We start from the raw sequence: 53519 nt of genomic DNA, 5'->3' as shown, positions 1-53519 counted from the left end.
CACGCGCTTCGCTGGAAGATGTTGCCGAGCAGGTGGACGCGCGGCTGGTGGACGAGGAAGGCGAGGTCGACACGCTGGGCGGATTGACCTTCCTTCTCGCCGGTCGCGTGCCGGTGGTCGGCGAGATCGTCGAGCATCCGACCGGTTGGCAGCTTGAAGTGATCAAGGGCGACAGCCGGCACATCGAGCGGCTTCGCCTCCATCCGCCGGTGGCGGCGTCGGAAGTCGAAGCCTGAATCCCGAGCCGGATTCCAACCAATCAGGAGAGCAGGCCATGAAAGTCGAAACCATCAGCTATGAAGCCGACGGTCTCGCGATGGAGAGCCTTCTTTATCTCGATGAAGACAAAGCGGGTCCCCGTCCGGGCGTGCTGGTATTCCCCGAGGCCTTTGGTCTGGGCGAGAACGCAAAGACCCATGCCGAGCGGCTGGCGGAACTTGGCTATGCGGCGCTCGCCTGCGACCTGCACGGCGAGGCGAAGCTTTATGACGATCTCGCTACGGTCATGGGCCTGCTGGAGCCGATGCAGAAAGATCCGCTTCGCACGCGCGCGCGCGCCGAGGGTGGCCTCAAGGCACTGCGCGCGCGAGCGGAAGTGGACTCCGGCAGGATCGGAGCGATCGGATTCTGCTTCGGCGGCACCGTGGCGCTGGAACTGGCGCGAAGCGGCGCGGATGTGCGCGGCGTCGTCGGCTTTCACAGCGGCCTTGCGACCGCCCGGCCGCAGGACGCCAGAAACATCAAGGGCAAGGTGCTGGTCTGCCTGGGCGCGGACGATCCCGGTATTCCTCCCGAGCAGCGTGCCGACTTTGAACGTGAGATGCGCGACGGCGGAGTGGACTGGCGGATGCATCTTTATGGCGGTGTGGTGCACAGCTTCACCAACAAGAACGCCGCGAGGCTCGGCAGGCCGGAGGTCGCCCGATATGATGCGGGGGCGCACCGCCGCTCCTGGACCGAAATGCGCGCCTTTTTCGACGAGGTCTTTGCCTGAAGCGGGCGCTGTCGCTTTACACCATGCGGCCTTCACTGCATCACGCGGATGTGATCATCGGCAGCTTGCCTCTCCCTTCCCTTGATGGCTGGCGCGGCCGTGCGGTGGCGCTGGCGCTTGGCCTTGTCTCGGCGACAGGGTTCCAGCCGCTGAACCTGTGGCCGCTGACGCTGGCGGTCATTGCGCTGTTCATGATGATGGCGCACGCTGCGCAAAGTCGGTGGGGCGCGCTCGCGCTCGGCTGGTGGTTCGGCCTCGGGCATTTCACGCTTGGGCTGAACTGGATCGCGACATCCTTTACCTATCAGGCGGCGATGCCGGTTTGGCTCGGCTGGGTGGCGGTGCTGCTGCTGTCGCTGTTTCTCGCCATCTATCCGGCCGTGGCAACGGGGCTGGCCTGGCGGTTCGGCCGCGGCGATGTATTTCGCTTCACGCTGTTGTTCGCCGCCGCCTGGATGCTGACGGAATGGCTGAGGGGCTATCTTTTCACCGGTTTTGCGTGGAACCCGCTGGGCGCGGTCTGGACGCCGCTGTTGCCCGTCGCGCAATCCGCGCGCTGGATCGGCGCGCTGGGGCTTTCCGGTCTGGCGATATTGGCTGCGGGTCTGCCGATGCTGCTGGCGAACCGGAACTGGCGTGGCGCTGGCGGCGTCGCGGTCGTGCTGATGCTGATCGGTCTGGCCGGTCTGTGGGTGATGTCGACGCCCGCCGCGCCGGAGGGGGCGCGGGTGCGGATCGTCCAGCCCAATATCGGGCAGGAGGAGAAATGGGACGAGGCGAGCGGTGAAGCGATCGCCCGCCGCTTTGCCGAACTGTCAGGCGCGCCTGATGGCTCGCCCCGGCTGCTGATGTGGCCGGAAGCATCGGTGCGCGCCTATCTGGAGGAAGAGCCCGCCGCCCGGGCGCGGCTTGCGCGACTGCTCGGCCCGCGCGACCTGCTGCTGACGGGCGGAATCTCGCTGGTCTGGGACGACAAGGGCGAGGTGGAGGCGGCCCGCAATTCGCTGTTCGTGATGGACGCGGGCGGCCGCCTGGTGGCGCGCTATGACAAGGCGCATCTGGTCCCCTATGGCGAATATCTGCCGATGCGGCCGCTGCTTTCGGCCATCGGGCTGTCGCGGCTGGCTCCCGGCGATCTCGATTTTCTCGCTGGACCGGGGCCGCGCTCGCTTGCCCTGCCGGGGTTCGGATCGGCCGGAATCCAGATCTGCTATGAAATCATCTTTCCCGGCCGGGTGGTCGACCCGCGTCACCGCCCCGACTTTCTCTTCAACGCCTCGAACGACGCCTGGTTCGGAAGCTGGGGGCCGCCCCAGCATCTAACGCAGGCGCGCCTCAGGGCGATTGAGGAAGGGTTGCCGGTCGCCCGCGCGACACCCACCGGCATCTCGGCCGTGATCGATCCGCAAGGAAGGGTGAGAGCGTCGTTGCCCCACCGGACGGCCGGCGTGATCGACGCGCAGATGCCGCTTCCAGACCCGCCCACATTGTTCGCGCGGGCAGGGGAGTGGACGAGCGCGGCCTTCGGTCTGATGCTTGTTCTCATGGCCTTGCGGCCGCGCCGGCGCAGGAGCATTCCCACATAAAGACATGGTTATATGTCTTGCGAGCGGCGGGCCGCTTGGCTATGGGTGCGGCTCCAAAATCGCCGTGTCATTAGTTTTCAGAGGACCGCCGAATGGCTCGCAGCAACTATCTCTTCACGTCTGAATCGGTTTCCGAAGGTCATCCGGACAAGGTTTCCGACCAGATTTCAGACGCGGTGGTGGACCTTTTCCTGTCGAAAGACCCCGAAGCCCGGGTTGCCTGCGAGGCTCTCACCACGACACAGCGGGTGGTCCTTGCCGGCGAAATCCGGTGCAAGGGCGTCTATGACAATAAATCCGGCTGGGCCCCGGGCGCGCTGGAAGAGATTGAAAAGGCGGTGCGCGCCACCGTCAAGCGCATCGGCTATGAGCAAAAGGGCTTTCACTGGGAAAGTTTTGCGTTCGAGAATTATCTCCACGGCCAGTCGGCCCATATCGCGCAGGGCGTGGATGAAAGCGGCAACAAGGACGAAGGCGCGGGCGACCAGGGCATCATGTTCGGCTTTGCCTGCGACGAGACGCCCGGCCTGATGCCGGCGACGCTTTATTACTCCCATCGCATCCTTGAGCGCATGGCCGCGGACCGCCACGGCAGGCACGTCGATTTCCTGGAGCCGGACGCCAAGAGCCAGGTGACGCTCGCCTATGAGAACGGGATGCCGGTGAGGGCGACGGCGCTGGTCGTTTCCACCCAGCACGCGGTCGGTGCGGATCAGAGGAAGCTGCGCGATTATGTGAAGGGTGTGTTCGCCGATGTGCTGCCCGATGGCTGGCTGCCCGCCGACGAAGCGACCTTCGTCAATCCGACGGGCCTGTTCGAGATCGGCGGTCCCGACGGCGACGCGGGGCTGACCGGCCGCAAGATCATCGTCGACACCTATGGCGGGGCCGCCCCGCACGGCGGCGGCGCGTTTTCGGGCAAAGACCCGACCAAGGTGGATCGTTCAGCCGCTTATATCAGCCGCTACATGGCCAAAAACATCGTCGCGGCCGGGCTTGCCAAGAAGTGCACGATCCAGCTCAGCTATGCGATCGGCATCGCCGAGCCGCTGTCGCTCTATGTCGATACGCACGGCACCGGCACGGTAGACGAAGCGCGGCTTGAGGCGGTGCTGCCGAAGCTTCTGCGGCTTACGCCAAAGGGCATCCGCACCCATCTGGGGCTGAACAAGCCGATCTATCAGCCCACGGCAAGCTATGGCCACTTCGGCCGCGAGGCGAACGGCGATTTCTTCAGCTGGGAGCGAACCGATCTGGTGGATGCGCTGAAGCAGTCGATCTAGACTCACGTCAAGGCGGGGAAGCGGCACCCTCCGCTTCCTGCCGTCTGGCGCGCTGTTCGGCCCTCCACTGTTTCAGCATCTCGGTCGTGCAGCCTGTCTGGCCGCCTGCGCCCACGGTGGAGCAGCTGTTGGGGCGCGTGGCCTGGGTAGATTCCTCCACAATGTCGGCGCGCTCCTTCCATGACCGCCCCTCGGGGGGCGGCTGCGGCGCCTTGCGAACCTCCTCGGGCACTCGGTAGCGCTCGCTTTCCGGCTTGCGGGCGCAGACGATGATTTCGCCTTCCTTGCCTTCCGGACAAGGGTCGTCGCCATAGATCACCACGGACCTCACCTGTCGCGGTTTCTCCGGTTGTTCCTGTTGCTGCGCGATAGCCGGGACAGCGGTCGACAGGCACAGCAATATCAACGCGGCCCTACAGCTTTGCATCATGTTCCTCCAACCCGCATGTGGATGCGAACTATACATGTCTCATCTACGGGCGGAGAGGGTTATCTTTCCATTGCAACGCAGATTGTCAGGCGGTGTGGCTTCACGCATATTCATCATGGTTAATGGTGCAGGGGAAAAGGCCATGGTCCGGACAATCGCCGTCGTTGCATTGCTCTCCTTTGTCGGTGGCGAGGGGTTCGCCCAGACTGCCCGTGTTCCAGTCATCTCGCCCGCCGAGCGGGCCGCCATCTTCAAGGCGGGCGGCGCTGTGCTGCGTGGCGGCAAGTGGCTTGGCTGCGCCGACGCGCCATCGCCGGAACCCGCGACGATCGATCTCTACAAGGATCTGAACGGCGACGGGCGGCCGGAAGCGGTGGTCACCAGCTATGGCACCTATTGCTATGGTATGACCGGGCAGGGCTATGCCCTTCTCAGCAAGCAGCCGAACGGAGGCTGGCGGATGATGGACGGGGGTCAGGGTATACCGGAGTTCCTCGCGACCAAGGGCGCGGGCGGCTGGCCGGACATCTCGATCGGCGGTCCGGGCTTCTGCTTCCCCGTGGTCCGGTGGAACGGCAAGGAATATGCGATCCACCGGCATCAATATGAAGGCAAGGCCTGCCGCCCCAACAGATAATTTGCCGGGCGTTCTTGGCGGCCCCGCCGTCTGCCGCTAGGACCGCGCCCATGTCAGCCAGTCCCAATGTCGATCCGGCCTTCACGCGGCGTCTCTACGGCCGCCGTCAGGGCCATGCCCTGCGGCAGGGACAGGCCGCGCTGGTGGAGGAACTGCTCCCCCGGGTGGCCGTGCCGGAGGAAGGCGCTCTGACTGCTGAGCACCTGTTCGGCAGCGGGCGTCCGATGCAGTTCGAGATCGGCTTTGGCGGCGGTGAGCATATGGCCGCGCAGGCAAAGGCGCATCCCGGCCATGGCTTCATCGGCTGCGAACCCTTTCTGAACGGCGTCGTGGCGGCGCTTGGGCATATCCGCGACGGAGGGCTGTTCAACGTCCGCATCCACATGGGCGATGCGCTGGACGTGCTGGAACGGCTGCCGGACGGTTCGCTGGAGCGTGTCTATCTGCTCCATCCCGATCCATGGCCCAAGGCGCGACACGCCAAGCGCCGCTTCATGAACCCCGGCCCGCTGGACATGATCGCGGCCAAGCTGAGGCAAGGCGGCGAGTTTCGCGTCGGCACCGATCACCCCGTCTATTGCCGCTGGACGATGATGCAGATGGGCAGGCGCACGGATTTTCGCTGGCTGGCGGAAACAGCCGCCGATTTCCAGGACCGTCCCGCCGACTGGCCGCAGACACGCTATGAGGCGAAGGCCCGGCGGCTGGGGCATGAGGTCTGGTACTTCAGGTATTTGCGGATTTGACGATCGGGTACGCCATCCGATGGGTGTCGGTTCTGGCCCGGCGACACCTGCTTCACAATCTGCTGTGGCGGCGACGGCTGGCGATCGGCGCGGGCGCATTGCTGCTCGGGTTTGCCGCGCTTGCCTTCGCATGGCTTGCCGACAGGGCCTCAGAGGGCTTTGCCGGATTGCTGGCGATCAATCCCTGGCTTCCCGCCATTATCACTCCGGCAGGCTATGCGCTGATCGCCTGGATCACCCTGAAACTTGGCCCCGAGGCGCGGGGTTCGGGCATTCCACAGGTGATTGCGGCCATGAAGCAGCCCGCAAGGTCATCGCACCGCCTGATCTCGCTGAAAGTGGCGTTTCTCAAGCCTTTGCTGACCTGCGCGGCGCTTCTGGTCGGCGGATCGGCGGGCCGCGAAGGGCCGACCGTTCAGGTCTCCGCCGCGATCATGACGCGCGTCCATCAAATGCTGAAACTGCCGGTGCGCAGTTCCGTGCTGGTCGCCGGGGGCGCGGCCGGTGTCGCGGCTGCGTTCAACACGCCGCTGGCGGGAGTCGCCTTCGCCATAGAAGAGCTTGCCTCTGCCTATGAGCAGCGAATGACGCTGCTTGTGATGAGCGCGGTCCTGATCTCGGGCATGGTGAGCCTCGGCATTGCGGGGGACTATGTCTATTTCGGCGCGATGCACGATACGCTGTCGCTGTCATCGGTGATGGTGATCGCGCCCGTCGCCGGTGTGCTCGGCGGGCTGGCGGGCGGGCTGTTCTCGCGCCTGGTGCTGGATGTGACGCGAAGGGGCGGCCTCTGGCGCCCCTGGGCAAGGACAAGCCCGGTCCTGTGGGCGCTCGGATGCGGGGCGGTCGTCGCCTTGGTCGGGCTGGCGAGCGGCAACAGCTGGGGAACGGGCTATGAGGCAGCGCGAGCGCTGATTGAGGGCGATCAGGCATCGCCCTGGTTCGGCCTCGCGAAGTTCATTGCCACGCTTGCGACGGCCTTGTCGGGCATCCCCGGCGGAATCTTCGCGCCTTCACTTGCGACGGGCGCAGGCTTTGGAAGCTGGCTGAGCGAACTGTTTCCCGAGGACCCGGGCGGCGCGGTGGTGCTTCTGGGCATGATCGCCTATTTCACAGGAGTCGTGCGCGCGCCGCTGACCGCAGTGATCATCGTCAGCGAGACCACCGCAAGCAGGGGTCTGATCCTGCCGCTCTTCACTGCCGCGATCATAGCGGACGGATCGGCGCGGCTGGTGTGCAAGGAACGGCTATATCACGGCCTTGCAAAGAGCTTCCTTTCCCCATCCCGAGACACGGCTCCGGATCGGGAAATCACGGGTTCATCTGCAACGAGCTAGCTTCCCGTCCGTTCTCTCAGGATGACGGCCATGAACAGGCTGGACGCGCGGACTAGGGATCGGATCAAGGCCGCACTTGCCGCCGGGGCCATACAGGCGATGTTCGGCTATGTGCTGTTGAGCCAGCTTGCGCTGCCTTTTCTGAGTACGGAAGGGGAGGCCATCAAGGTCTTTGAAGTCGCGGAGCCGCCGCCGCCCGCCGCCGAACGGCCGGAGCCCAGCCGCGCCGGGGCCGACAAGCCAAAAGACGAAGCCGCCCCGCCCAATATCGAGGCGGAACCGATGGAAATCGCAGCGCCGCCTCCAATCATCCTTCCCCCCGTTCCATTGCCGATCGTCGCTCCGCCCATTGCCGGGACGGGCGATGCGCCGATCGCTGGCGCAGCCGAGACACCGGGGCCGGGGACCGGCGCCGGGGGGAGGGCGCGGGCAGGGGCGGCGGCGGCGAAGGCGAGGGCGGGTTCACCCCGCCGCGATGGTTGCGCGGGCGGTTGAGGGATTCCGATATTCCCCGCGACGTGGGGGATGCCGGGCTGGGCGAGCAGATGACCGTTCGCTTCACCGTCCAGACCAACGGTCGCGCGACGGACTGCGGCATCGAGCAATCGAGCGGCAACGCGCGTCTTGACGAGGCCACATGCCGCGCGATCGAGCGCCGATACCGCTTCAGGCCTGCGCTGGATGAGGACGACCAGCCGATGGCGATCACCGTCGTCGAGGATCATCGCTGGCACCGGCACGAGGATTGAGCGGGAAAAGCTATTGCGAGGGCGTCAGCTTCAGCAACCGTCCGCCCGCGTCGTCCTCCAGCAGCCAGACCGCTCCATCCGGGCCTTGCTCCACCTCCCGGATGCGGCGGCCCATCTCGAAGCGTTCGGCCTCCCTTGCAGACTGGCCGTCGATGGCGACTCGCACCAGCGCTTCCGACGACAGGCCGCCGATCAGGGCGCTGCCTTTCCATTCAGGGAAGAGGTCACCGGAATAGATGATGAGTCCGGCGGGCGAGATCACGGGCGTCCAGCTGACTTTGGGCGGTATGAACTTCGGATCGGTCAAATGGGCCGGTATCGGCGTCCCGCCATAGTGCCGCCCTTCGGAAACCTTCGGCCAGCCGTAGTTTTCGCCTTTCCTGACGAGATTGAACTCGTCGCCGCCGCGCGGCCCAATTTCATGCGTCCAGAGGTTGCCGGCCTTGTCTAAGGCGATGCCCAGCAGATTGCGGTGCCCCAGAGACCATATCTGCGCCTTGATGCGGCCCTGATCGTAATAGGGATTGGTGGACGGGATCATGCCGGTGTCCGTCAGGCGGACGACCTTGCCCAGATTCTGGTTCATGTCCTGAGCCGGTTCCATCTTCTGCCGGTCGCCCGAGGTAACGAACATGTATCCGTCCGGCGAAAATGCGATGCGTCCGGAATAATGGCCGTTGCCGGTCACTTTCGGTTCCTGCCGCCAGATCACCTGAAGATTTTCAAGCGCCGTTTCCGTCAGCGTCGCGCGTGCGAGCGCGGTGCCGCTCGTGCCGCCTTCGCCGGGTTCGGAATAGCTGAGATAGACGATCCTGTTATTGGCGAAATCGGGGTGGAGGGCGACATCCATCAGCCCGGCCTGCCCCGCGTAATGGACCTTGGGAGTACCGCTTAGCGGCGCTGATTTCTTGCCGTCGCGGGTGACGATCAGCAACCGCCCGGCCTTTTCCGTCACCAGCAGCCGTCCGTCGGGCAGGAAGGTCATCGCCCAGGGCTCGTCGAAGGTGGCGACCGGCGTCGCGGTGAAGGGCGGTTCGGTGGCGGCGGGAGCAGGCTGGGAGGAACAGGCGCAGAGCAACGCACCTAGAACGATCGTGGCAGAGCGCATGCTGGTGTTGTCCTCTTTGGCCGGAATGCGGGGTAAATGCCTAACATGGCGAACGGTTGCGCTTGTACTATGCTTCGGCGCAGCGTATATGAAGTTCCTCTCTCGACATGTTCATACCTGCCGAGGTCGGGTCCGAAAGGGTCCGGCGGGCGAAACTGCATGTCCTCGACAAGGATTCGGATGACGGACACCGCAAAGCTGACTGCTCTGATTGCACCCGAGGTGGAAGCCCTGGGCTATGCGGTCGTGCGTGTCGCGATGTTCGGCGGGACGAGCGACCCGACCCTGCAGGTCATGGCCGAACGCGCCGACACCCGGCAGCTCGGGATCGACGATTGCGAGAAGATCAGCCGCCGCCTCTCGGACCTGCTGGACGAGGCGGACCCGATCGAACACGAATACCGGCTGGAAGTAAGCTCGCCCGGCATCGACAGGCCGCTGACACGGCCGCAGGATTATGACGACTGGAAGGGCCATGTCGCGCGCGTCCGCCTGCTGGAGCCGCGCGACGGGCGCAAGCAGTTCGAGGGCAGGCTTGGCGGCGTGGACGACGGCAATGTGCTGTTGACCGATGTGTCGAAACTGGGCGCGGTGACACTGCCGCTTGCCGCCATAGACCACGCAAAGCTTTTGTTGACTGACGACCTTATTGCAGCGACTGCTCCGCTTTCCACGGACGGCGCCGATCGAATTCAGATGGAAGGATAGCCGAAACATGGCCACAGCAATTTCCGCCAACAAGGCCGAGCTGCTTGCGATTGCAGATGCGGTCGCGCGTGAAAAGCTGATCGACCGCGACATCGTGATCGAGGCGATGGAGGACGCGATCCAGCGCGCCGCCCGCTCGCGCTATGGCGCCGAGAACGACATTCGCGCGAAGATCGACCCCAAGAGCGGCGACATGCGGCTGTGGCGGGTGCTGGAAGTGGTCGACCAGGCCGACGATTATTTCAAGCAGATCAGCCTCAAGGACGCGCAGAAGAAGCAGGCCGACGCCGCGATCGGCGACTTCATCGTCGATCCGCTGCCGCCGATCGAGTTCGGCCGCATTGCTGCCCAGGCCGCCAAGCAGGTGATCTTCCAGAAGGTCCGCGACGCCGAGCGCGAGCGGCAATATGAAGAGTTCAAGGACCGCGTGAACGAGATCATCACCGGCGTGGTGAAGCGGGTGGAGTTCGGCCATGTCGTCGTCGACCTGGGCCGGGCGGAAGGCGTGATCCGCCGCGACCAGCAGATCCCGCGCGAGGTGCTGCGTGTCGGCGACCGGGTGCGCGCGATCATTTCCAGCGTGCGCCGCGAAAGCCGCGGCCCGCAGATCTTCCTCAGCCGCGCGCACGGCGAGTTCATGAAGAAGCTGTTCGCGCAGGAAGTGCCCGAAATCTACGACGGCATCATCGAGATCAAGGCCGTGGCCCGCGATCCCGGCAGCCGCGCGAAGATCGGCGTCATCTCGCACGACGGATCGATCGACCCGGTCGGCGCGTGCGTTGGCATGAAGGGCAGCCGCGTGCAGGCGGTGGTGCAGGAGCTTCAGGGCGAGAAGATCGACATCATTCCCTGGTCGCCCGACCTTGCGACCTTTGTCGTCAACGCGCTCCAGCCCGCAGAGGTCGCCAAGGTGGTGATCGACGAGGAGGAAGGCCGGATCGAGGTGGTGGTGCCCGATGACCAGCTTTCGCTCGCGATCGGGCGGCGCGGCCAGAATGTGCGCCTCGCCAGCCAGCTTTCCGGCTCGCAGATCGACATCATGACCGAGGCCGACGAAAGCGAGAAGCGGCAGAAGGAGTTCGTCGAGCGTTCCGAGATGTTCCAGAAGGAACTCGACGTGGACGAAACCCTCGCGCAGTTGCTGGTCGCCGAAGGCTTTTCGGAGCTTGAGGAAGTGGCCTATGTGGAGGCCGAGGAACTTGCCCAGATCGAAGGGTTCGACGAGGAGCTGGCCGCCGAGCTTCAGAGCCGCGCGCAGGAGGGGCTGGACCGCCGCGAACAGGCCGCCCGCGACGAGCGTCGGGAACTGGGCGTCGAAGACGCGCTTGCCGAAATCGAGGGGCTGACCGAGCCGATGCTGGTGGTGCTTGGCAAGGCCGGCATCAAGACGCTGGACGACCTTGCCGATCTATCGACCGACGAGCTGATCGCCAGGAAGCGCAGCGGCGAGCGCCGCCGTGGCAAGGAAACCGCGCCCGACGACGAAGCCGCCCGTGGCGGCGTGCTTGCCGAGTTCGGCCTGTCGGAAGAAGAAGGCAACCGCATCATCATGGCCGCGCGCGCGCACTGGTTCGAAGATGAGGGCAATGGGGAGGACGCGTCAGCGGATGCCTCCCAATGAGCCCATACGGCGCTGCATCCTCAGCGGTGAACGGGATGAACGCGGCCGGCTGATCCGGCTGGCGCTTTCGCCCGACGGCCTCGTGCTGCCCGATGCGGCGGCGCGCGCGCCGGGCCGTGGCGCGTGGCTTGCTCCCGATCGCGCGGCCCTTGAAAACGCGATCTCGAAGCACAAGTTGAAGGGTGCGCTCTCGCGCGCTTTCAAGAGCGGCGATATCGGCTGGCCGGATGACCTGCCCGACCGGATCGCCAACGCATTGCAGCGGCAGGTGCTGGACAGGCTGGGCCTTGAGGCGCGCGGCGGCACGCTCGTCACCGGGTCCGACCGGATCAGCGACGCGATCGCGGCCGGCCGTGCCCGGCTCCTGATTCACGCGGCCGACGCCGCCGAGGATGGGCGGCGCAAGCTGGACGGCAGGTTGTTTGCGGCGCGCGGCGAAACAGGTATAGAGCTTCCTGCCGGTCGTGCCGAATTGTCCTTGGCCCTTGGCCGGGAGAATGTGGTACACGCCGCCATCGTCGAAAAGGCGGCGGCGGATCGAGTGGCGACGGTGCTTTTGCGCTGGCGCGCCTATTCGGGATTGAACAAACGGGCAGTGGCTTGCGAATCCGGTTCGCAAGGCTCATCGCCCGTCGAAACACTATGAAGGCGTTGGTAACGGATGAACGACGACAACAAGCCTAAGCTCGGCATGCGGGCGCCGCTCGGTATCAAGCGGACCGTGGAAACGGGCAAGGTCAAGCAGAGCTTCAGCCATGGCCGGTCCAAATCGGTTGTGGTCGAGGTGAAGCGCCGCCGCGTGATCGGAAAGCCCGGCGAGGGCGGAGCGGCCGAGACCGACAGCCAGGTTGTCGAGGTCGAAGCGCCGCAGCCAGTCGCCAGCACTCCCGCGCCCGTGGAGGCCGATACCGCTCCGGCTACCGCCGCTGCGCCAGCCCCGGCTCCGGCCGCGCCAAAGCGCCCGGCGCCCCCCCAGCGCGCGCCGCAGCCTCCGCGCAACGACCTGCTCTCCCGCCAGGAGCTTCAGGCGAAGCTGCTGCGCGAAGCCGAAGAGGCGCGCATGCGGGCGCTTGAGGAAGCGCGCCGCCGCGAGGATCTGGAGCGCAACCGCAATCAGGACGAGGAGCGCCGCCGGGCCGAGGAAAACCGTCGCGCCGAAGAACAGGCCCGCACCGCCGGCGAAACGGAGGCAGAGCCGCAGGAGGCCGCCGCCGCGCCCGAGGCGAACGTCGTCGAAGCTCCGGCGCAAGGTCGCGGTGCGCCAGCGGCCGCGGACATGGACGATGAGCGTCCTGCGGTGCGTCGCCCCGGCGCGGCTCCGGCCGCCCGCCGTCCGGAAGCGCCCAAGCCCGCGCGTCCCCGCACCGACGATCGCCGCCAGTCCGGCAAGCTGACCGTCACCCGCGCGCTGGACGATGGCGAGGGCGCCCGCGCCCGCTCGCTTGCCGCGCTGAAGCGTGCCCGCGAAAAGGACAAGCGGTCGCACATGGGCGGGCAGCCGCAGGTCAAACAGGTGCGCGACGTCAACGTGCCCGAGGCGATCACCGTTCAGGAACTGGCCAACCGTATGGCCGAACGCGGCGCGGATTTGGTGAAGGCGCTGTTCAAGATGGGCATGCCCGTCACCGTCAACCAGACGATCGACCAGGACACGGCGGAACTGCTGGTGACGGAGTTCGGCCACAATATCCGCCGTATCGCTGAATCCGACATCGAGATCGGCGTGGTCGGCGATGCCGACGCCGAGGCCGATCTGCAGCCGCGTCCGCCGGTGGTCACGATCATGGGCCATGTCGATCACGGCAAGACGTCGCTGCTCGACGCCTTGCGCGGCACCGATGTCGTCGCAGGCGAAGCGGGCGGCATCACCCAGCATATCGGCGCCTATCAGGTAACGCTGAAATCGGGCGACAAGATCACCCTGCTGGACACGCCCGGCCACGAGGCCTTCACCGAAATGCGCGCGCGCGGCGCGAACATCACCGATATCGTGGTGCTCGTGGTCGCGGCCGACGACGGGCTGATGCCGCAGACGATCGAGGCGATCAACCACACCAAGGCGGCGGGCGTGCCGATGATCGTCGCCATCAACAAGATCGACAAGCCGGGCGCGAATCCGCAGAAGATACGTGAGGTGCTGCTGCAGTATGACGTGCAGGTCGAGCAGATGGGCGGCGACGTGCAGGACGTCGAGGTTTCCGCGCTGAAGAAGCTGGGCCTTGACGACCTGACGGACAAGATCCTGCTCCAGGCCGAGCTGCTGGAGCTGAAGGCCAATCCGGAACGTCCGGCCGAAGGCACGGTTGTAGAAGCCAAGCTGGACAAGGGACGCGGCCCCGTGGCCACTGTGCTGGTCGGCCGTGGAACGCTGCGTGTGGGCGACATCTTCGTCGTGGGCGCGGAAAGCGGCAAGGTCCGCGCGCTGATCGACGACAAGGGACGCCAGGTGAAAGAGGCGGGGCCTTCGGTCCCGGTCGAGGTGCTTGGCCTATCGGGTGTGCCCGGCGCGGGCGATCCCCTGTCGGTCGTCGAAAGCGAGGCCCGTGCGCGCGAAGTCGCGGCCTATCGCCAGTCCGTCGCCCAGCGCAAGCGGACGACCCAGGCTCCGGCCAACCTCGAGACGATGTTCTCGGCGCTGAAGGCCAATGCCGTGAAGGAGTTCCCGCTGGTCATCAAGGCCGATGTGCAGGGTTCCGTCGAGGCGATTGTCAGCGCGGTGAACAAGATCTCGACCGACGAGATACGCGCCCGCGTCCTGCATTCGGGCGTCGGCGGCATCACGGAATCGGACGTGACGCTGGCGGCCGCATCGAAAGCGCCGATCATCGGCTTTGGCGTTCGCGCCAACGCCAAGGCGCGCGAGATCGCCAACCGCGATGGCGTGGCGCTGAAATATTACGACATCATCTATGATCTGATCGACGAAATCCGGGCGGCCATGGCGGGCCAGCTTGGTCCCGAGCTGCTCGAAAATGTCGTCGGCCGGGCCGAAGTGCGCGAAGTCTTCCAGGCCGGAAAGCATGGCAAGGCGGCGGGCGTGCTGGTGGTGGAAGGCCAGATCCGGCGCAACCTCAAGGCGCGGGTCATGCGGGACGATGTCATCATCTACACCGGGTCGATCGCATCGCTGCGGCGCTTCAAGGACGACGTCAACGAAGTGCGCGCCGGTCTGGAATGCGGCATCGGGCTTGAGAACTCGCACGACATCAAGGTCGGTGACGTGATCGAGACGTTCGAGATCGAGGAACGCGCGCGGACGCTTTGAGATCGGCATCCCCGCTTTGGCGGGCGTGACGACGGATGATGGATAGGGGCGATGCGCCACAGCCATGAAGAAGAAGGCCGGTCGGTTCGCCTGCTGCGGGTGGGCGAGCAGGTGCGCCACGCCCTGTCGGACATATTGACGCGGGGCGAGGTGCATGACGACACGCTTGCCAGCCATATGGTGTCCGTCACCGAAGTCCGCATGTCGCCGGACCTGCGCCACGCCACCGTCTTCGTGAAGCCGCTGCTCGGCAAGGACGAGGAAGCGGTGCTGAAGGCGCTGAGGACCAACACCGCCTATCTCCAGCGCGAAGTGGCGCATCGGGTGAAGGTGAAATACGCGGCGAAGCTCAAGTTCTTGGCGGATGAAAGCTTCGACGAAGGCACGCATATCGATACGCTTCTCAGAAACCCGCGCGTGGCCCGCGATCTGGGTGAGGGGGAGGGCTGAGGCCCGCCGCCGGGTGCGCCCGGCTTCCATTCAGGGACGTTGAACGCCGGGCATGAACGGATGGATCATCCTCGACAAGCCCATCGGGATCAGCTCCTCGCAGGCGGTGGGCGCGGTAAAGCGCATCCTGCGCCAGAACGACTATGGCCGTCTGAAGCTGGGGCATGGCGGGACGCTCGATCCGCTTGCGACGGGCGTTCTGCCGATCGCCCTGGGCGAGGCGACGAAGCTGACCGGCCGGCTGCTGAACGGCGACAAATCCTATGATTTCACCATAGGCTTCGGAGCGGAGACGGATACGCTGGACGCCGAGGGACGCATCGTCGCGGCATCGGACGTCCGCCCCACCCTGGCCGATGTGGAAGCAGTTCTGCCGCGCTTCACCGGGCCGATCGAGCAGATGCCGCCCGCCTTTTCGGCACTGAAGGTGGATGGCCGCCGCGCCTATGACCTCGCGCGGGCGGGGGAGTCGGTGGCGTTGGAGGCGCGGACCATTTCCATATATGATCTTTCCGTTCGTCCCGAGCGAACGGGCCGATTGGACGCAATCACCCTCTCGGTCCGTTGCTCCAAGGGCACCTATGTTCGCAGCCTGGCGCGCGACATTGCACATGCGCTTGGCGCGGTTGGCCATGTGACGATGCTGCGGCGTACAGGGGCAGGGCCGTTCACCCTGGAAGGGGCGATTCCGCTGGACAGGCTGGAGGAAATCGGGCAAGGCCGCGCGCTTGAACAGATACTCTTGCCGATGATGGCAGGGCTGGACGACATCCCGGCTCTTGCCCTCAGTCCCGATCAGGCAGGGCGGCTCCGCAAGGGGCAGCAGTTGGTCGGGATCGCTGCAAACCATGGCCTTCATGTCGCGACCGACGGATCTGTTCCGGTCGCACTGGTGGAGGTTTCCGGGCACGGGGTCCGGGTGGTTCGCGGCTTCAACCTTTGAGATTTAAGGAGTGAACGATGTCGGTGACCGCTGAACGTAAATCCGAAATCATTTCCGACAATGCCCGCGCCGAGGGTGACACCGGCAGCCCCGAGGTCCAGGTCGCGATCCTGACCGAGCGCATCGTCAATCTGACCGAGCATTTCAAGACCCACGCGAAGGACAATCACTCGCGCCGCGGCCTGCTGATGCTGGTCAACAAGCGCCGCAGCCTGCTTGATTATCTCAAGCGCAAGGATGCGAACCGCTACAACGAACTTATCGCGAAGCTGGGTCTTCGCAAGTAATGCGGACGGCCCCCGAAAGGGGGCCGTTTTGCATCCGGGGCAGAGTGCGGTGCGCCTGCCCTGTCTGAAGGAAAGCTGGCGGCGATAGGGCTGCCGGCATGGAAAAGGCAGCTAGCCAGATGTTTGATATACAAAGCCAGGAAGTGATGTGGGGCGGCAGGAAGCTGACCCTGGAGACGGGCCGCATTGCCCGTCAGGCCGACGGTGCGGTTATCGCCACCTATGGTGAAACCGTGGTGCTTTGCGCCGTAACCGCCGCCAAGAGCGTGAAGGAAGGGCAGGATTTCTTCCCCCTTACCGTTCATTATCAGGAAAAATATTCGGCCGCCGGGCGCATTCCGGGCGGCTTTTTCAAGCGCGAACGTGGCGCGACCGAAAAGGAAACGCTGGTTTCGCGGCTGATCGACCGGCCGGTGCGTCCGCTGTTTCCGGAAGGTTTCTACAACGAGATCAACGTCATCGCCCAGGTGCTGAGCTATGACGGCGAATGCGAGCCCGACATGGTGGCGATGGTGGCGGCTTCCGCCGCTCTCACCCTGTCCGGCGTGCCCTTCATGGGGCCGATCGCAGCGGCGCGGGTCGGCTATGTCGACGGCGATTATGTGCTGAACCCGACCAACGACCAGGTGAAGGAAGGCGATCTCGATCTGGTCGTCGCCGGCACGCACGACGCCGTGATGATGGTCGAATCCGAAGCCAATGAGCTGTCGGAAGAGGTGATGCTGGGCGCCGTGATGTTCGCCCATCGCGAATGCCAGCCGGTGATCGACGCGATCATCAAGCTTGCCGAAAAGGCCGCCAAGGAGCCGTGGGAAATGGCTCCCCAGGCCGATCTGTCGGCCGCCAAGAAGAAGCTTGAGAAGCTGATCGGCAAGGACATCGCCGCCGCCTACAAGCTGACCAACAAGTCGGCGCGGTCCGATGCACTGAACGCGGCGCGCGCCAAGGCCAAGGAGGCGTTCGCCTCTGAAAGCCCGCAGGACCAGATGGCCGCAATGAAGCTGGTCAAGAAGCTGGAAGCCGAAATCGTCCGCACCGCCATTCTGAAGGACGGCAGGCGGATCGACGGGCGCAACACCACGCAGATCCGTCCGATCGACGCGGTGGTGCAGTTCCTGCCCCGCACGCATGGCTCGGCCGTGTTCACGCGCGGCGAGACGCAGGCGATCTGCACCACCACGCTTGGCACGAAGGACGCCGAGCAGATGATCGACGGCCTTAACGGCCTATCATATGAGCGCTTCCTGCTGCACTACAACTTCCCGCCCTATTCGGTGGGCGAGGTCGGCCGCTTCGGCGCGCCGGGCCGCCGCGAAGTGGGCCATGGCAAGCTTGCGTGGCGCGCGCTGCGCCCGGTGCTGCCGACGGCAGAGGAGTTCCCCTACACGATCCGCGTGCTGTCGGACATCACCGAGTCCAACGGCTCCTCGTCCATGGCGACGGTGTGCGGCGGCTCGCTGTCGATGATGGACGCGGGCGTTCCGCTGAAGCGTCCGGTGTCGGGCATCGCCATGGGCCTTATCCTTGAAGGCAAGGACTATGCCGTCATCTCCGACATCCTTGGCGACGAGGATCACCTCGGCGACATGGACTTCAAGGTTGCAGGCACCGAGGTGGGCATCACCTCGCTCCAGATGGACATCAAGATCGCCGGTATCACCGAAGAGATCATGAAGGTCGCCCTGGCGCAGGCGAACGAGGGCCGCGCACACATCCTCGGCGAGATGAGCAAGGCGCTTGCGGGCACCCGTCAGGAAATGTCGGCGCATGCGCCGCGCATCGAGACGATGCAGATCCCCAAGGACAAGATCCGCGAAGTGATCGGCACCGGAGGCAAGGTGATCCGCGAGATCGTCGCCACCACAGGCGCGAAAGTGGATATCGACGACGAAGGCCTGATCAAGATCTCGTCGTCCGACCTGACGCAGATCGAAGCCGCCCGTAACTGGATTCACGGCATCGTCGCCGAGCCGGAAGTGGGCGCGGTCTACACGGGCAAGGTCGTGTCGATGGTCGATTTCGGCGCATTCGTGAACTTCATGGGTGCGCGTGACGGCCTCGTCCACATCTCCGAAATCAAGAACGAGCGCGTCGCCAAGGTTTCCGAAGTCCTCACCGAAGGGCAGGAAGTAAAGGTGAAGGTGCTTGGCATCGACGATCGCGGCAAGGTGCGCCTGTCGATGCGCCTCGTCGATCAGGAGACGGGCGAGGAACTGCCCGACACCCGCCCGCCGCGCGAGGAGCGCGAACCGCGCGGGGATCGCGGCGACAGGGGTGATCGCGGCGGCCGTGGCGGTAGCGGTGGCGGGGGACGTGACGGCGATCGTCGTCGCGACCGTGGCGACCGTGATCGTGGCCCGCGCCGCGAGCGTAGCGAGCGCGGCAGCCGTGAGGAAGGCGGCAAGGACGAAGGCCCCGATCCGGAGTTCGCGCCGGCGTTCCTGACGGGCGACAAGGACTGATCCAGGTCAGCCGTTCAATCGGATAGGAAAGGGAGGCTTCGGCCTCCCTTTTTTGTTTAGAGGCAGGAGGCCGATGTTCTTCCAGCATCAGGCGCAGCATTTCCAGTGGAAACTCTATACAAAAGTCAGCAATGATCATAAGCGCCGGGCCGGTTGGAAAGGCGGGAGTTACGTGGCGAGGAATCAACCCGGCATCGGGCGGGCAAGCGCAGCGAAGAAGACCGTTGGATTCCTTCTTTTAGGAGGCATGCATCATATTCTTCACTTGGTGCCAGCCGCCGCATCATTATCCTCCGGTATCGAAGCTTTAGTATTCGTCACGTCGGAGGAGGAAGCGTCGGCCTGTCGGAGCCTTTTGTCCAAACTAGGCAAAGCCAACGTTCAGGTTATTACGCTTAAGCTACCTTCGTGGCTAGGATTTGTTGGGAAACTAAACGCGAAATGGGCCGATCTAAAGGTGCCCATCCTGCTCAGTCACAGGAAGCGCTTCCGATCTTTGTCTGCCCTCGTCGTGGCAGAGCGAACCTCGACGTTATTGAAACGAATTCCTGGTCCTAAACCCTTTTTAATTCATATTCCCCATGGCGCTGGCGATAGAGCGAAAGGTTTCGAACCGCGTATCAAGCTATTTGATCATGTCATCGTGGCAGGCGAAAAAGATAAAGACCGAATGATCAAGGAGGGGGTCGTCACTGCTTCCACATGCAGCGTGTCGGGCTATATCAAGGCCGCTGCGGTTCACAAAATCAGTCCGAATTTACCCAAGCTCTTCGATAACAATCGAGACACTGTGATTTACAACCCTCATTTCGACGAAAAACTGTCTTCATGGTGGAAATATGGAAAAGATATTATTTCCTACTTTAAATCTCAAGATAAGTTCAATTTGATTTTCGCTCCACACATTCGGATCGTGGAACGTCTTTCGAGAGAAGACATATGTTTCATAAGATCGTTGTCCGAAGACGAAAACATATTGGCTGATCTAACAAGTGATCGTTTATTTGACATGACGTATACGCGATCTGCTGATATATATGTAGGCGACGTAAGTAGCCAGGTTTACGAATTTATTTACGAGCCGAGGCCATGTGTTTTCATTTTACCTGAAAGAGTCGACTATCGGCAAAGCCCTGACTACGCACATTGCAGGTTCGGGGATGTAACATTCACACCAACCGATTTTTTCCACGCATTGGAGATCAGCAAGCAGAAGCACTCTGCCTACAAAGATGCGCAACAGAAGGGCGCGCGTGAAGCCCTGGGGGAGATTTCGACCGCAAGCCTGGACCGCGCAGCAGCAATAATTACTGATTTGGTGTGCAAATCGACGCACTGACACGGAAATCGAAAATCACGGCTCGCGCGTGAGTGGTTTGGATTCCATGCTGGCAGCCAACTCAGGAGCCGAAGCCACAGGGCTTCTACAGAAAGCATTGCCATGATGTGCCGCAGGGATTGAAGTTCCGTCTTCTACCCTGGCCCACCCCGCAACCATCACGCCTAATCGCTCCGGTGGGTCCCGGCTTTCGGCGCGCCAAAGCCGTGCATGTATTTCGCCCATTGCAGGCCGATCACGGCGCCCTTCACAGGCTGGAGCAGCAGCAGCGCCAGAATGGCCGTAAGCGAAGGCCATAGCACCATCTGGAAGGTCGCGGACGGCGCGACCCAGCGGTTCACCTCCACCACCAGCGGCACGATCAGATGGCCGAGAAAGAGTATCACCAGATAGGCGGGCAGGTCGTCTGCCCGCTGGTGCGTCCAGTCCTGCCCGCAGGCCGGGCATGCATCGACCGGCTTCAGATAGCGCGCGAACAGCCTTGCCTCGCCGCAACTAGGGCAGCGGGATTTCAGTCCCAGCAACATCGCCCGGCGTGTGTCCCGGGCGTCGGCGGTAAAGCTGTGAAGATCGGTCATGGCGCCGTCATAACAGCAGCCCAGCCTCGCTGCATGGCCTTTCATCGCCATCAGCTCTTTACAGCCATACCGACCAGTTGGTATGGTCCGGCCATGTCGAGTCGTGAAGCCACAGCCAAAAGCGGGAACGCCCGCATCCGCCTGCTGGACGTGGCGCTGCGCGTGATCCGCGAAAAGGGCTATCACGCCACCACGGTGGACGAGCTTTGCGCCGCTGCCGGCGTCACCAAGGGCGCGTTCTTCCATCATTTCAAAAGCAAGGAGGATGTGGCGGTTCAGGCTGCGCGGCATTGGTCTGAGGTCACCGGCGCGCTGTTCGCGTCCGCACCATATCACCGGCACCGCGATCCGCTGGATCGGGTCATGGCCTATCTGGATTTTCGCCGCGAGCTGGTGGCGGGAGAGGTGGCGGAGTTCACATGTCTGGTGGGGACAATGGCGCAGGAGACCTTCCTCACCAACCCCGCGATCCGCGACGCCTGCTTTGAAAGCATCTCCGGCCATGCTGAAACGCTGGAGGCCGATCTCGCCGAGGCGATCGAGGCCCGCGGCCTCGCAACCGAAATGGATGCAAAGAGTCTGGCACTCCACACGCAGGCGGTGCTGCAAGGCGCGTTCATTCTCGCCAAGGGCAAGGACGATGCCGCCATTGCGATCGACAGCATCGCCCATTTGCGCCGCTATTTCGAACTGCTGTTCAACACCCGGCCAAGCAAGGAGAAGAGGCAATGACGACCGAGAATGCACAGCTGCCGGAAGGCGGCTTCCCGCTTGCTCCGCACATCGTCTGCTCGGGCGCAGCGGATGCGATAGAGTTCTACAAGAAGGCGTTCGGCGCAACCGAGATGATGCGGATCCCCGGTCCCGACGGCCGGTTGATGCACGGCGCGGTGCTGATCAACGGCGCAATGGTGATGCTGGTCGATGAAATGCCGGAACATGGCACCTTGTCGCCGAAAAAGCTGGGCGGAACTCCCGTGGTGATCCACCTGACGGTGCCTGATGTCGACGCCTTCGTCGATAAGGCCGTGACGGCGGGCGCGGAGCTGAAGATGCCGCCACAGGACATGTTCTGGGGCGATCGTTACGGGCAGGTCGAAGACCCGTTCGGACACCTCTGGTCGATCGCGACGCCGCTGCGCGGCCCGATGAGCGAGGAGGAACTGAAGGCGGCGGCGCAGGACGCCATGTGCGGCGCGCAGCCGCAGTGAAGTATGGCAGACCTTAGCGAAGGAGAGAACCGATGGCTTATGTGGACGGATTCGTCATTCCGGTGCCCGCCGACAAGAAGGAAGATTATCGCAAAGTCGCAGAAGCGGCCGCGCCGGTCTTCCTCGATCATGGTGCGCTGCATGTGGTGGAGTGCTGGGGTGACGATCTCCCCAAGGGCAAGGAGACCGATTTCTTCATGGCCGTGAAGGCGAAGGAGGACGAAAATGTCGTCTTCTCCTGGATCATCTGGCCGTCGAAGGAAGCGCGGGACGCAGGCAACAAGGCGGCGATGGCGGACCCGCGTCTGGCGAACATGGGACCGGATTCCATGCCCTTTGACGGCAAGCGCATGTTCTATGGCGGCTTTGTTCCGATCGTCGACCGGTCGAAGGAGGGCTGATCCATGGCTGTCATCGGCACCTGCCTCTGGTTCAACGACCAGGCGGAAGAAGCGGCCCGGTTCTACACCGGCATTTTCCCCAACTCATCGGTTGGGGACACAAGCTATTATCCCGAAGGAACGCCCGCGCCTTTCCCGCCCGGTTCGGTGATGATCGTCGAGTTCACGCTGGACGGCAGGCCGTTCATGGGGCTGAACGGCGGGCCGCAATTCCCCTTTTCCGAGGCGATCTCCATGACGGTCGATTGCGCGGATCAGGCGGAAATAGACCATTATTGGGACGCTCTGCTGGCCGATGGCGGCCAGCCCGGCCCGTGCGGGTGGCTGAAGGACCGCTTCGGCGTTTCGTGGCAGGTCTTCCCGCGCGCGCTCATTCAGATGCACAAGACCGGCACGCCCGAGCAGGCCAACCGCGCGACGGCGGCGATGATGAAGATGAGCAAGCTTGATGTGGCGACGCTGGAAGCAGCCTTTGCAGGAGAGAATGAATGACCGACGCCGCCAACGGATATGAGCTTTCCGTCACCCGCTACATCGCGGCTCCGCCGGCGAAGGTGTGGCGCGCCTTCACGGAAAGGCTGGAGGACTGGTGGTGTCCAAAGCCGTGGACGTCCAAAATCATTGAGTTCGACCTGCGCCCCGGCGGGCGAAGCTGCATCGAGATGCGCGGTCCGGAAGGGCAGGTCCACGCCGAAGAAGGCGTCATTCTTGAGGCGATCCCGGAACGCAAGGTCGTGTTCACAGACGCCTTCGCCAAGGGCTGGATACCGAAGAAGCCCTTCATCCTCGGTGTTTTCAGCTTCGAGCCCGAAGGCGAAGGCACGCGCTACCGGGGGATCGCCCGGCATTGGGACGAAGCGGCCATGAAGCAGCATCAGGAAATGGGCTTTGAACAGGGCTGGAGCGCCGTCGCCGATCAGCTCGCAGAGGTTGCGGAGAATATCTGAAGCCGGACAAGCGGCGGCGCTTCGCGGAAAAACGCCGTCGCTCACGTCATTTCCCCTGATCCGGCTTGCCAAGCCGGGTGGGGGGCTCTATGTCCGCCCGCCTAGGTCGGGGCGTAGCGCAGCCTGGTAGCGCATCAGACTGGGGGTCTGGGGGTCGCAGGTTCGAATCCTGTCGCCCCGACCATTTTCTCCCCCAACGCCAATTGTCATCCGCAAAAAATCCTGCTGTCCTACATATAACCTTATTGGTTATTTCGCTTCCGTCATATGAATGGAGGCGGTTATGAATGTGGATGCGCTCCTGGACCGGCTGCTGGCGAAGGAAGGTGGCTTTGTCGATCATCCCGCCGATCGCGGAGGTCCGACGAACTGGGGAATCACCAGCGCCGTCGCGCGCGGCGAAGGCTTCATGGGCGACATGGCCGATCTGCCGCAAAGTCTCGCGCGGTCGATCTACCGGCGGCGCTACTGGGAGACGCCCGGCTTCCATCAGGTGGCGGAAATCGCGGCGGCGGTGGCCGAGGAGCTTTTCGACACCGGCGTCAACATGAGCCCGGCCGTTGCCGTGGGCTTTCTGCAACGTGCGCTCAATGCGCTCAACCGCAACGGGCGCGACTGGGCCGATCTTGCGGTGGACCGCAGCATCGGTCCGGCGACGCTCGGCGCATTGCGGGCGCTGCTGCGGGTGCGGGGACAGGCGGGCGCGTGCGTGCTGGTGCGCGCGATGAATGCGCTTCAGGGCGCGCGCTACATCGAACTCAGCGAGGCGAGGCCCACCAATGAAGCCTTCGCCTATGGCTGGCTGGACAAGCGGATCTGAGGAGGGCTGCGGAATGGGCATAATCGAAGGCGTCATCGGCCCGCTCGGCAAGCTGATCGACCGGGTCATTCCCGATCCAGAGGCGCGAGACAGGGCCAAGCTGGAACTGATAAGGCTGGAAGGCAGCCAGGAAATGGAGGCGCTGAAAACGCAGCTTTCTGCGATAGTTGCGGAGGCGCAGTCGTCCGATGCGTGGACAAGCCGGGCGCGTCCCAGCTTTCTCTACGTCATGTACGCGCTGCTGCTGTGGGCCATCCCGATGGGGCTGATCGCAGCGGCGCAGCCGGAGACGGCGGAGGCCATCGGCAGGGGCATGACCGCCTATCTGAACGGCCTTCCCGAACCGCTCTATGCGCTCTTCGGAACAGGGTATCTGGGCTATACCGCGGCGCGGCAATGGGGCAAGGCCAAGGGAACCGACCGCTAAGGCGTGCGTTTCCTGCCCCGATTGCCCGCAAACTGGCGGGCAGCAATCGAGGGTGAAGAAATGAATTATATGGCCAAGTTCATCGCTATCGCGGGCTTTGCGGCTCTCACCGCATGTGGAGGAGCAGACACCCCGGCCGAAAATGTCGAGGAGCAGGCGGACGTGCAGGCCGACGCCATCGAAAACCAGGCCGATATGGTCGATGATCAAGCGGACATGGCCGCCAATGAAATGGGGGAGGACGCCCTTGAAAATCAGGCCGACGCGCTTGAAAATCGCGCGGATGCAGTGCGCGAATCCGGCGAGGCACGGTCGGACGCCATGGAAGAGGCCCGCTGACGTATAGCCTCTAGGCGGGCGTCGGTTTCTTGGCGTTCAATGCAGCCATGTGGGCGCGGGCATTATCGACATAATGCTTCGCGCCCATGCGCTGGTTGACGATCTGCTCGACGGTGAGGTCCCGCACATATTTCGCGGGCCTGCCCGCCCAAAGCTGACCCGACGGAATGCGTTTTCCGGGGCTCAGCAGTCCGCCTGCGGCCAGCATGCCGTCCGGCTCGATCTCGCAGCCGTCCATCACGATTGCGCCCAGCCCTACAAACGCATGGTTGTGAAGCTTGCACCCGTGGATCATCGCCAGATGCCCGATCAGCACATCGTCGCCGATCTCGGTGCCGTGCAGCCTGGTCGTGACATGGATGACGCTGCCGTCCTGAATGTTGGTGCGGTCCCCGATCGTGATGAAGTTCACGTCCCCGCGCACGACGCAATTATACCAGATGCTGGTTTCCTCGCCGATCCTGACGTCGCCGATGATGCGGCAGCCGGGCGCGATGAACGCGCTGCCCGCGATCGAAGGCGTTACTCCGCCAAAGGGCAGGATAGTGACATCGGTCATGCCGGATACTCCAGAACATAGGTGACATGGGGCCTGAGCGGACTGTCCGCAGGCACGGCGGGGTGATCGAAATCCATGTCGGGCAGCCGCTTCATGCCAAGCCTTTCCATCAACCCACGGGATCGGACATTGGCGACGGTGGTGATCGCATGGATCGCGTCGCAGGCAAGATTGGCCCAGCCCCATGCGATGCTCGCCTCGGCGGCTTCGCGCGCATAGCCCGCGCCCCATGCATCGGAACGAAGCCGCCAGCCGATCTCGACGCAAGTCGCGATGGGCGTGTCGGGCGGACCGTGCTTCAGGCCGCACAGGCCAAGCAACGCGCTGTCCTGCTGGCGTTCCAGCGCCCAGAAACAATGGCCGTTCTGCTCCTGAAGTGCGATCATACGGTCGATGAACATGTCGCTCTGCGCGCGACTTTGCAGCGGCCCGAGAAATTCCATCACCTTGGGATCGCGGCCCATCCGGTGCATCGGCTCGCGGTCCACGTCACGCCAGGGGCGAAGCAGGAGGCGTGCCGTCTCGATCATGTGAACCTAGGCCTCACGGGAACAGGGGCGCGGCTTCCAGCCCCAGCGTTTCGCCAAGCCCCATCATGAGGTTCATGTTCTGGACGGCCTGACCCGATGAACCCTTCACCAGATTGTCGATTGCAGCGATCACCAGCGCCCGCCTGGGGTTGCGGTCGGCAAAGACGTTGACGACGGCATGGTTGGAGCCGCGCACCATCCGCGTTGCAGGCGCAACGCCTTCCGGCAGCAGATGGACGAAGGGTTCCTCGTCATAGCGCTGGGCCAGCAGCTCGCGCAGCGTCGCCAGGCTCGCGCCTTCCGCCAGATCGACCGTGGCCGTCACCAGTTCTCCCCGGTTCATCGGCACGAGGTGCGGCGTGAAGCCGACCCGCACCGGATGACCGGCATATCGCGTGATTTCCTGCTCGATTTCCGGCATGTGGCGGTGCTTGCCGATACCATATGGATGGACGGCCTCGGCAACCTCCGGGAAGAGATTGGCCTCTTTCAGGCTGCGCCCCGCACCCGACACCCCCGACATGGCGAAGACGGAGATGGTGGACGCGTCCACCGCATGTCCTTCCACCAGCGGCAGCAGCGCCAGCAGCGCGGCTGTGGGATAGCAGCCGGGGCAGGCGGCGATCCGGGCGGTGGGCAGCAGGCCGCGCGCATATTCGGTAAGGCCATAGACCGCTTCGGTCAGCAGCGCGGGCGCGGGATGGGCATTGCCATACCATTCCGCATAGACGGCGGGGTCGGTCAGCCGGAAATCGGCCGAAAGATCGACGATCCTCGGGCCTTCCACCTTCGACAGCAATTCGGCGGAGGCGGCATGCGGCAGGCAACCGAACACCACGTCGATGGTGGAAAAGTCGATCTCTTCCGGCTTCACCAGAGTCGGCAGCTTATAGGGCGCGAAATGCGGCCAGATCGCCTGCATGGACTGGCCCGCCTTCGCGTTCGCGGCAAGCGCTGCGATCTCGACGCGGGGATGGGTAAGCGCCAGGCGAACGAGATCGGCCCCGGTATAGCCCGAAGCGCCAAGTACGGCGATGCGAATACGGTCTGTCATGCGCCCGCGTTAAGGCAAAGGGGGCCGAGTCGCAATTGATCGGGACATCGGCTGCCGTCTTTCCCCGGCGGACACGGGCGTTATTGGCCAAAATGAGGCATCCGTGCTAAGCCGCTCCTCGCAGCAAAGGCTGACGGAGGATTGCGATATGGCACGCGTGCTATTCGTGGTTTTCGGTGGCTTGGCGTATCTGATCTTTTTCGCGACATTCCTGTACCTGATCGCCTTTGTGGGCGATCTTCCGGGCGTTCCTCGAACGGTGGACCACGGGCCTGCGGGCGACAGGATCACTGCCTTCATCGTCGATTTGGGGCTGATCGGCCTCTTTGGCCTTCAGCATACGATCATGGCGCGACAGGGCTTCAAGCGCGGCTGGACTGCTATCGTGCCGAAGCCGGTGGAACGAAGCGTCTATGTGCTGTTCGCCAGCATTGCGCTTTTGATTCTGTTCGCATTCTGGAGGCCGATCCCGCAGCCGGTGTGGGCGGTCGAAAATCCGCTGGCGGTGAGCGTCATCTGGGGGCTGTTCGCGCTCGGCTGGCTGATCGTGCTTTCGAGCACCTTCCTCATCAACCACTTCGAGCTGTTCGGGCTGAAACAGGTGTATCAGAACCTGCGGGGCGCAGCACCGTCTCCGCCCAGGTTCCGCCAGCCGTTCTTCTACCGGCTGGTCCGGCATCCGCTATATGCCGGTTTCATCATCGCCTTCTGGGCGACGCCGGAAATGACGCTGGGGCACCTGCTGTTTTCGGTCGGGATGACGATCTACATATTGATCGCCATTCCCTATGAAGAGCGGGATCTGGTCGGCGCTCTCGGCGATGATTACGCGTCCTATCGCGGCAGGGTGGGGATGCTGTTCCCCCGGCTGCGGCGAGCTAGCCCATCAACTCCGCCGCTCGAGGCGCGTGATAGCTGAGCACGCCTGAACAGCCCGCGCGCTTGAAGGCGGTCAGCGTTTCGAGGATGGCGGCGTCGCGGTCCAGCACACCGGCCGCGACCGCCGCCTCGATCATCGCATATTCGCCCGACACCTGATAGGCGAAGACCGGCACCTCGAACCGCTGTTTCACCAGGCGGATGATATCGAGATAGGGCAGCCCCGGCTTCACCATCACGCTGTCGGCCCCCTCGGCGAGGTCGAGCGCAACTTCGCGCAGCGCTTCCTCGGCGTTGGCCGGGTCCATCTGATAGGTTTTCTTGTCGCCTTTCAGAAGCCCGCCGGAGCCGACCGCGTCGCGGAACGGGCCATAAAAGGCAGAGGCGTATTTGGCTGAATAAGCCATGATCTGCACATTGATGCGGCCAGCCTGTTCCAGCGCCTGCCGGATGCGGCCGACGCGCCCGTCCATCATGTCCGACGGAGCGACGATGTCCGCGCCCGCTTCGGCCTGCACCAGCGCCTGGCCGACCAGCACCTCCATCGTCGCATCGTTCAGCACATAGCCGTGCTCGTCCACCAATCCGTCATGGCCGTGGGCGGTATAGGGATCGAGCGCCACATCGGTGAGCACGCCGATGTCGGGCGCTGCGTCCTTAATCGACTTTATCGCCCTGCACATGAGATTGTCCGGGTTCAGCGCTTCGCGTCCGTCATCGGTGCGGAGTTCGCGCGGCGTATTGGGGAAAAGCGCAAGGCATGGAATGCCGAGGTCGCGGGCGCGGCGTGCGGCCTCGCCCAGCAGGTCGACGGAGAGCCGCTCCACCCCCGGCAGGCTGCCAACGGGTTCGCGCGCGCTCATTCCATCAGTGACGAACAGCGGCCAGATGAGATCTGACGGGGTCAGCACGGTTTCGCGGTAAAGATCGCGGCTCCATGCCGAAGCGCGTGTGCGGCGCAGGCGAAGTGCTGGGTAGGCGGCGTGAGTCATGAGGTAGTTCTAGAACATTGCAAAGCCGAACGTCATGCTGAAACGAGTTCAGGGCGACGAAGCGCGCGAAGACCCCTCGCGCTTCTCGCCGCCCGGTGCTAGATGCGCGGCCGTGCACCGTTTCGCCAATCCAGCGCGCTTTTTGAAGCTGGCGCGCCCGTTGACCCCCGCCTGCATCCTTGCCGGGCTGCTGCTTGCCGCCATCGGCATTTATGGCGGGCTGTTCCTGACCCCGCCCGATTATCTTCAGGGCGAGAGCGTTCGGATCATCTATGTGCATGTGCCCGCCGCCTGGCTCGGCATGGCGGGATATGGATTTATCGCGGCCGCAAGCGCCGTCTATCTGGTCTGGCGGCATCCGCTGGCGGATGTGGCGGCGCGGGCGGCGGCACCGATAGGGGCGCTCTACACCGCGATCTGTCTCGTCACCGGCTCCATCTGGGGGCGTCCCACATGGGGCACATGGTGGGAATGGGACGGGCGGCTCACCTCCATGCTGGTGCTGCTGTTCCTCTATCTGGGCTATATCGCGCTTGCGGGCGCTGGGGACGACCGGGAGCGGGCGGCAAAGACATCGGCCATTCTCGCGCTTGCGGGCGCGGTGAACCTGCCGATCATCCGCTATTCGGTGGTCTGGTGGAACACGCTGCACCAGGGCAGCAGCATCACGCTATCGGGCAGCAGCATTGATTCTTCGATCCTGTGGCCGCTGCCGCTGACCGCGCTTGGCTTTTCGCTGCTGTTCGCAGCCTTCGTGCTGATGCGGATGCGCGCCGATCTTGCCCGGACGCGGGTGGAAGCGCGGATGCGCCGACTTGCCGAGGCGGCATGAACCACTGGCCGTTCATCATCGCCGCTTATGCGATCACCATCGGCGGAACCGGCGCTGTGGGTCTCTGGTGCTGGCTTGCAATGCGCGCGGCAGAGCGCGCGTCAGACCGGCTGAGAGACCGCAAATGAAGCCCAAGCACCAGCGCCTCGTCCTGCTGCTGCTGGCCGTGGCTGCGATTATCGGCGCGGCGCTGCTCGCGCTGTCGGCCTTGCAGGAGCAGGCGACCTATTTCTATTCGCCCAGCGATGTCGCGAGCCAGGGCGTGGAGCCGGGCCGCGCGATCCGCCTGGGCGGAATGGTGGCGCACGGGTCGATCGGCAAGGAAGCGGACGGAGTCACCTACAGCTTTGTCGTGACCGATGGCGCGCGGACGGTGCCTGTCGTGTTCAAGGGGGTTCCGCCCGACCTCTTCAAGGAAGATTCCGGAGTCGTCGCCGAGGGCAGTTTTGACCGGCAGGGCGTGTTCGTTGCCGACAATCTGCTCGCCAAGCATGACGAGCGCTACATGCCGCCCGAAGTCGCGGGCGCGATGCACAAGGCAAAGACGCTGGAATGATCGCGGAGCTTGGCCTTGCCGCGCTGTGGCTTGCCGCGGCGGTGTCGCTGCTGCAACTCACGGTGCCTTCGCTCGGCCTGTGGCGGGACGACGAGCGGCTGTGGCGGTTCGCGCGTCCGGCGGGCGTGGTGCAGGCGCTGCTCGGCCTTTTGTCCTTTGTCTGCCTGATCCGGCTTTTCGCAGTCACCGACCTGTCGGTGCGGCTGGTGGCGATGAACAGCCACCCGGACAAGCCCTTCCTCTACAAGATTTCCGGCACCTGGGGGAATCACGAAGGGTCGATGCTGCTGTGGGTGGCGGTGCTGGCGCTTGCGGGCGGGGCGATTGCGGCGCTGGAACGGCGGGTGGGCGCGCGCATGGTTGCGGCCACGCTGGCGGCGCAGGCGGCGATCAGCCTTGGCTTTTATGCCTTTCTGCTGTTCGCCTCCAATCCGTTCACGCGGCTGGACCCGCCTGCCGAAACGGGGGCCGGACTCAATCCGCTGCTGCAAGACCCCGGCCTCGCCTTTCATCCACCGACGCTCTACATCGGCTATGTCGGGCTTTCGGTCGCCTTTTCCTATGCGATCGCCGCGATGGCGCTACGCGAGGTGGGGCCTGCCTTCGCGCGCGCGATGCGGCCCTGGGTGCTCGGCGCGTGGAGCATATTGACCGTCGGCATCGTCGCCGGAAGCTATTGGGCCTATTATGAGCTTGGCTGGGGCGGCTACTGGTTCTGGGACCCGGTGGAAAACGCCTCGCTGATGCCGTGGCTGGCGGCAACGGCGCTGCTCCATTCGGTGACTGTGCTCGCCACCCGCGACGCGCTGCGCGCCTGGACGGTTATGCTGGGCGTGGTCGCCTTTTCCATGTCGATGGTGGGCACCTTTCTGGTGCGCTCGGGCATCCTGACCAGTGTCCATGCCTTTGCGGTGGACCCGAGACGCGGCAGCTTCATCCTTGCGCTGCTCGTCATCTATATCGGCGCTGCGCTGGCGCTGTTCGCCTTCAGGGCGGGGACGGTGAGGGAAGGCGCGCCTTTCGCGCCGGTCAGCCGCGAGGGCGGGCTGGTCATCAACAACCTGATCCTGTCGGCGATCCTCGGCGTGGTCTTTGTCGGCACGCTCTATCCGCTGGCGGCGGAGGCGATGTCGGGAGTTACGCTATCGGTCGGGCCGCCTTATTTCAACGCCACGGCCGCACCGCTGGGCGTGCTGCTCGCAGGTCTTGTGGCGGCGGGGCCGCTGCTTCAGTGGCGCAAGGCTGATCCCCGCCGGGTCGTGCGGCGGCTCGCGGTTCCGGCATTGCTGGCGGGCGTCGCGACGCTTGCCATTGTCGCAATCTGGCAGGCGCGCGGCGTGCTCATCACGCTTGCGTTCGCAGTCGGCATCTTCACCGCCGTTGCAAGCTTTCTGCCCCTGTTCGGACGCAGCCTGAAGCGCACTCCGTTTCACATCTGGGGGATGGTCCTGTCGCACCTCGGTGTCGCGGTCGCCATTTTGGGCATGGCGTCGAACGCGGCATTCACCAAAGAGGCGCTGGTCGCGGCCAGACCCGGCGACAGCATCACGCTGGGCGGTTTCAACATCGCCTTTGACGGGGTGGAGCCGGTGGCCGGGCCGAACTGGACCGCAATACAGGGCAATTTCACGGCCGTTCGCGGCGATGGCGCGCCTTACCGGCTGCACCCGCAGGCCCGCACCTTCACATCGCCGATGACCGAGACGACCGAGGCGGCGATCCGCACCTTGTGGAACGGGCAGCTTTATGCGGTGCTCGGCAAGGCGGACGCCGAGGGCCGCTGGCAGGTCCATATCTGGTGGAAGCCGTTCGTCACGCTGATCTGGCTCGGCGGGCTGATGGTCGCCGCCGGCGGCCTTGTCGCGCTTGGCGGGCGGCTGCGGCGCGAGCGGAGATATGCGCGATGACAAGGTTGCGCCTCGCCTTGTGGATACCCCTGCTGGTGTTCCTCGTCTTTGTCGGCGTGGTGCTGTTCGGCCTGGGGCGCTCGCCCGAGGTGGTGGTTCAATCGAAGATGGTCGGAAAACCTGTGCCGCAGTTCGACCTGTCCGGAGAAATCGCAGGCAGGCCTGGCCTCGACGCCGGCGATCTGAAAACCGGACGTCCCGTGCTGGTCAATGTCTTTGCAAGCTGGTGCATTCCCTGCGTGGCGGAAGCGCCGCAGCTTCTGGCAATGAAGCGTCAGGGCGCGGTCATTCACGCCATTGCGATCCGCGACACCGGAGAGGCGGTGACGGGCTTTCTCGAGCGGCACGGCGACCCCTTCGCAAGGATCGGCTTTGACCCCGAGAGCCGGGTGCAGATGGCGTTCGGCTCGGGCGGGGTGCCCGAGACCTTCGTGGTCGATGGCAAGGGCGTGATCCGCTATCAGCATATCGGCGAGATCAGGCCGGAGCATGTGCCGATGCTGATCGCCGAACTGGAGAAGGCGCGGTGAGGGCGCTGCTGCTGGCGCTGGTCCTGCTGGTGGGCGCGTCGCCCGTGCTTGCGCAATCATCCCTGCCGCCCGCCGCCTATGCCAACCGGCCACTGCCCGATGCGGCGCAGGAGGAACAGGCGCAGGCGCTGATGCATACGCTGCGCTGCCTTGTCTGCCAGAATCAGACCATCGCCGATTCTAACGCCGAGATGGCGGGCGACATGCGGGCGCTGGTGCGCGAACGCATCGCCGCCGGGGAGGAGCCCGAAGCGGTGCGCCGGTGGCTGATCGAGCGCTATGGCGACTGGGTCAGCTATCGCCCGCCGCTGGGGCCGTCGACCTGGCTGCTCTGGGGCGCGCCGCTGCTGTTCCTGCTCGTGGGCGCGGTGATGATCGTCCGTTACTATCGCCGGGGGCGGCGATGAGCCTCTGGCCCGCGATCGCGCTCGTCCTGCTTGTGGCCATCGCCATATTGTGGCGCTTCGCAAAGCCTTCCGGGCCTCTGGCGCTTGGCGTGGCGGCAGGGCTTGCGGCCGGACTGGCTGGTTATGTCATACAGGGCCGGCCGGACCTTCCCTCGCACCCGGTCGAGCCGCGCGCTGAGGCCTATCGCGGCGACACCAGCTTTGCCAAGCAGCGCGGCGCGCTGCTGGAAAATCTGGGCGACGTCGGCGCATGGCTCAACTTCGCCGATGCGCTCCAGCGGGCGGGAATGACCGAACGCGCGGTCGAAGCGATGAAGGTCGCCACCAAGGCCTTTCCTGAAAGTCCGGACCTGTGGGTGGGGCTTGGCAACGCGCTGGCCGTGCACGGTGACGGCTTCGTCTCCCCGGCCGCGCGGCTAGCCTTTGCGCGCGCGGCCGAGATCGCGCCTGATCATCCAGCGCCGCTTTATTTCCTGGGCATGGCCTGGCTGCAATCGGGGCAGCCGGGAGAGGCGCTTGCGACATGGCGTGAACTGCGGGAGAAATCTCCCCCGGATGCCCCATGGCTCCCAGACCTCGACCGCAAGATCGAAGCTGCCGAGACCATGCAAAAAATGGGCGTGGGTGGCTAAGCCGGCTCGAACGGCATTCCAAGCGCTTCGGCCACTGCCTCGTGGCGTATCTTTCCCGCGCTGACGTTCAGCCCGCTCGCAAGATGCGGGTCGGCCGCCATTGCGGCCTCTGGCCCAAGCTTTGCCAGCTTCATCACAAAGGGCAGCGTCGCATTGTTCAGCGCGAAGGTGGATGTGCGGGCGACCGCGCCCGGCATATTGGCCACGCAATAGTGGATCACGCCTTCCTCGGTGAACACCGGATCGTCGTGTGTGGTCGCGCGTGACGTCTCGAAGCAGCCGCCCTGGTCGATCGCTATATCCACCACCACCGATCCGCGCTTCATCGTCTTCAGCATGTCGCGGGTGACCAGTTTGGGGGCGGCCGCGCCCGGCACCAGAACCGCGCCGATCACCAGATGCGCCCGCGACACGGCCGCGGCGATGGCGGCGCGGCTCGCATAGGCGGTCTTGATCTGGCTGCCGAACATGGTGTCCAGCTCGGCCAGCCGGGCATTGCTGATGTCGTATACCGTTACATCCGCCCGCAGCCCCACCGCCATTTGCGCCGCGTTCATCCCGGCGACTCCACCGCCCAGAATTGCGATGCGGGCAGGCGCGACGCCGGGCACGCCGCCGATCAATATGCCGCGTCCGCCCTGTTCCTTTTCCAGATAATGCGCGCCGACCTGAATCGACATGCGCCCGGCCACCTCGGACATGGGCTTCAGCAGCGGCAGGCCGCCGCGCGGGTCCGTCACGGTCTCATAGGCGATGCAGGTGGCGCCGGATCGGACCAACCCTTCGGCCTGTGCCCTGTCGGCGGCGAGATGCAGGTAGGTGAACAGCGTGTGGCGCGGCTCCAGCAGCGCGATTTCCCCGGGCTGCGGCTCCTTCACCTTCACGATCATGTCGGCGGCAGCGAATACCTCGCCCGCGCTGTCCACGATGCGCGCGCCGGCATCCCGATATTCGTCGTCGTCAAAGTCGATGCCGCACCCGGCTTCGCTTTCGACCACCAGCTGATGACCGGCGGCGATCAGTTCGGCGACCGAGGAAGGAGTCAGCCCGACGCGATATTCGTGATTCTTGATCTCTTTCGGGACACCTATTCGCACCCGCGACCTCCGGCATGATGTCGTCACCACCTTTATACGTCCAAGGCTCCGAAAAGTCCCGAAAACTCCCCGAAACCCCTACGGCGGGGTAGACATTGCGGCTGCGAAGCGCCTGTGCTACCCGCCGCCGCTCGGTGTGACGATATGGGGGATGGCGGCCTTTCCGCCGGATGTCTGGCCGATGACCGAGGTTGCATGACCACTGCTGGTTCCGAGGCGGATGTCTCCGGTGTCGATGCTGCTGACAGCAGCGAAGCGATAGAGGTTCACGGCCATGGCAAGGACGGGCTGGCCAAGCTGGCGCTGTCGGCCGTCGGCGTCGTTTTCGGGGACATCGGAACCAGCCCGCTCTACGCCTTCCGCGAGACATTTGTCGGCCATCATCCGCTCGCCGTCGACAATCTTCACGTTCTGGGCGTGCTCAGCCTGATCTTCTGGTCGATGATGCTGGTGGTGACGATCAAATATGTCACCATCATCACCAGGGCCGACAACAAGGGCGAGGGCGGCAGCCTTGCCCTTCTGGCCTTGATCTCCAGCAAGCTGGGCGAAAAGCGCTGGTCGATGCCGATCGTGCTGCTGGGCGTGTTCGCAACTGCCCTTTTCTACGGCGACAGCATGATCACGCCCGCCATCTCGGTGCTTTCGGCAGTGGAAGGCCTGCGCGTCGTGAGCCCCGCCTTCGGCGATCTGGTCATCCCCATTGCGGTCACCATCCTCGTCTGCCTGTTCCTGATCCAGCGGCGCGGTACGGCCAAGGTCGGGATGCTGTTCGGCCCGATCATGGCGGTTTATTTCGTGACTCTGACGGTGCTGGGCGTCATCAACATCTTGCCCCGGCCCGACGTGCTGGTGGCGCTGAACCCCTGGTACGCGGTCCAGTTCTTCATCACGGACGGCTTTACGGCCTTCCTGTCGCTGGGCGCGGTGGTGCTTGCGGTGACGGGGGCGGAAGCGCTCTATGCCGACATGGGCCACTTCGGCCGCCGCCCGATCCGCGTGTCCTGGGTCTATTTCGTGCTGCCCGCCTTGATGATCAACTATCTGGGCCAGGGCGCGATGATCATGTCGCTGCCGCCGCTGGAAAAGATGGAGGTGATCCAGAATCCCTTCTTCTATCTGGCAAGCGATGCGTTTCGCCTGCCGCTGGTGATATTGGCGACCATGGCCACCGTGATCGCCAGCCAGGCCGTCATCTCGGGCGCTTTTTCCGTCACCCAGCAGGCGATCCAGCTCGGCTTCATGCCGCGTCTCAGGATCACGCACACCAGCGCCAGCGCCGCCGGGCAGATCTACATCCCCGTCATCAACTGGGCGCTGATGGTGATGGTCATATTGCTGGTGCTGATGTTCGGCAGCTCCAGCAACCTCGCGGCGGCCTATGGCATTGCCGTGACCGGCGCGATGTTCATCGATACCTGCCTGCTCGCGGTGGTGCTGTTCGGTCTGTGGCGCTGGAACAAGCTGCTTGCGGGAGCGCTGCTCACCGTCTTCTTCATCGTCGATTTCAGCTATTTCGGTGCGAACCTCACCAAGGTGCCGGAAGGCGGCTGGTTCCCGCTGCTCGTCGGCTTTGTCGCCTTCACCATGCTCACCACCTGGGCGAAGGGCCGCAAGCTGATGATCGAGCGCATGCGGGAGGCGGCGATGCCGACCGAGGTGTTCGTGAAATCCGCCGCCAATTCAGCCACCCGCGTGCCGGGGACGGCCGTGTTCATGACATCGACGGCAGAAGGCGTGCCGCACGCGTTGCTCCACAATCTGAAGCACAACAAGGTGCTGCACGAAAGGGTGGTGCTGCTGACCGTCAACATCGAGGATGTGCCGTTCGTGCCGGCCCAGGCGCGGGCGCAGTCCGAAGACCTCGGCAGCGGCTTCTACCGCGTGATCCTGCGCTATGGCTTCATGCAGGATCCCGATGTGCCGGCGGCGCTCACCGGCTATGATATCTGCGGTGCGAAGTTCAAGATGATGGACACCAGCTTCTTCCTTGCGCGGCAGACGCTGCTTCCCTCCTCGCGACCGGGCATGGCTGTATGGCGCGAAAAGCTGTTCGCCTGGATGCTGCGCAACGCGGAAAGCGCGATGGAGTTCTTCAAGCTGCCCACCAACCGTGTGGTCGAGCTTGGCAGCCAGGTGGAAATCTAGAGCCGCCCCACGCGCACTACGCGCACCAATGGCTATTTGGTGCTCTGGCTCCGCCAGCGCTGGATGGTGCGATCCAATATGCCTTCCTCGTCGCCCACATGGGTCCAGAGTTCGGAGAACACCGGGTCGGCCGAGGCCGGACGCCGCGATTCCTCCAGATCGTCCAGACGGACACGGATCGGGATCGACACGCCTTCGCCGCAGATCACGCATTCGCGGTTGCGCAGCGCAGGGATGGATTCGAGAAAGCCCCGCGCGCCTTCCGGCATGGCGTTGCGCACGAATGCCTGGTCGCGTTCGTTGTTGAGGCGCATGGCGATGATGGTGCCGCACTGCGACATCACGCCCTCGGCGAGATCGGACGGCCGCTGCGTGATCAGCCCCAGCGACACGCCATATTTGCGGCCTTCCTTGGCGATGCGTTCCAGCACCTTGCGCACGGCGCTGCGGTTGTTGTCGCGATCTGAGGGCACGTAGCGGTGCGCCTCTTCGCAGACGAGCAGGATCGGCCGCTTCGGTTCGCGGCGCGACCAGATCGCGAAGTCGAACACCATGCGCGACAGCACCGCCACCACCACCGACACGATGTCGGAAGGAACGCCCGACAGGTCTATGATCGAGATAGGGCGGCCGTTGCCGGGCAGGCGGAAGATGCGGGACATGAACTGGCCCATGGTGTCGCTGACCAGCATGCCTGAGAACATGAAGCTGTAGCGCGGATCGCTCTTGATCTCCTCGATCTTGGTCTTCAGCCGCATATAGGGCGCGACCTCGCCAGACCGGTCCAGCTTGCCCATCAGTGCCTGAATGGCGTTGATCAGGTCCGACAGCAGATAAGGCACGGGCGAATCGACGGTCAGCTTCGTCAGCCCCTGCGCGGCCCGGTTCTTGGCGCGCGCCTGCAACAGGCATTTGGCGAGGATGTCCTCGTCCATCTGGCGCTCGGCCCCGTCGCTTGTGACGAACACTTCGCAATGTTCCTCGAAGTTCATCAGCCAATAGGGCATCGCCAGATTGTCGACGTTGAAGACCTCGCCGTCGTTCTTGAAGGCGGCGGAATATTCGCCGTGCGGGTCAAGCATCACGACATGGCCTTCGGGCGCCATTTCGCAGATCCGGTGAAGGATCAGCGCGGTCGCGGTCGATTTGCCGGTGCCGGTCGACCCGAGCAGGGCGAAATGCTTGCCGAGCATGGCGTCGATGAAAAGCGAGGCTGCCACATTCACCGAGGGATAGACGGTGCCGACCCGCACATGCGGGCGGTCCTTGGCCGAGAATATCTGTTCGAGATCGGTCGTCGTGACAGGAAAGACGCGCGTCCCGGGCACCGGATAGCGCGTGACGCCGCGCCGGAAGCCCTTGAGGTTGCCGGTGATCGGGTCTTCGATGCCCTCGCCCAGGAAATCCACATTGGCGACGATGAGGTCGCCGTCCGGGTTTTCAAGCCGCATGTCGCGCACATTGGCGAGCAGCCACAGGCCCCCGACGCGCACCTTGATCTGGCTGCCGACCTGCCCGGCCATGGCGACCGTGATGTCCTGATGGCCGTCGAGCTGCTTCAATGCCCGTCCGTCCAGCCGGATGCTGGACGATCCGCCGGAAACCTCGACCACGCGACCGATGTCGCTGAAGTCTACGCGCCCGGAGCGGGTGGACTCAGCATCGCCTTCGCCGTTCTGCTCTTCAAATGGATTGAGGCTGAAGCTTTCAACCATGCCGCACCTGTCCTTGTTTGTCTTTGGCGCAGGAATAGGCAAAGAGGCTTAACAAATCCGCAATGCCGCCAGAGGGCGAGGCCTATTTGCGGCGGAAGATCACTCCCGCGAGCCATCCGAGCGCGACCGCGATCAGGACCGCCGTCAGTCCATAGAGGAAGGAGGAGCGCTGGGCGGCCACATAGACGAACCGCTCGAACCCGGATTTGTCGATCGTGATCTCGCGCCGCGCCTCGGCAATCACATTGCCGTTCTGCACCAGGAACGTCTGGGCGACATAGGTGCCGACCGGGACCCGCGCGGGCAGTGGCAGCCGCGCGCGATAGAGAACGCCCTCGGTGATTTCCACCCCATGCTCGCTCTCGACATACAGCCCGGCGCGCCTGCGCAGGTCCAGCAGACCCTGCTCGAAATCGGCGATCTCCTCGGAACTGTTGCCGCTGGCGGGTGAAAGCTGGAGCGTCTCCATGCCCAGTTCATAGACCGTCGCGGTCCAGTCATCGACCAGATCCTTGAGCGGCGCGGACGCCGCCACCGCGAAATAGCTCGGCACGGTCTCGAACCGGGCGGAATGGCGGTTAACCCAAATTCCGGCCAGCCGCTCCTTCTTGCGGATGGTGATCGGCTCCGAAGGCCCGCGCAGGACCACGATGATATCGGCCCGGTCGGTCGGCAGCCGTCCGCCCGGATAGAGGATCGCGCCGAACAGCAGCAACTCGGCCCCGGTGAAGCTGTAGATGATATCGATCTTGCGCTGGCTGACGTCGGGCACCAGCTTTGGCGTCGCACCCATGAGAAAGCATGCCAGCAGGGGGAGCAGCAGCAACCGGAAGCTCACGCGGCGGACCCGTAGATCGTGTAGATTTCATCGGGTTGCCAGCCAAGGCCCAGCGCCATGCGGATAGCCACCACAAGGACGATCAGCGCAAGGCCGAGACGGAGATATTCCGGCTTCAGCTTCAGCGCCATTCGTGCGCCAAGCTGCGCACCGACAACGCCGCCGACCAGCAGCAGCGACGCAAGCACGATGTCCACGGTCTTCGACTGGACGGAATGGACCATGGTCGTCGCCGCGGTCACGAACAGGATTTGGAACAGCGAGGTTCCGACCACCACATTGGCGGGCATGCTGAGCAGGTAGATGAGGGCCGGCACGATGAGAAAGCCGCCGCCCACGCCGAGGATGACCGTCAGCACGCCGGTGACGAACCCGAGCGCAAGCGGGGCGAGCGGCGAGATATAAAGGCCGGACCTGTAAAACCGCCAGCGAAAAGGCAGGGCGGCGACCAGGCGGTTATGCCTTGGCCGGGTGGGCGGACGCTTGCCCGCGCGGGCGGCGCGCAGCGCGCGCACGGTTTCGGTCAGCATCATGCCGCCGACCGAGCCGAGCAGCAGCACATAGGCCGCGCTGATCGCAATATCGATCTGGCCCATCTTCTGAAGCGCGCGAAACAGGAACGAGCCTGCAAGCGAGCCGATCACGCCGCCCGCGACGAGCACGATTCCCATGCGAAAATCGATGCCCTTGCGTTCCCAATAGGTGATCGCTCCCGAAACGCTGGCTCCCGTCACCTGCGTCGCCGAGGAGGCGACCGCGATCGCCGGCGGAATGCCGTAGAACATCAGGAGCGGCGTGGTGAGAAAGCCGCCGCCGACGCCGAACATGCCGGACAGAAGGCCGACCAGCCCCCCAAGGAGGATGATCACCAGCGCATTTACCGAAAGACCCGCGATCGGAAGGTAAAGGTCCATGGCGAAGGATTAGCCAAGCCGCGCGCCAATGCGAAGGGGCTGTGAAAAAATTAGGGATCGAGTCCCGTCCGTGGGTTTAAAATCCCGCCTGTAGCGTCAAAACCGGCCCGTCACCGGGTGCGGCCTTGCCCGCCGCGCGGATTCGATAATCAAGGCTGCCCCTGATCCGCGCATTTCCAGCACCCCCGGTGATTTCGACCGATGGGCCGATGTCGGCCCGCGCGGCGCCGGGCTGGGCAGCGCCCCATGCCCCGATGCCGCCGCTGAGCCGGAGACCGGAGGCCTCGGCCAGCGGCGTTTGCAGCTTCGCCCATCCATCGGCATAGCCGTCGCGGGAATGCACGCCGATCACGCCTGCCTGACCGTAGAAGGAGGCGCGCAGCGAAGGCGTGAGGGGCAGATCGTCCAGCCCGCCCGAAAGCCGGAGCGACCAGGCGTCGCGGGCCTTGCCGCCAAGCGCGACATAGCGGTCCACAGCCAGGCTGAGCGGCACTGAGCGCAATGGCTGGAGTTCCAGCCCGATGACCGCCTGTGCCGCGTCCGTCCTGCCGCTGCGGCGCGCGAGTGGCTGATAGACCCGTCCGGCAAGGGTGATCCGCTGGTCGGACAGGGGATTGAAGGCATAGGCGAGACGTGCGCCCATCTGGCTGCCGCCAAGGGTGGGCGTCGCTCCCGAAATCGCCACCGCGCTTCCTTGACGCGCGACGACATAGGCATCGCCGCTCCACCTGCGCATCAAAAGCCGTCGGTCCGCCCGCCATTGGCCCGCACGTGGATCATTGGGAGCCATTGCGGCCGCGGCTGCAAGCAGTCTTGCCCCCGACTTGCGGTCGCCCATCCGCAGATGGGCATAGCCCTGCGCGGCAAGATTGGCGCCATGCGATTCGGTGGGGTGGGGAGGCGGGGTCGTCACTCGGACATGGCCCGTGGTCGCCATTCCGATCGGGGGCAACGGTGGCGGCAGCGCCAGCAGAATCGTGTTCCCCCGGCGCTCTATCCGCCGCTGATGTGGGCTGTCCGCATGGTTGGTGGCCGTGACCGGCGCGGCGATGGCGGCAGTCGATTGCGCCGCGATCTGGACGGATGGGGCTTTATCGCTGCCAAGCCGCGCCAGTTCGCCCGCGACGATCGGCAGACGCCAGCCCGCCCAGGCGGTCGCGCCGATGATCAGCCATTTGAGAGCGGCGGGCAGACGCATCATTCGCCCGGAAGAACCGACGGAAAACGATGCGCTGTCTTGTCCCAGACCGGCTGCTGCGCGGGCTTGCCCAGCGTCGCCACGATCCGTCCCAGCGCCCTGAAGCATGCGAGGATGGCGATCAGATTGGCGAGGAAGGCGCGCGGCACGGCGCGAAGCCCCTCACGCACGCCATAAGCGGCGGCGGTGAAGGCGCAGCGCATGGCCAGCCGCCAGCACAGCATCCCCAGGTTGAAGACCAGCAGATAGGCCAGCCAGCCGCCGGGCGTGACGATGACCGGAGTGTTGATCCAGGGCCATGCATAGCCGGAGAGGCTCACAAGGCCGAAGCCGATGGCCCCGGCATAGGCGAGCAGGGTCGCGATCGCGGCGATAATGCTTTTCCGGTCGCGCAGCCGCATCCACCGCTCGGCAACGCCGCCGCGCCACCCCATGCGATCCCAGCCGTGAAGCGCGATTCCGGTCAGCCACCGCGCTTTCTGGCGGACGGCGGCGTCGAGCGTCGCCGGAAAATGCTCCCGCGTGGCGACGACGCTTCCCGTGCCCGCCGACAACCGGACGATAATGCCCCTGCCGCCAAGCGCGCCGATTTTCAGGCCCAGTTCGTAATCTTCGGTGATGCTCGCCTCGTCGAACGGCCTGCCGCCGTTCATCGCGATGATTCGATCCATCATGTTCCGGTTGATGGCGCAGCCCACGCCCGCCGATGGGACCGAAGCGCCCAGCGCCTCGCGCACCACCAGGTCCTTGCCGTGCGATTCGGCAAACTCGTCCAGGTAATGTCCCCCGATCCAGCGGGATTGAGGATCGGCAAGCGGGAGGACCGGAAGCTGCACCATGTCGAAGCGCTCGACCAGCCGGTCGAAGATGCGCAATTCGGCCGAATGGACCACATCTTCCGCATCGTGCAGGATCACCGCCTTGAAGCGCGTGCCGGTTGCGCGCTCCGGCATTATGTAGCAAATGCACCAAGGCTAAGGTGCGATCATGTTTCGACTCCACAACAAGATGGAGCCGGGGCATGAAGGGGCATGCAACTACCCAAGCCGAAATCCCCTCCCGGCATTTTCCTATACTTGCTGTCCGCAAGCGCAATCGCCGTGGCTTTGCGAGTGCTTTGGGTTCTTGTGGGGCAAAACGTCGAGACGCTTTCCATAGAAAAGGGATACGACAAGCTGCTCTCACGCCATTGGTCCGAAGTGGTGGCGTGGATGACTGAGAATATCTTTTGGCTCACAGTGTCCTCTGCGGGTCTAGTAAGCGGAGCTGTTTGCTGCTGGGTTTACGCCGCCCTTGTGGATCACGACCGGAAACCGTTGATCGAACAAACTCGGGTGGACCTCTCCGGATTGGCTGATCGTGCGCGCCGCGCATCAGCCGGAATAAATAAGATTATGTCCGAATATAACCGCAAGCCGCCCGTGCATCCTGATTACAAGTTCGGCAATGGCGATACCGAAAGATGGATGAGGGATGGCTATGAAAGCGATGAGAAAGCGCTCCGCCTTTACCTCACTGAATGGGCTGCGGAATGCTGGGAAATTATCGAAATCGCCGGTAAGTACGTGGATCTATCTGAGCGAGATCTATTCCAATTTAGACATATGAGCAGCCATTCCATCGCCGAGGTCGCTCAATTCATGGCTAGGATCGCCGGTAAGCTGGAGCAAGTGCAGCCGTCACAGGCTTAGGTCAGCCGGATTGAGTCAGCGCCAATCGCCTCAAGACACTGAATCAGGAACACCGCTGTAAATTTTCCCCGGCTGAGCTTGTTCCTGATATTCGGCTCAGAGTCCACAACCCCGATCGCCGCTAGCTTCTCAACTAGCTGAGCATAGGACACATTCCGGCGCTTTAACTCCGCTTTCAGAAGCCCCTTTACCTTGGCTTCCCATTCCGTATCCGGCATTGCATCCTCCATAGTGCTAACATCACTATATAAGATACATTTGCCATTGACAATGATGCGGCAATGTCATTATATGCGATGCATAGGCAGCGCAAACGATGACACAACATTTCCTCCTTTCGGCCCAAGCCCGCACAATCAGCCTCAAGGCTGTTTTCACGATGGGCGAAGACAAGGCCTACGAGACGTTCCGCCAGATGCGCTGGCCGGAGACGGACGGGGAAGCCGTTTGCCCCCGCTGCGGCTGTGTTGAAGCCTATGAGATCAGCACCCGCCGCCGCTTCAAGTGCGTTGGCTGCCATCATCAGTTTTCGGTCACGTCGGGAACGATCTTCGCCTCACGCAAGCTGTCGTTCACCGATCTGCTGGCGGCTATCGTCATTTTCGTGAACGGCGCAAAGGGCGTTTCCGCTCTGCAAGTCAGCCGCGACCTGGACGTGCAATACAAGACCGCATTCGTCCTTTCGCACAAGCTGCGCGAGGCGATGGCGCGCGAACAGGCCGGACGCCAGCTCAACGGCATTGTCGAGATCGACGGCGGCTATTTCGGCGGATACGTGAAGCCGGAAAACAGGAAAGAGGATCGCAAAGACCGTCGCCTGAAAGCGAACAGCAGTGGCAAGCGCCAGTGCGTCGTCATCATGCGTGAGCGCAAGGGCCGGTCACTTCCCTTCATCGTTCGCAACGAAGGCGATGCGGTTCCGTTCGTTCGTGATTGCGTCGGCACGCTGGCGACGATCCATGCCGACGAAGGCGCAGGTTGGGATGCGCTGCACGCTGGTTGGGATACCCACCGCATCAATCACTCGGTGCTGTTCATGGACAAGGGCGTCTGCACCAATCAGGCGGAAAGCTATTTTTCACGCCTGCGCCGCGCCGAAGTCGGGACGCACCACCATATCGCTGGCCCGTACCTGCATCAGTATGCCGGTGAAATGGCTTGGCGCGAAGATAACCGCCGCGTTCCGAACGGCACTCAGGCGGCAATGGTAGCCGATGCCGTTATGGCTTCCGGCGTGTCACGGGCTTGGAAGGGATATTGGCAGCGGGCGGCTTAAGCCGCCTCTAACCGCCCGGTCACAGTAAAAAACCGAGCAATTTCACCGGCCGCATCCTCTGAAACAAGCTTAGCGAGTACACTTGCCTCGCTCCGTGGCCGCTCGTTGTCGACTAACAGCAGGTACAACCCTCGCCCATCAACGATTGGGCTGTCCGCCAGTGCTGCCTCTTTGGAGGTTATTTCGCCTATGCAAAGAGATTTACGATTGGTAAACTGCGCAACCGCCTGAAAAGTCATGGCAAAAACACCTTTTACCCGGAGGTTGAATCGTGAGCTTATCCCAAGCCGAGATAACTGTAAACAAGCTCGCGGAATATATGGTGGCGCGCTCTGCGCGCCAGCGGACGCTGCTAAAGGAGCGTAAGTACCCAAACCCCGATTTTAACATCGGCATGTATCACCGGGAAGCATCGGAGGCTGTCAGCCTTTACATCGCGAATGGTGCCATCGACAGTGCCCCGTTGCAGCAAAAACTCCAGATTTTGGAGCAAATGCCAGCAGATAAAGTGGGCACTGGGCGAAGAATAAACGCGAATATTGATGCCATTGAGCGCGTATCAGAAATGCTCGATGACATTGACCTCCAGGGCGCAGACCCAAGGCTAGGTGAACACGCCCCGCCGAAATTGACGTATCACAACGTCACGGTCAGCGTGCGACCAGAGATCATTTTACGTGGTACCGCTCCTAAGGGAGCTAAGCTGATTGGAGCAATAAAGCTTCATTTCTCATCTACCCATCCACACGATGAGGAGTCGGCCGGGTACGTGTCTGCCGTTGTGCAGGAGTACTGCAAAACCCACCTTGCGGAACCAGATGAGATCGTGAATCCGGACTATTGCATGGTCATTTGCGCGGGGTCTGGTCAAGTCTTCCCGGGAGTGAAAGCAACCGCGCGTCGCATGAAGGACGTTGCGGCCGCATGTCAGAACATTGCAGGACTTTGGCCTGCGCTTTAACTCCCACTCCCGTTCCGCCACCCGCCATGCCAATCCTCCGCCTGTCCCTTTCGGCTAAGCTGCCATCGCAGCAACCCACCCGCATTGGCCTTTTGTGAGGCAATGAAGCCCTGTGAGCGCAGTTTACCAAGGCTATGCCCGGTGCGTTGTGAGATCAGCTTTAGCAGCGCCTTGTCGGCTGTGTTCAACCCACGCGCTTCCATGATGGAACGGGCGAGATCGTGCGTTGTCAGCGCCACGTCGGACTTGCGGAGTGTGTTGAGAAGGAATCGCTGCACCTCGCCACGGAAGGCAGCGTTTGCCGGTGGAACCGGCTTGACCGGCGCGTCCGTCAAATCAATGTCCGGCTCGAATATGCGGATCGTCCGGTCCAGGCTGTCGAGATCGGCCAAGCACTGCGCAAGCTGCGCCTGTAGCGCCTCGATCTTGCCGACCACTTCGGCGCGTTTGCTAATGAGCCCATGCACTACTGGTTTCATGGATTCACATTAGGGCGAACAGGCTGTAATGTGGATTAGGAGGCTGGTGCATTTGCTACATAATGCCGGCGCGCTCCTCGCGCGTCATGGCATTCCACAGATGATTGAGGCAATCGGCCTTGGTGGTCGGGCCGGGGCGGCTGGTGAAGACCGGGATCACGCGCGGGTCGGCCACCGTGCGGACTGCTGCTATGGTGTCGGGATCGTTCGGATAGACGCCCACGAAGATGCGATATTGCGGGTGGTCGAGCCGCCGCAGCGCGCCTTTCAGCATGTCCCTGATGACGGCCGCTTCATCCCATGCGGGGATGAGGATCGCCATTGCGCCGGGCCGCCTGGGCGGGGCGAGCATCGCCGCGCTGATGCGCGGATGCCGTCTGTAGATGGTGGCCGAGCGCCAGATGCGGCGGGTGAAATAGATGGCGTCGACGATCAGGTCGTCGATCCCGATGATCGCGATGAGGAGGGCGGCGGCGAGAATCAGTTCGCGGGTCAGCAGGGCGGCGACGGCCGCCGCCGTTTGAATCTCCGCTACGCCCATCAACTTGCCCCCCGAGATCGTTATTAATCCGAAACGGATCAGTTTGGGCAAGTTTTTATTGGATCAGATCAGTCGCATAGCCCTCATGCTGGTCAGTCTTTCACCGGCGATGACGAGATGATCGACAAGGCGGATGCCGAGCATGGCCCCAATTCGCGCAAGATCGCGCGTCGTCCGCAGATCTTCCGGACCGGGCGTGGGATCGCCGCTCGGATGATTATGCGCAATGATCATCGCCGCTGCATCGGCGGCAAGTCCCGAGGCGAAAACCTGTCGCAGCGGCAGGTCGACGAAGCCTTGTTCGCCCGCCCATGTGCCCATGGCGCAGGGCTGGCCTTCGGCATTCAGGAACAGGGCGCAGACATGCTCGCGGCTCCGGTCGCGGAAAAACGGGCGAAGCAAATCGAACGCCGCTTCCGGATTGTCGAGCGCGCGCCAGCCTGCCGCGTCCGCTTTGCGGCGGTACGATTGACCGGCTGCATCTGACATGAAGTGGGTCGGCATCCGGCGAGGATAGCGAACGCCCGCCTGCTTCCTTCTGCCGAAGCGTCCGTAATGGTGTGAAATGACGGTGGGGAGCGGATTACAGCGCGGTTTCACTCGACATCAGCCCGGGGAAGAAGCTTTCGTGCGCCTCCCGAATGGCCGAAAGGGACACGCTGCGCGCGCCTGCCAATGCGATGGAGTCGCCGCCGGTCCGTCCGATCACGGCCACCGGCACGCCTGCCGCCCGAGCAGCCTCGGCAATGTCCGCGCCATTGGCAGAGGTGACGACATAGCGCGCCTGATCCTCTCCGAACGCCCAGGCATGGAGCGGAATGCCGGCGTCCGGCTCAAGGATCGCGCCGATATTGCCTGCGAGCGCCATCTCGGTGACCGCGACAAGCAGGCCGCCGTCCGCGCAATCATGCACCGCCGACACCTTTCCGTCAGCGATCAGGCTGCGCACGAAATCGCCGTTGCGGCGCTCGCCTGCCAGATCGACCGGCGGCGGCGGCCCGTCCTCCTGTCCCGCGATCTCGCGCAGCCAGATCGACTGGCCGAGATGGCCCCGGGTTTCCCCGATGACGAGGATTGTCTCGTCGGCGGCCTTGAAGCCCAATGTCGCCATTTTCCGGTAATCGGCGAGCAGCCCTACGCCGCCGATCGCGGGCGTCGGCAGGATGGCCGATCCGCCGCCCGTCGCCTTGCTCTCGTTATAGAGCGAGACGTTGCCGGACACGATCGGGAAGTCCAGCGCGATACAGGCCGCGCCCATGCCCTCGAGGCAGCCGACGAACTGCCCCATGATGTCAGGCCGCTGCGGATTGGCGAAGTTGAGGCAGTTGGTGACCGCAAGCGGCGTCGCGCCAACGGCGGTGATGTTGCGCCACGCCTCGGCGATGGCCTGCTTGCCGCCTTCCACCGGATCGGCAAAGCAATAGCGGGGCGTGCAGTCGGTGCTGATCGCCAGCGCCTTTTTCGTGTCATGGACGCGCACCACGGCAGCATCCCCACCGGGACGCTGGACGGTGTCCGCGCCGACCATATGGTCGTACTGCTCCCACACCCAGCGGCGGCTGGCGAGATCGGGCGAACCCATCATCGCCACCAGATTGTCGCCGACATCGCCTTTTGCTGGCACCTCACCAAGCGGCGCGCGCTTCGGCGTCGGCACATGGGGGCGGTCATATTTAGGGGCATTGTCGGCAAGCGGCCCAAGCGGAATATCGCAGACGATCTCACCCTTGTGGCGAAGCACCATATGGCCGGTGTCGGTCACACGGCCGATGACGGCGAAATCCAGTTCCCATTTGTGGAAGATGGCCTCCGCCTCCGCCTCGCGGCCGGGCTTCAGCACCATCAGCATCCGCTCCTGCGATTCGCTGAGCATCATCTCATAGGCGGTCATGCCGGTTTCGCGGCAGGGGACGGCATCCATGTCCAGTTCGATTCCGACCCCGCCCTTGGACGCCATTTCGACGGAGGAAGATGTCAGGCCCGCCGCCCCCATGTCCTGAATGGCGACGATGGCGTCCGACGCCATCAGTTCAAGACAGGCCTCGATCAGCAGTTTTTCGGTGAAGGGGTCGCCAACCTGAACGGTTGGCCGCTTTGCTTCCGAATCCTCGCCGAAATCGGCCGACGCCATGGTCGCGCCATGGATGCCGTCGCGCCCGGTCTTGGAGCCGACATAGACGATCGGATTGCCGATGCCCGATGCGGCCGAATAGAAGATCTTGTCGGTATCGGCGATGCCCACCGTCATCGCATTGACCAGGATGTTGCCGTCATAGGCGGGGTGGAAGTTCACTTCGCCCCCCACCGTCGGCACGCCCACGCAATTGCCATAGCCGCCGATGCCGTGAACGACGCCCGCGATCAGGTGACGCATTTTCGGATGATCGGGACGGCCGAACCGAAGCGCGTTCATGTTCGCCACCGGTCGCGCGCCCATGGTGAACACGTCGCGCAAAATGCCGCCCACGCCGGTCGCAGCGCCCTGATACGGCTCGATGTAGCTCGGGTGGTTGTGGCTTTCCATCTTAAAGATCGCGGCCTGCCCGTCGCCGATATCGATCACGCCCGCGTTCTCGCCGGGGCCCTGGATCACCCAGGGGGCCTCGGTCGGCAGCTTGCCGAGGTGGATGCGCGAGGATTTGTAGGAGCAATGCTCGGACCACATGACCGAAAAGATGCCGAGTTCGGTGAGGTTCGGCTCGCGCCCCAGGCTGCTGAGGATCACCTGATATTCATCGGGTGTGAGGCCGTGCTCGGCAACGATCTCGGGCGTGATGGCGATGTCGGTCATGCCCGGCCTCCTAGCCGCTGCCCGTGCGCGAGGGAAGGGGGCGAAGCGCCGTTCGCGCCGTCGCATTGCTGATTTTCTCGCCCGTGGTTGGCAGCCGCGACGACGGCTGTTAGCGATATGGCTGCCGAAGCCCCGAAAGGATAATTGCACATGCGGCATTGGTGGATTGGCCTGACTGCGGTTCTGCTTGTCGCAGCCGCCCCCGCGATCACCCGATGGCAGGTCGAGCCCGCGTCCAGCGCGATCGGCTTTTCGGTCAGCGGCGGCGGACAGACGGCCGAAGGCGGCTTTGCCCGCTATGTCGCGCGGATACGTTTCGACCCGGACCGGCTTTCGCAGTCGAGCGCCATCGTCGCCATCGACCTGGGCTCCGTCGGCACCGGGCAGAAGGCCGTCGACGAGACGCTTCGCTCTGCCGAATGGTTCGACGTTGCAAGCCATCCCCAAGCGCTGTTCACCGCGAGCCGGTTCGAGAGGCTGGGGAACAATCGCTATGCCGCGCACGGGCAGTTGAAGATGCGGGGGCGGGCGGTGCCCGTCACCTTGCCCTTCACGCTTGCGATAAGCGGCGGCGACGCGGATGTCGCGGGGCGGCTGGTGATAGATCGCACCAGATGGGGCATCGGCACGGCTGATAATATGGCGAACGATCAGGTCGGCAAGGAAGTGACGATCACCGTCAAGGTAAAGGCGCTTGCCCTGGACGGCACGCAATCCTGACGGGCGGATGAAGGGGGGAAACAGGACTCATGAAGGGGAATGACGGCGATTTGCTTCGCACTGTGGATGCCGGGCAGATCGCGGGCGCGCGGTTGCGCTATTTCGATTTCGCAATGGCGGCCTTCGTCACCATCCTTCTGCTGTCGAACGTGCTTGGCGCGGGCAAGGTCGCGGTCATCGACCTGCCGGGCATAGGCGACTGGCCGTTCGGCGCGGGCATATTGTTCTTCCCGCTCGGCTATGTGCTGGGCGATGTGCTGACCGAGGTCTACGGCTATGCCCGCGCGCGCCGCTGCGTCTGGGTGGGCTTTGCGGCGATGCTGTTCATGGCGCTGATGTCATGGGTGGTGGTCGCGCTGCCGCCCGCCGCGACATGGGACGGGCAGGCCGCTTATGAATCGGTGTTCGGCCAGGTGCCGCGCATCGTCTTTGCGTCGATCGCCGCCTTCTGGGCAGGCGAGCTTGCGAACAGCTTCGTGCTGGCGCGGATGAAGGTCTGGACCAGGGGCAAATATTTGTGGACCCGCACCATCGGCTCGACGGTGGTGGGGCAGGGGGTGGATAGCCTGATCTTCTACCCGCTCGCGTTTCTGGGCGTCTGGCCGACCTCGCAGGTGGTGACGGTCCTTTTCACCCAATATGCGCTGAAGGTGGGTTGGGAAGTGCTGCTGACCCCGGTAACCTACAGGGTGGTGGGTTGGTTGAAGCACCGCGAAGGGCTGGACGTCTATGACGAGACGACCGATTTCACGCCCTTCTCGACGAAGGTTTGACACAGCAAGGAGAAATGCCATGGCGTCGGTGATTCAGGACATTCCGTTAAAAACAATCGACGGTCGACCGGCTTCTCTTGGCGATTATCGAGGGTCGGTCCTGCTGGTCGTGAACGTCGCCTCCAAATGCGGGCTCACGCCGCAATATGAGGCGTTGCAGGCGCTTTATTCGCGCTACAAGGGCCAGGGGCTTGTGGTCGTCGGTTTCCCCGCGAATGATTTCGCCGGGCAGGAGCCGGGCACCAACGAAGAGATATCGAGCTTTTGCTCCACCAATTATGGCGTCGATTTTCCGATGTTTTCAAAGCTGGTGGCCACGGGTGAGGGTCGCCACCCGCTCTATTCGGCGTTGATCGAGGCGCAGCCCAAGGCGACTCCGGCCGACGAGGACATGCGCGAAAAGCTCAAAGGCTATGGCATAACGCCGACGCCGGAACCGGAAGTGCTCTGGAACTTCGAGAAGTTCCTGGTCGGCCGGAACGGCAATGTCGTCGCGCGCTTCGCCCCAAACATGGCGCCCGACGATCCGCGCATCGTCTCGGCGATCGAAGCCGAACTGGCGAAATAACCGCGAGTATCAGGATCTGACGGCGGGCGGGGGCGGCTGGCTTTCGAACCTGGGGACATCGGGATCGATACAGGCCCAGTCGGGCGCTTCCGCCGTCCAGATCGTCATTTCCGGCTTTGCGAGGCTGGTGTCATCCAACGTTCCGACCCGGATGAAGCGCAGGTGCGGTCGCGCCGGCGTTTCGCTGAACATCGGCGTTCCGCATGCGGGGCAAAAGCTGCGAACCATCGGATTGCCGCTGTCGGCGACGGTCTCGTGCCGCGCCAATTCACCCGTCACGGTGAAGTCGGCGCTTTGAAATCCCGAGTTTACGGTGGAACTGCCGCCCCCCAGATACTGGCACAGGCGGCACCAGCACTGGCGCGTCACCAGAGGCTTTGAAGCGGCGATACTGTAGCGCACAGCCCCGCACAGGCATCCGCCGGTTATCGCCATTGCCCCTCTCCTGCTAATTCAATGCGGATATCAGCCCTTCGAACAGCCTGCGGCCGTCGTCACCTCCCTGAGCGTCTTCGATCAGGCGCTCGGGGTGCGGCATCATGCCAAGCACATTGCCGCTGTCGTTCAGCACGCCTGCGATCGACCGACGCGATCCGTTGACGTCTTCGGCATAGCGGAAGGCGATGCGGCCTTCCCCCTCCAGCCGGTCCAGCGTTTCGTCATCGGCGAAATAATTGCCATCGTGGTGGGCGACGGGAACCCTGATCGTCTCGCCCTCGTCATAGCGGCTGGTGAATGCGCTCTGGCTGGTGCCGACTGTCAGCGCCACGTCGCGGCAGACGAAGTTCAGTCCCGCGTTGCGCATCAGCGCGCCGGGCAGCAGGCCCGCCTCGGTCAGCACCTGAAAGCCGTTGCAGACGCCAAGCACGGCCACGCCCCTGTCGGCTGCATCGACGACCGCCTGCATGATCGGGCTGCGCGCGGCCATGGCCCCTGAACGCAGATAATCGCCATAGGAAAAGCCGCCGGGCAGGGCGATCAGGTCCAGGCCGTCAGGCAAAGCGGTCTCGCGGTGCCACACCATCGCCGGCGCATTGCCGGAGATGTCCCGCAGCGCCACCGCCATGTCGCGGTCGCAGTTGGAACCCGGAAAGACTATGACCGCGCTCTTCATGATCCCGACTAAAGCCTCTCGATCCGGTAGTTTTCAATGACCGTGTTGGCGAGCAGCTTGCGGCACATCGCATCGATGTCCGCGTCGCTGGTGCCGTCGGCCAGGTCAAGCTCGATGACCTTGCCCGCCCGCGCCGCCTCCACGCCTGAAAAGCCCAGATTGTCCAGCGCGTGTTCAATGGCCTTGCCCTGCGGGTCGAGCACGCCCGGCTTGAGGGTGATGGTTACGCGAGCCTTCATTTCCGGAATGTCTCCGTCCTTCGATTTTGGGGCCTCTATGGGCGTTCGCTTCATCTGGGGCAAGGGTGAAGCCGCAGCGGCAGCGCCGGTTTTATTGACGCTTGTTTAACCTTGTTGCGCAATGGTTACGACCACGGCGGGGGTGTGGGAGCGCCCCTTGCCGGATGCAACGGAAAGTTACTGGGACTATGGCGCCATTCGCGGTTCTTCTGCTGGCCGGACTGATGTGGTTCGGCCCTGAATTCGGGGGATGGGTGGACTATCGCAACCATGTTCAGGTTGCGCTTGTCGCCGCCTTCATGTTCGGGGTGCTGTTCGGCTGGGGCGCAAGCCGCCAGCGCTGAGGCGCGCTTCCCCACAGCTGCCCTTATTCGCCGTTGCGCTGCCGCCGATGCTTTTCAAGATCAAGCACGGTTGAAACGCTGCCTTCGGGCAGGAGACCCAGCCGCCGCGCGATTTCCTGATAGGCTTCCACCTCGCCGCCCAGGTCCAGGCGGAAGCGGTCCTTGTCCAGCTTTTCGTTCGATTTCATGTCCCACAGGCGGCAGCCGTCGGGGCTGATCTCGTCGGCCAGCAGGATGCGGGCGAACTCGCCGTCCCAGGCCCGGCCGAACTCCAGCTTGAAATCGACCAACCTTATGCCGATCCCGGCGAAAAGGCCCGAAAGGAAGTCGTTGATCCGAATCGCCAGGTCCGCGAGGTCGTGCAGTTCTTCCTGGCTCGCCCAGCCGAAGCAGGCGATGTGCTCGTCCGTAACCAGCGGATCGCCCAGGGCGTCGTCCTTGTAATAATATTCAAGGATGGTGCGAGGGAGGACGGAGCCTTCCTCCACGCCCAGCCGCTTGCACAGCGAACCGGCCGCGACATTGCGGATGACGACTTCAAGCGGAATGATCTCCACCTGCCGGAC

At 63.8% G+C, this 53519-nt stretch carries 65 protein-coding genes and 1 tRNA gene (2 of these 66 cut by a window edge); 43 read left to right on the top strand and 23 right to left on the bottom strand.

Annotation, left to right across the window (positions count from 1 at the left end):
• The 4 genes from BSL82_RS06910 to metK all read left to right on the top strand — a co-directional run.
• A protein-coding gene (locus BSL82_RS06910; protein ID WP_072596620.1) for a hemolysin family protein crosses the window boundary here: on the top strand, nt 1-236 show its final stretch. 658 nt of this gene lie to the left of the window's left edge; 236 of the gene's 894 nt are visible here — the last part of the coding sequence; the start codon falls outside the window, past its left edge; the stop codon is at nt 234-236.
• 38 nt (nt 237-274) lie between these two features.
• Nucleotides 275-994, top strand: a complete 720-nt coding sequence (locus BSL82_RS06905; protein WP_072596619.1) for a dienelactone hydrolase family protein — start codon at nt 275-277, stop codon at nt 992-994.
• A gap of 23 nt (nt 995-1017) precedes the next feature.
• On the top strand, nt 1018-2580 hold the full coding sequence (gene lnt, locus BSL82_RS06900; protein ID WP_083579088.1) for an apolipoprotein N-acyltransferase: 1563 nt from the start codon (nt 1018-1020) through the stop codon (nt 2578-2580).
• 92 nt (nt 2581-2672) lie between these two features.
• On the top strand, nt 2673-3863 hold the full coding sequence (gene metK / locus BSL82_RS06895) for a methionine adenosyltransferase (RefSeq protein WP_072596618.1): 1191 nt from the start codon (nt 2673-2675) through the stop codon (nt 3861-3863).
• Nucleotides 3864-3870: 7 nt separating this feature from the next.
• On the opposite strand, the gene BSL82_RS06890 is transcribed toward metK, so the two are convergent.
• A complete protein-coding gene (locus BSL82_RS06890) occupies nt 3871-4290 on the bottom strand; it encodes a hypothetical protein (protein ID WP_072596617.1) in 420 nt (139 codons plus the stop codon).
• A 145-nt stretch (nt 4291-4435) separates the two neighbouring features.
• On the opposite strand from BSL82_RS06890, the gene BSL82_RS06885 reads away from it, so the two are divergent.
• The 5 genes from BSL82_RS06885 to BSL82_RS19920 are packed head-to-tail and all read left to right on the top strand — an operon-like array spanning nt 4436 to nt 7762.
• Complete coding sequence (locus BSL82_RS06885; protein WP_072596616.1) at nt 4436-4930, top strand: hypothetical protein; 495 nt, start codon at nt 4436-4438, stop codon at nt 4928-4930.
• Between the two features lie 50 nt (nt 4931-4980).
• Nucleotides 4981-5676 carry a tRNA (guanosine(46)-N7)-methyltransferase TrmB gene (trmB, locus tag BSL82_RS06880; protein ID WP_072596615.1) on the top strand — a complete coding sequence of 232 codons (696 nt, stop codon included), beginning with the start codon at nt 4981-4983 and terminating at the stop codon, nt 5674-5676.
• A gap of 32 nt (nt 5677-5708) precedes the next feature.
• Nucleotides 5709-7013 (top strand): chloride channel protein, encoded by a 1305-nt coding sequence (locus tag BSL82_RS06875; RefSeq protein ID WP_072598650.1) that lies wholly within the window; start codon nt 5709-5711, stop codon nt 7011-7013.
• A gap of 30 nt (nt 7014-7043) precedes the next feature.
• Nucleotides 7044-7508 (top strand): hypothetical protein, encoded by a 465-nt coding sequence (locus BSL82_RS19925; protein WP_083579086.1) that lies wholly within the window; start codon nt 7044-7046, stop codon nt 7506-7508.
• Entirely contained in the window at nt 7505-7762 is a 258-nt protein-coding gene (locus tag BSL82_RS19920; protein ID WP_158010734.1) for an energy transducer TonB, read from the top strand. The genes BSL82_RS19925 and BSL82_RS19920 overlap by 4 nt, the downstream gene beginning before the upstream one ends.
• 10 nt (nt 7763-7772) lie before the next feature.
• On the opposite strand, the gene BSL82_RS06865 is transcribed toward BSL82_RS19920, so the two are convergent.
• Nucleotides 7773-8870 (bottom strand): PQQ-dependent sugar dehydrogenase, encoded by a 1098-nt coding sequence (locus BSL82_RS06865; RefSeq protein WP_072596614.1) that lies wholly within the window; start codon nt 8868-8870, stop codon nt 7773-7775.
• A 180-nt stretch (nt 8871-9050) separates the two neighbouring features.
• On the opposite strand from BSL82_RS06865, the gene rimP reads away from it, so the two are divergent.
• The 9 genes from rimP to BSL82_RS06820 all read left to right on the top strand — a co-directional run bounded on the left by rimP (nt 9051) and on the right by BSL82_RS06820 (nt 19945).
• Entirely contained in the window at nt 9051-9578 is a 528-nt protein-coding gene (rimP, locus tag BSL82_RS06860; protein ID WP_072596613.1) for a ribosome maturation protein RimP, read from the top strand.
• A gap of 7 nt (nt 9579-9585) precedes the next feature.
• A complete protein-coding gene (nusA, locus tag BSL82_RS06855) occupies nt 9586-11199 on the top strand; it encodes a transcription termination factor NusA (protein ID WP_072596612.1) in 1614 nt (537 codons plus the stop codon).
• Nucleotides 11186-11845, top strand: a complete 660-nt coding sequence (locus tag BSL82_RS06850) for a DUF448 domain-containing protein (RefSeq protein WP_072596611.1) — start codon at nt 11186-11188, stop codon at nt 11843-11845. The genes nusA and BSL82_RS06850 overlap by 14 nt, the downstream gene beginning before the upstream one ends.
• Nucleotides 11846-11860: 15 nt before the next feature.
• Entirely contained in the window at nt 11861-14464 is a 2604-nt protein-coding gene (infB, locus tag BSL82_RS06845; protein ID WP_072596610.1) for a translation initiation factor IF-2, read from the top strand.
• 51 nt (nt 14465-14515) lie between these two features.
• On the top strand, nt 14516-14914 hold the full coding sequence (gene rbfA / locus BSL82_RS06840; RefSeq protein WP_072596609.1) for a 30S ribosome-binding factor RbfA: 399 nt from the start codon (nt 14516-14518) through the stop codon (nt 14912-14914).
• Nucleotides 14915-14966: 52 nt separating this feature from the next.
• Entirely contained in the window at nt 14967-15857 is an 891-nt protein-coding gene (truB, locus tag BSL82_RS06835; RefSeq protein ID WP_072596608.1) for a tRNA pseudouridine(55) synthase TruB, read from the top strand.
• A gap of 17 nt (nt 15858-15874) precedes the next feature.
• Nucleotides 15875-16144 carry a 30S ribosomal protein S15 gene (rpsO, locus tag BSL82_RS06830; protein ID WP_072596607.1) on the top strand — a complete coding sequence of 90 codons (270 nt, stop codon included), beginning with the start codon at nt 15875-15877 and terminating at the stop codon, nt 16142-16144.
• A 119-nt stretch (nt 16145-16263) separates the two neighbouring features.
• The gene (gene pnp / locus BSL82_RS06825) at nt 16264-18606 is read left to right on the top strand and encodes a polyribonucleotide nucleotidyltransferase (RefSeq protein ID WP_072598649.1); all 2343 of its coding nucleotides are present in this window, start codon (nt 16264-16266) and stop codon (nt 18604-18606) included.
• Nucleotides 18607-18679: 73 nt separating this feature from the next.
• Nucleotides 18680-19945, top strand: a complete 1266-nt coding sequence (locus BSL82_RS06820; RefSeq protein ID WP_072596606.1) for a CDP-glycerol glycerophosphotransferase family protein — start codon at nt 18680-18682, stop codon at nt 19943-19945.
• 164 nt (nt 19946-20109) lie between these two features.
• On the opposite strand, the gene BSL82_RS06815 is transcribed toward BSL82_RS06820, so the two are convergent.
• Nucleotides 20110-20523 carry a DUF983 domain-containing protein gene (locus BSL82_RS06815; RefSeq protein WP_072598648.1) on the bottom strand — a complete coding sequence of 138 codons (414 nt, stop codon included), beginning with the start codon at nt 20521-20523 and terminating at the stop codon, nt 20110-20112.
• 93 nt (nt 20524-20616) lie between these two features.
• Here BSL82_RS06815 and BSL82_RS06810 point away from each other — a divergent pair, with 93 nt between their 5' ends.
• The 9 genes from BSL82_RS06810 (at nt 20617) to BSL82_RS06770 (ending at nt 24668) form a co-directional block, all read left to right on the top strand.
• A complete protein-coding gene (locus BSL82_RS06810) occupies nt 20617-21255 on the top strand; it encodes a TetR/AcrR family transcriptional regulator (protein WP_072596605.1) in 639 nt (212 codons plus the stop codon).
• A complete protein-coding gene (locus BSL82_RS06805) occupies nt 21252-21734 on the top strand; it encodes a VOC family protein (RefSeq protein ID WP_072596604.1) in 483 nt (160 codons plus the stop codon). The genes BSL82_RS06810 and BSL82_RS06805 overlap by 4 nt, the downstream gene beginning before the upstream one ends.
• A gap of 32 nt (nt 21735-21766) precedes the next feature.
• A complete protein-coding gene (locus BSL82_RS06800; RefSeq protein ID WP_072596603.1) occupies nt 21767-22135 on the top strand; it encodes a DUF1428 domain-containing protein in 369 nt (122 codons plus the stop codon).
• 3 nt (nt 22136-22138) lie between these two features.
• Nucleotides 22139-22627, top strand: coding sequence for a VOC family protein (locus tag BSL82_RS06795; protein ID WP_072596602.1), 489 nt, complete (start codon nt 22139-22141; stop codon nt 22625-22627).
• Entirely contained in the window at nt 22624-23082 is a 459-nt protein-coding gene (locus BSL82_RS06790) for an SRPBCC family protein (RefSeq protein WP_072596601.1), read from the top strand. The genes BSL82_RS06795 and BSL82_RS06790 overlap by 4 nt, the downstream gene beginning before the upstream one ends.
• A gap of 107 nt (nt 23083-23189) precedes the next feature.
• A tRNA-Pro gene (locus BSL82_RS06785) sits at nt 23190-23266 on the top strand.
• Between the two features lie 99 nt (nt 23267-23365).
• Nucleotides 23366-23902, top strand: coding sequence for a glycoside hydrolase family 108 protein (locus BSL82_RS06780; protein WP_072596600.1), 537 nt, complete (start codon nt 23366-23368; stop codon nt 23900-23902).
• 13 nt (nt 23903-23915) lie between these two features.
• Nucleotides 23916-24329 (top strand): holin family protein, encoded by a 414-nt coding sequence (locus tag BSL82_RS06775; protein ID WP_072596599.1) that lies wholly within the window; start codon nt 23916-23918, stop codon nt 24327-24329.
• Nucleotides 24330-24389: 60 nt separating this feature from the next.
• On the top strand, nt 24390-24668 hold the full coding sequence (locus tag BSL82_RS06770; protein ID WP_083579083.1) for a hypothetical protein: 279 nt from the start codon (nt 24390-24392) through the stop codon (nt 24666-24668).
• A 10-nt stretch (nt 24669-24678) separates the two neighbouring features.
• Here BSL82_RS06770 and BSL82_RS06765 read toward each other — a convergent pair whose 3' ends face one another.
• The 3 genes from BSL82_RS06765 to argC are packed head-to-tail and all read right to left on the bottom strand — an operon-like array spanning nt 24679 to nt 26811.
• Nucleotides 24679-25227 (bottom strand): gamma carbonic anhydrase family protein, encoded by a 549-nt coding sequence (locus BSL82_RS06765; RefSeq protein ID WP_072596598.1) that lies wholly within the window; start codon nt 25225-25227, stop codon nt 24679-24681.
• Nucleotides 25224-25757, bottom strand: a complete 534-nt coding sequence (locus BSL82_RS06760; protein WP_072596597.1) for a GNAT family N-acetyltransferase — start codon at nt 25755-25757, stop codon at nt 25224-25226. Before BSL82_RS06760 ends, BSL82_RS06765 begins: the two co-directional genes overlap by 4 nt.
• Before the next feature lie 13 nt (nt 25758-25770).
• Nucleotides 25771-26811 (bottom strand): N-acetyl-gamma-glutamyl-phosphate reductase, encoded by a 1041-nt coding sequence (argC, locus tag BSL82_RS06755; RefSeq protein WP_072596596.1) that lies wholly within the window; start codon nt 26809-26811, stop codon nt 25771-25773.
• A gap of 148 nt (nt 26812-26959) precedes the next feature.
• Between argC and mddA the strand changes: the two genes are divergently transcribed.
• Nucleotides 26960-27730 carry a methanethiol S-methyltransferase gene (mddA, locus tag BSL82_RS06750; protein ID WP_072596595.1) on the top strand — a complete coding sequence of 257 codons (771 nt, stop codon included), beginning with the start codon at nt 26960-26962 and terminating at the stop codon, nt 27728-27730.
• Here mddA and hemB read toward each other — a convergent pair.
• The gene (hemB, locus tag BSL82_RS06745; protein ID WP_072596594.1) at nt 27690-28682 is read right to left on the bottom strand and encodes a porphobilinogen synthase; all 993 of its coding nucleotides are present in this window, start codon (nt 28680-28682) and stop codon (nt 27690-27692) included. The two genes, mddA and hemB, sit on opposite strands and share 41 nt — an antisense overlap.
• Nucleotides 28683-28794: 112 nt before the next feature.
• On the opposite strand from hemB, the gene BSL82_RS06740 reads away from it, so the two are divergent.
• Genes BSL82_RS06740 through BSL82_RS06715 form a run of 7 tightly spaced genes read left to right on the top strand, consistent with a single transcriptional unit; the run spans nt 28795 to nt 33546 of the window.
• Nucleotides 28795-29514, top strand: coding sequence for a heme ABC transporter permease (locus BSL82_RS06740; RefSeq protein ID WP_072598646.1), 720 nt, complete (start codon nt 28795-28797; stop codon nt 29512-29514).
• The gene (locus BSL82_RS20425; RefSeq protein ID WP_158010733.1) at nt 29511-29642 is read left to right on the top strand and encodes a heme exporter protein CcmD; all 132 of its coding nucleotides are present in this window, start codon (nt 29511-29513) and stop codon (nt 29640-29642) included. The genes BSL82_RS06740 and BSL82_RS20425 overlap by 4 nt, the downstream gene beginning before the upstream one ends.
• Nucleotides 29639-30070, top strand: a complete 432-nt coding sequence (ccmE, locus tag BSL82_RS06735; protein WP_072596593.1) for a cytochrome c maturation protein CcmE — start codon at nt 29639-29641, stop codon at nt 30068-30070. Before BSL82_RS20425 ends, ccmE begins: the two co-directional genes overlap by 4 nt.
• Complete coding sequence (locus BSL82_RS06730) at nt 30067-31977, top strand: heme lyase CcmF/NrfE family subunit (protein ID WP_072596592.1); 1911 nt, start codon at nt 30067-30069, stop codon at nt 31975-31977. The genes ccmE and BSL82_RS06730 overlap by 4 nt, the downstream gene beginning before the upstream one ends.
• On the top strand, nt 31974-32507 hold the full coding sequence (locus tag BSL82_RS06725) for a DsbE family thiol:disulfide interchange protein (protein ID WP_072596591.1): 534 nt from the start codon (nt 31974-31976) through the stop codon (nt 32505-32507). Before BSL82_RS06730 ends, BSL82_RS06725 begins: the two co-directional genes overlap by 4 nt.
• Nucleotides 32504-32914 carry a cytochrome c-type biogenesis protein gene (locus BSL82_RS06720; RefSeq protein ID WP_083579082.1) on the top strand — a complete coding sequence of 137 codons (411 nt, stop codon included), beginning with the start codon at nt 32504-32506 and terminating at the stop codon, nt 32912-32914. Before BSL82_RS06725 ends, BSL82_RS06720 begins: the two co-directional genes overlap by 4 nt.
• Nucleotides 32911-33546, top strand: coding sequence for a tetratricopeptide repeat protein (locus BSL82_RS06715; RefSeq protein ID WP_072596590.1), 636 nt, complete (start codon nt 32911-32913; stop codon nt 33544-33546). Before BSL82_RS06720 ends, BSL82_RS06715 begins: the two co-directional genes overlap by 4 nt.
• On the opposite strand, the gene ald is transcribed toward BSL82_RS06715, so the two are convergent.
• On the bottom strand, nt 33543-34643 hold the full coding sequence (ald, locus tag BSL82_RS06710) for an alanine dehydrogenase (RefSeq protein ID WP_072596589.1): 1101 nt from the start codon (nt 34641-34643) through the stop codon (nt 33543-33545). The genes BSL82_RS06715 and ald overlap by 4 nt on opposite strands.
• 195 nt (nt 34644-34838) lie before the next feature.
• On the opposite strand from ald, the gene BSL82_RS06705 reads away from it, so the two are divergent.
• Complete coding sequence (locus tag BSL82_RS06705; protein WP_083579081.1) at nt 34839-36791, top strand: potassium transporter Kup; 1953 nt, start codon at nt 34839-34841, stop codon at nt 36789-36791.
• A gap of 32 nt (nt 36792-36823) precedes the next feature.
• Here BSL82_RS06705 and BSL82_RS06700 read toward each other — a convergent pair whose 3' ends face one another.
• The 5 genes from BSL82_RS06700 to BSL82_RS06680 form a co-directional block, all read right to left on the bottom strand.
• A complete protein-coding gene (locus BSL82_RS06700; RefSeq protein WP_083579080.1) occupies nt 36824-38506 on the bottom strand; it encodes an ATP-binding protein in 1683 nt (560 codons plus the stop codon).
• A gap of 82 nt (nt 38507-38588) precedes the next feature.
• Entirely contained in the window at nt 38589-39299 is a 711-nt protein-coding gene (locus tag BSL82_RS06695) for a TIGR02186 family protein (protein WP_072598642.1), read from the bottom strand.
• Between the two features lie 41 nt (nt 39300-39340).
• The gene (locus tag BSL82_RS06690) at nt 39341-40258 is read right to left on the bottom strand and encodes a sulfite exporter TauE/SafE family protein (protein ID WP_072596588.1); all 918 of its coding nucleotides are present in this window, start codon (nt 40256-40258) and stop codon (nt 39341-39343) included.
• Between the two features lie 76 nt (nt 40259-40334).
• The gene (locus BSL82_RS06685; RefSeq protein WP_158010732.1) at nt 40335-41459 is read right to left on the bottom strand and encodes a hypothetical protein; all 1125 of its coding nucleotides are present in this window, start codon (nt 41457-41459) and stop codon (nt 40335-40337) included.
• On the bottom strand, nt 41456-42409 hold the full coding sequence (locus BSL82_RS06680) for a glycosyltransferase family 2 protein (RefSeq protein WP_072596586.1): 954 nt from the start codon (nt 42407-42409) through the stop codon (nt 41456-41458). Before BSL82_RS06680 ends, BSL82_RS06685 begins: the two co-directional genes overlap by 4 nt.
• A gap of 78 nt (nt 42410-42487) precedes the next feature.
• On the opposite strand from BSL82_RS06680, the gene BSL82_RS06675 reads away from it, so the two are divergent.
• The gene (locus BSL82_RS06675; RefSeq protein ID WP_072596585.1) at nt 42488-43147 is read left to right on the top strand and encodes a hypothetical protein; all 660 of its coding nucleotides are present in this window, start codon (nt 42488-42490) and stop codon (nt 43145-43147) included.
• Here BSL82_RS06675 and BSL82_RS06670 read toward each other — a convergent pair.
• A complete protein-coding gene (locus BSL82_RS06670) occupies nt 43144-43377 on the bottom strand; it encodes a DUF6471 domain-containing protein (RefSeq protein ID WP_226998654.1) in 234 nt (77 codons plus the stop codon). The two genes, BSL82_RS06675 and BSL82_RS06670, sit on opposite strands and share 4 nt — an antisense overlap.
• Nucleotides 43378-43463: 86 nt before the next feature.
• Between BSL82_RS06670 and BSL82_RS06665 the strand changes: the two genes are divergently transcribed.
• Complete coding sequence (locus BSL82_RS06665; RefSeq protein WP_072596584.1) at nt 43464-44423, top strand: IS1595 family transposase; 960 nt, start codon at nt 43464-43466, stop codon at nt 44421-44423.
• Here the strand turns inward: BSL82_RS06665 and BSL82_RS20420 are convergent.
• Complete coding sequence (locus BSL82_RS20420) at nt 44420-44662, bottom strand: hypothetical protein (RefSeq protein ID WP_158010731.1); 243 nt, start codon at nt 44660-44662, stop codon at nt 44420-44422. The genes BSL82_RS06665 and BSL82_RS20420 overlap by 4 nt on opposite strands.
• A 32-nt stretch (nt 44663-44694) precedes the next feature.
• Here BSL82_RS20420 and BSL82_RS06660 point away from each other — a divergent pair, with 32 nt between their 5' ends.
• A complete protein-coding gene (locus BSL82_RS06660) occupies nt 44695-45384 on the top strand; it encodes a hypothetical protein (protein ID WP_083579079.1) in 690 nt (229 codons plus the stop codon).
• On the opposite strand, the gene BSL82_RS06655 is transcribed toward BSL82_RS06660, so the two are convergent.
• From BSL82_RS06655 to purL, 4 genes are all read right to left on the bottom strand, one after another.
• Nucleotides 45381-45863: a hypothetical protein gene (locus BSL82_RS06655; RefSeq protein WP_158010730.1), complete on the bottom strand. Its 483-nt coding sequence runs from the start codon at nt 45861-45863 to the stop codon at nt 45381-45383. The genes BSL82_RS06660 and BSL82_RS06655 overlap by 4 nt on opposite strands.
• Before the next feature lie 55 nt (nt 45864-45918).
• A complete protein-coding gene (locus BSL82_RS06650) occupies nt 45919-46455 on the bottom strand; it encodes a glycosyltransferase (RefSeq protein ID WP_158010729.1) in 537 nt (178 codons plus the stop codon).
• A gap of 12 nt (nt 46456-46467) precedes the next feature.
• Nucleotides 46468-46893 carry a JAB domain-containing protein gene (locus tag BSL82_RS06645; protein ID WP_158010728.1) on the bottom strand — a complete coding sequence of 142 codons (426 nt, stop codon included), beginning with the start codon at nt 46891-46893 and terminating at the stop codon, nt 46468-46470.
• Nucleotides 46894-46987: 94 nt separating this feature from the next.
• Nucleotides 46988-49195 (bottom strand): phosphoribosylformylglycinamidine synthase subunit PurL, encoded by a 2208-nt coding sequence (purL, locus tag BSL82_RS06640; protein WP_072596579.1) that lies wholly within the window; start codon nt 49193-49195, stop codon nt 46988-46990.
• Between the two features lie 150 nt (nt 49196-49345).
• Here purL and BSL82_RS06635 point away from each other — a divergent pair, with 150 nt between their 5' ends.
• From BSL82_RS06635 to BSL82_RS06625, 3 genes are read left to right on the top strand one after another with little or no spacing between them, the layout of a single operon-like run.
• The gene (locus BSL82_RS06635; RefSeq protein WP_072596578.1) at nt 49346-49915 is read left to right on the top strand and encodes a YceI family protein; all 570 of its coding nucleotides are present in this window, start codon (nt 49346-49348) and stop codon (nt 49913-49915) included.
• Between the two features lie 29 nt (nt 49916-49944).
• Nucleotides 49945-50688: a queuosine precursor transporter gene (locus BSL82_RS06630; protein WP_072596577.1), complete on the top strand. Its 744-nt coding sequence runs from the start codon at nt 49945-49947 to the stop codon at nt 50686-50688.
• Nucleotides 50689-50707: 19 nt separating this feature from the next.
• A complete protein-coding gene (locus BSL82_RS06625; RefSeq protein WP_072596576.1) occupies nt 50708-51256 on the top strand; it encodes a glutathione peroxidase in 549 nt (182 codons plus the stop codon).
• Between the two features lie 9 nt (nt 51257-51265).
• On the opposite strand, the gene BSL82_RS06620 is transcribed toward BSL82_RS06625, so the two are convergent.
• The 3 genes from BSL82_RS06620 to purS are packed head-to-tail and all read right to left on the bottom strand — an operon-like array spanning nt 51266 to nt 52609.
• The gene (locus BSL82_RS06620) at nt 51266-51691 is read right to left on the bottom strand and encodes a GFA family protein (protein WP_072596575.1); all 426 of its coding nucleotides are present in this window, start codon (nt 51689-51691) and stop codon (nt 51266-51268) included.
• 13 nt (nt 51692-51704) lie between these two features.
• Nucleotides 51705-52370 (bottom strand): phosphoribosylformylglycinamidine synthase subunit PurQ, encoded by a 666-nt coding sequence (gene purQ / locus BSL82_RS06615; protein WP_072596574.1) that lies wholly within the window; start codon nt 52368-52370, stop codon nt 51705-51707.
• A gap of 8 nt (nt 52371-52378) precedes the next feature.
• Nucleotides 52379-52609, bottom strand: a complete 231-nt coding sequence (purS, locus tag BSL82_RS06610) for a phosphoribosylformylglycinamidine synthase subunit PurS (protein ID WP_072596573.1) — start codon at nt 52607-52609, stop codon at nt 52379-52381.
• Nucleotides 52610-52797: 188 nt separating this feature from the next.
• Here purS and BSL82_RS20415 point away from each other — a divergent pair, with 188 nt between their 5' ends.
• Nucleotides 52798-52953: a hypothetical protein gene (locus tag BSL82_RS20415; protein WP_158010727.1), complete on the top strand. Its 156-nt coding sequence runs from the start codon at nt 52798-52800 to the stop codon at nt 52951-52953.
• Nucleotides 52954-52976: 23 nt separating this feature from the next.
• On the opposite strand, the gene purC is transcribed toward BSL82_RS20415, so the two are convergent.
• On the bottom strand, nt 52977-53519 hold the 3' portion of the coding sequence (gene purC / locus BSL82_RS06605) for a phosphoribosylaminoimidazolesuccinocarboxamide synthase (RefSeq protein WP_072596572.1). Its footprint extends 240 nt past the window's final position; the window shows 543 of its 783 coding nt (coding positions 241-783); the start codon falls outside the window, past its right edge; it ends in the stop codon at nt 52977-52979.

This window comes from Tardibacter chloracetimidivorans, assembly GCF_001890385.1.
In the GTDB taxonomy this organism is placed as follows: Bacteria; Pseudomonadota; Alphaproteobacteria; order Sphingomonadales; family Sphingomonadaceae; genus Tardibacter; species Tardibacter chloracetimidivorans.
The sequence above is the reverse complement of the archived record's forward strand: the minus strand, read 5'-3'. Positions and strand labels throughout refer to the sequence as shown.

Coding starts and splice junctions, on each gene's coding strand:
- BSL82_RS06680 (WP_072596586.1), bottom strand. CDS start 42,409: ATGCCGGAGCGCGCAACCGGCACGCGCTTCAAGGCGGTGATCCTGCAC.
- ccmE (WP_072596593.1), top strand. CDS start 29,639: ATGAAGCCCAAGCACCAGCGCCTCGTCCTGCTGCTGCTGGCCGTGGCT.
- purS (WP_072596573.1), bottom strand. CDS start 52,609: ATGAAGGCTCGCGTAACCATCACCCTCAAGCCGGGCGTGCTCGACCCG.
- infB (WP_072596610.1), top strand. CDS start 11,861: ATGAACGACGACAACAAGCCTAAGCTCGGCATGCGGGCGCCGCTCGGT.
- BSL82_RS06675 (WP_072596585.1), top strand. CDS start 42,488: ATGCAACTACCCAAGCCGAAATCCCCTCCCGGCATTTTCCTATACTTG.
- BSL82_RS06760 (WP_072596597.1), bottom strand. CDS start 25,757: ATGATCGAGACGGCACGCCTCCTGCTTCGCCCCTGGCGTGACGTGGAC.
- metK (WP_072596618.1), top strand. CDS start 2,673: ATGGCTCGCAGCAACTATCTCTTCACGTCTGAATCGGTTTCCGAAGGT.
- BSL82_RS06620 (WP_072596575.1), bottom strand. CDS start 51,691: ATGGCGATAACCGGCGGATGCCTGTGCGGGGCTGTGCGCTACAGTATC.
- BSL82_RS06645 (WP_158010728.1), bottom strand. CDS start 46,893: ATGTCAGATGCAGCCGGTCAATCGTACCGCCGCAAAGCGGACGCGGCA.
- BSL82_RS06905 (WP_072596619.1), top strand. CDS start 275: ATGAAAGTCGAAACCATCAGCTATGAAGCCGACGGTCTCGCGATGGAG.
- rimP (WP_072596613.1), top strand. CDS start 9,051: ATGACGGACACCGCAAAGCTGACTGCTCTGATTGCACCCGAGGTGGAA.
- mddA (WP_072596595.1), top strand. CDS start 26,960: ATGGCACGCGTGCTATTCGTGGTTTTCGGTGGCTTGGCGTATCTGATC.
- BSL82_RS06815 (WP_072598648.1), bottom strand. CDS start 20,523: ATGACCGATCTTCACAGCTTTACCGCCGACGCCCGGGACACACGCCGG.
- trmB (WP_072596615.1), top strand. CDS start 4,981: ATGTCAGCCAGTCCCAATGTCGATCCGGCCTTCACGCGGCGTCTCTAC.
- BSL82_RS06725 (WP_072596591.1), top strand. CDS start 31,974: ATGACAAGGTTGCGCCTCGCCTTGTGGATACCCCTGCTGGTGTTCCTC.
- BSL82_RS06800 (WP_072596603.1), top strand. CDS start 21,767: ATGGCTTATGTGGACGGATTCGTCATTCCGGTGCCCGCCGACAAGAAG.
- BSL82_RS06790 (WP_072596601.1), top strand. CDS start 22,624: ATGACCGACGCCGCCAACGGATATGAGCTTTCCGTCACCCGCTACATC.
- purQ (WP_072596574.1), bottom strand. CDS start 52,370: ATGAAGAGCGCGGTCATAGTCTTTCCGGGTTCCAACTGCGACCGCGAC.
- BSL82_RS06685 (WP_158010732.1), bottom strand. CDS start 41,459: ATGATGCGTCTGCCCGCCGCTCTCAAATGGCTGATCATCGGCGCGACC.
- BSL82_RS20425 (WP_158010733.1), top strand. CDS start 29,511: ATGAACCACTGGCCGTTCATCATCGCCGCTTATGCGATCACCATCGGC.
- BSL82_RS06805 (WP_072596604.1), top strand. CDS start 21,252: ATGACGACCGAGAATGCACAGCTGCCGGAAGGCGGCTTCCCGCTTGCT.
- BSL82_RS06635 (WP_072596578.1), top strand. CDS start 49,346: ATGCGGCATTGGTGGATTGGCCTGACTGCGGTTCTGCTTGTCGCAGCC.
- truB (WP_072596608.1), top strand. CDS start 14,967: ATGAACGGATGGATCATCCTCGACAAGCCCATCGGGATCAGCTCCTCG.
- BSL82_RS20415 (WP_158010727.1), top strand. CDS start 52,798: ATGGCGCCATTCGCGGTTCTTCTGCTGGCCGGACTGATGTGGTTCGGC.
- BSL82_RS06630 (WP_072596577.1), top strand. CDS start 49,945: ATGAAGGGGAATGACGGCGATTTGCTTCGCACTGTGGATGCCGGGCAG.
- BSL82_RS06655 (WP_158010730.1), bottom strand. CDS start 45,863: ATGAAACCAGTAGTGCATGGGCTCATTAGCAAACGCGCCGAAGTGGTC.
- BSL82_RS06730 (WP_072596592.1), top strand. CDS start 30,067: ATGATCGCGGAGCTTGGCCTTGCCGCGCTGTGGCTTGCCGCGGCGGTG.
- BSL82_RS06820 (WP_072596606.1), top strand. CDS start 18,680: ATGTTCTTCCAGCATCAGGCGCAGCATTTCCAGTGGAAACTCTATACA.
- BSL82_RS06850 (WP_072596611.1), top strand. CDS start 11,186: ATGCCTCCCAATGAGCCCATACGGCGCTGCATCCTCAGCGGTGAACGG.
- BSL82_RS06700 (WP_083579080.1), bottom strand. CDS start 38,506: ATGGTTGAAAGCTTCAGCCTCAATCCATTTGAAGAGCAGAACGGCGAA.
- BSL82_RS06695 (WP_072598642.1), bottom strand. CDS start 39,299: ATGGGTGCGACGCCAAAGCTGGTGCCCGACGTCAGCCAGCGCAAGATC.
- pnp (WP_072598649.1), top strand. CDS start 16,264: ATGTTTGATATACAAAGCCAGGAAGTGATGTGGGGCGGCAGGAAGCTG.
- nusA (WP_072596612.1), top strand. CDS start 9,586: ATGGCCACAGCAATTTCCGCCAACAAGGCCGAGCTGCTTGCGATTGCA.
- BSL82_RS06810 (WP_072596605.1), top strand. CDS start 20,617: ATGTCGAGTCGTGAAGCCACAGCCAAAAGCGGGAACGCCCGCATCCGC.
- BSL82_RS06775 (WP_072596599.1), top strand. CDS start 23,916: ATGGGCATAATCGAAGGCGTCATCGGCCCGCTCGGCAAGCTGATCGAC.
- BSL82_RS06665 (WP_072596584.1), top strand. CDS start 43,464: ATGACACAACATTTCCTCCTTTCGGCCCAAGCCCGCACAATCAGCCTC.
- BSL82_RS06705 (WP_083579081.1), top strand. CDS start 34,839: ATGACCACTGCTGGTTCCGAGGCGGATGTCTCCGGTGTCGATGCTGCT.
- BSL82_RS20420 (WP_158010731.1), bottom strand. CDS start 44,662: ATGACTTTTCAGGCGGTTGCGCAGTTTACCAATCGTAAATCTCTTTGC.
- BSL82_RS06765 (WP_072596598.1), bottom strand. CDS start 25,227: ATGACCGATGTCACTATCCTGCCCTTTGGCGGAGTAACGCCTTCGATC.
- BSL82_RS19925 (WP_083579086.1), top strand. CDS start 7,044: ATGAACAGGCTGGACGCGCGGACTAGGGATCGGATCAAGGCCGCACTT.
- lnt (WP_083579088.1), top strand. CDS start 1,018: ATGCGGCCTTCACTGCATCACGCGGATGTGATCATCGGCAGCTTGCCT.
- BSL82_RS06890 (WP_072596617.1), bottom strand. CDS start 4,290: ATGCAAAGCTGTAGGGCCGCGTTGATATTGCTGTGCCTGTCGACCGCT.
- rbfA (WP_072596609.1), top strand. CDS start 14,516: ATGCGCCACAGCCATGAAGAAGAAGGCCGGTCGGTTCGCCTGCTGCGG.
- hemB (WP_072596594.1), bottom strand. CDS start 28,682: ATGACTCACGCCGCCTACCCAGCACTTCGCCTGCGCCGCACACGCGCT.
- BSL82_RS06885 (WP_072596616.1), top strand. CDS start 4,436: ATGGTCCGGACAATCGCCGTCGTTGCATTGCTCTCCTTTGTCGGTGGC.
- BSL82_RS06865 (WP_072596614.1), bottom strand. CDS start 8,870: ATGCGCTCTGCCACGATCGTTCTAGGTGCGTTGCTCTGCGCCTGTTCC.
- rpsO (WP_072596607.1), top strand. CDS start 15,875: ATGTCGGTGACCGCTGAACGTAAATCCGAAATCATTTCCGACAATGCC.
- BSL82_RS06715 (WP_072596590.1), top strand. CDS start 32,911: ATGAGCCTCTGGCCCGCGATCGCGCTCGTCCTGCTTGTGGCCATCGCC.
- BSL82_RS06770 (WP_083579083.1), top strand. CDS start 24,390: ATGAATTATATGGCCAAGTTCATCGCTATCGCGGGCTTTGCGGCTCTC.
- purL (WP_072596579.1), bottom strand. CDS start 49,195: ATGACCGACATCGCCATCACGCCCGAGATCGTTGCCGAGCACGGCCTC.
- BSL82_RS06795 (WP_072596602.1), top strand. CDS start 22,139: ATGGCTGTCATCGGCACCTGCCTCTGGTTCAACGACCAGGCGGAAGAA.
- BSL82_RS06625 (WP_072596576.1), top strand. CDS start 50,708: ATGGCGTCGGTGATTCAGGACATTCCGTTAAAAACAATCGACGGTCGA.
- BSL82_RS06670 (WP_226998654.1), bottom strand. CDS start 43,377: ATGGAGGATGCAATGCCGGATACGGAATGGGAAGCCAAGGTAAAGGGG.
- argC (WP_072596596.1), bottom strand. CDS start 26,811: ATGACAGACCGTATTCGCATCGCCGTACTTGGCGCTTCGGGCTATACC.
- BSL82_RS06780 (WP_072596600.1), top strand. CDS start 23,366: ATGAATGTGGATGCGCTCCTGGACCGGCTGCTGGCGAAGGAAGGTGGC.
- BSL82_RS06690 (WP_072596588.1), bottom strand. CDS start 40,258: ATGGACCTTTACCTTCCGATCGCGGGTCTTTCGGTAAATGCGCTGGTG.